Source organism: Ottowia thiooxydans (assembly GCF_040548795.1).
GTDB lineage: Bacteria > Pseudomonadota > Gammaproteobacteria > Burkholderiales > Burkholderiaceae_C > Ottowia > Ottowia thiooxydans_A.
On record NZ_JBEPSH010000006.1, the window covers coordinates 1 to 56,519 of the forward strand.

A 56,519-nucleotide genomic window follows, 5' to 3' on the forward strand; every position below is an offset into this window, starting at 1 on the left:
CACCTTGGCTGCGAGGCGCGTCTTGCACTACGACGCGGCCGGCATAGGCACGGAAAAAGCCGGCGCGGGGGTGAATTTAGTGTTAACACGCCCTAGTCCGCCGTGGCTTGGCGCACCGCGTGCTCCCAATTTTCCATGAGTTCCTTGGCGCGAACTCGGCTCATGGTGGGCATAAACTGACGTTCCGCTTTCCAGAGAGCGGAAAGCTCCTGAGTGTTCTGGTACATGCCGCGCGATAGGCCTGCGAGATACGCTGCGCCAAGCGCCGTGGTCTCTACACATGCGGGGCGCACGACAGGAATGCCGAGTAGATCAGCTTGGAACTGCATGAGCAGATTGTTCACGCTCGCTCCACCATCCACGCGCAGTTCTGTGACGGAGGCTCCACCTGATGCTGTCGCGTCACGGCTCATGGCTTGCAGCAAAGCGGCAGTCTGGTATGCGATCGATTCAAGCGATGCACGCGCGATATGTGCGAGCGTGGTGCCGCGCGTGAGCCCGGTAATGGTGCCTCGCGCGTCGGGCTTCCAGTAGGGCGCACCAAGGCCCGTGAACGCAGGTACGAGCATGACGCCGCCGGAGTCAGGAACGCTTTCAGCAAGTGCCTGCACTTCACCACTGGTATTGATGGCGCGAAGTCCGTCCCGCAACCATTGCACGACCGCTCCGCCAACAAATACGCTGCCTTCCATAGCGAACTCGGGGTGCGGGTGTGTCTGCGCGGCGCTCGTGGTAAGCAGGCCGTTTTTTGATGTCTGGAAGTTGTGCCCGGTGTGCATGAGCATGAAGCAGCCCGTGCCGTAGGTATTCTTGGTCATTCCCGCTGAGAAGCAGGCCTGTCCGAACAGAGCGCTTTGCTGATCGCCAGCAACCCCACCTATATCGATGCTATGGCCTAAAAGCGCCTCGCTCGTCGCGCCAAACCTTCCGCTGGAAGGCAGCACCTCAGGCATGAGTGAGCGAGGAATGTTCAAACAAGCGAGCAGCTCCTGGTCCCATTCGTTTTTGTGCACATTGAACAGCATGGTGCGGGAGGCATTGCTCACATCGGTGACGTGGCGCTTGCCTTGCGTGAGCTGCCAGATCAACCACGAATCAACCGTGCCGAACGCCAATTCCCCACGTTCGGCTTGTTCTCGTGCGCCATTGACGTTATCGAGCAACCATTGCAGCTTGGTCCCCGAGAAGTACGCATCTATCAGCAGCCCGGTTTTGGCTTTGATGACTTCGGCCATACCCCGCTCACGCAATGCTGAGCACAGTGGTTCCGCGCGGCGGTCCTGCCAGACGATGGCGTTGTGCATCGGCTCACCGGTCTTGCGGTTCCACAGCACGGTAGTCTCGCGCTGATTGGTAATGCCGATCGACTCAATGTCCTTGGCGGCAATGCCAGCCTTCTTCAGCGCCTCGCGAACGGTGACGAGTTGGGTGTTCCAGATCTCGACGGGATTGTGTTCCACCCAGCCGGGGCGTGGATAAATCTGCGGCAATTCCCGTTGTGCAAGCGAGACGATTTGACCTTGAGCGTCGAAGACGATGCTGCGTGAACTTGAAGTGCCTTGATCTAGGGCGAGAAGGTAGGGCATGCCGGAAATGCTGTTTCGTCAAGAAGCAATCACACACCTGACGCCAGCTTCTTCAAGTAGCGCCGCATAGGGCGAAGGAGGATGCGCTTCGGTGAAAAGAATGTCGATCTGATCGAGCCGGGCCAGCTCGATCATCGCGCGACGGTCGAATTTGCTGCTGTCTGCAGCTAGCCAGACCTCGCGAGATTGGGCAATGATGGATTGCGCTACCTTCACCTCACGAAGATCGAAATCACGCAAAGTTCCATCCTGTTCAATGCCGGAAATGCCGATAACGCCAATGTCCACTCGGAACTGGCGGATGAAATCGACGGTAGTTTCCCCCACGATGCCGTGGTCACGCGAGCGCACCACACCTCCCGCGACGATCACCTCGCAATCCGGGCTGTCAGCCAAGATTGCAGCTACGTTCAAGTTGTTGGTGATCACGCGCAGGCCACGGTGGCGCACGAGCTCGCGTGCGATGGCTTCGGTGGTGGTGCCTATGTTCAGAATCAGCGAACACCCCTCAGGAATAGCTTTGGCGATCTCGCGCGCGATCGTGCGTTTGGCTTCCTCGTTGAGTTGCCTGCGCTGCAGGTATTCGATGTTCTCCGTGGTTGAGACCGGCAGGCGGACACCTCCGTGATAGCGCGCGAGCACACCCATCTGGGCAAGTTGCTTGACGTCCCTGCGAACAGTTTGCAGGGTCACGCCAAGCCGATCGGCCAATGCTTCCACGGACACCGAGCCTTGGCGCCGGACTTCATCCACCAAATGGTCGAGTCGGGGGTTTGCAATCATGGGAGCAGCGTAAAGGAAAAAAAACGAACAAATCTCAGGGATTACCCTGATTAATATAAATCTAACAAACGAACAAAATAGAAAAGAATCTGACAAAAACGTTCAACACTCGTTTTGCCTCTTGGCCTCTTGGTTACTGACTATGACAACTTCGCCTCCTGGACAGCTCACGGATTGGAAGCAGCGCTTTGAGCGTGACGGTTATGTCGTGCTTGAGGATCTGATCACACCGGATCAGGTTGCCATGTTGAAGGAGGCGCTGCTGTCCGTCGAAGAGCGCAATGGTTTTGGTTATGCCAAGACCTCGTTCGAGGGATTCAAAACGGTTCGGATCAACAATTTGCTGGCATACGACGAGGCGTTCTGGAGCGTTCCGTTGCAGCCTTCCGTGCTGGGCCTTGCGGAGCTGTTGCTGGATCGCGAATTGCTGCTGTCATCGCTATGTTCCCTCACACTCGGGCCGGGGCAGACCGCTCAGCCCTTGCACGAAGATACGCAGCAGTTGACCCTACCGCGCCCGCGTCCACCACTGGCGCTCAATGCGATGTGGGCTCTGAGCGATTTCACTGAAGCCAACGGTGCCACGCGGCTCGTTCCTGGTAGCCATAAACTGGATCACTCACCGGCCTATGGTGCGCAAGTGGAAACCGTCGCCGCGACCATGCGATCAGGCAGCGTGATGCTGTTTGACAGCGCCTTATGGCATATGGGCGGGGCGAACACAACAGATGAGCGCCGCTACGCGCTCTCGTGCTACTACTGTGCGGGTTGGATGCGTCAGCAGGAGAACCTCCAACTAGGTATTCCGCGCCAGACCGCCGCCAAGTTCCCGCGCCGGCTGCAAGAGCTCTGTGGGTATGGCATCTACAAAGGGCAATACGGCCATATCGAGAATCATGACCCGATCGAGTTGCTAGGTCAGGAAGGCCGTCCGACTGTCTGGGAAGCCACGGATCGCAAACTGCAGCAGCGTGCGGCCGACAACTGAAAATGTCAGCTTCTCGTTTGCTGCCGGATATCCCTGCCTCAGTGGTGCACCTGCTGCAGGATGCTGCGCGGGATTACCCACAGCATTGGGCTATCCGCTTTGAAGGCAGTCGCCTGCGCTATGCAGAATACGCGGGGTTGATCGGTGCGCTCGCCAATGAGCTCAAGCTCCGTGTGGCTCCCGGTGAACGTGTAGCGCTGCTGATGCAGAACTCTCTCGATCTGGCAATTGCCACATTCGCTATTCATGCGTTGCGTGCGCAAGTAGTGGCTCTGAATCCAGGGTACAGCGAGCGAGAGCTGAAGGCTATGCTGGATGATGCGTCTCCGTGTCTTCTTCTGGCAGATGACAGCGTACGTGCGGAACTGCTCGTACTTTGTCCTTCGATGGCTGAAAGCCAGATTATTCGCACCGGGAACGGTTGCGGTTTTCTCCGATTGCTGGAGTCGCAACAACCCTTGCCGGACGAACTACCGAATCACTCCCATCTGGCAACGTTGCAGTACACCGGTGGAACCACCGGCGTGCCCAAGGGCGTCAACATCACGCATGGCCACCTCGCAGCCAATCTCGTACAGCGAGAAGCCTGGCTGCCTACACTGCGTGGCGAAGAAGTCATGTTCTGCCCAATGCCGCTATTTCATGTATCGGCAGTGGCGATGTGCCTGCATCTAAGCGTGTTCGCGGCGTCCGAGTTGGTTGTCCAGCGTCGCTTCGACGCCAAGGCTGCGGTGCAGACGCTTGCTCAAGAAGGTGTGACGCTGATGTCTGGCGCACCCGCCATTTTTTATGACCTGCTGCGGCAACCGGATCTCGAGCGGGTAAGGAACGGAAAACTACGCGCCTGTTACTCCGGGGCCGCGTCGCTGCCCGAGCGCACCTTGGTGGAGTTCAGGCGACTCACAGGTTGTCCCATCTACGAGGGTTACGGACAAAGCGAAGCCGGCCCATGCCTGACTTACAACCCGGTTCATCGCGACTGCAAGCCCGGCTCGGTTGGGCTTCCGGTTTTGGGCAGCGAGTTGCGCATTGTGGACGCGGACGGTTGCGAGCTGCCAGCAGGCTCCGTCGGGGAGATCTGCGTGCGTGGTCCACACGTCATGGCTGGCTACCGCAATCGCCCTGAGTTGACTGCGCAAGTATTGCGCGATGGATGGCTCCACACAGGCGATCTGGCCACCAAGGATGAGGACGGCTATGTTTTCATTCGCGGCCGCCACCAGGAAACCATCAACGTGGGTGGCTTCAAGGTGTATCCGATCGAAGTCGAGCAAGTCCTGCGAGAGTGCGAGAGCGTGGGGGAATGTGGCGCCTTCGGGGTGATAGATGAACGTCTGGGTGCGGTGGTTCATGCCTGGGTGACACCCGCACCAGGGCACTTGCTGGACGCTGAGGAGCTGCGTACGTACTGCGCCTCCCGACTTGCCCACTACAAAGTTCCAAAGCGCATCGGTATCACCACTGCGTTGCCGCGTACTCCTATCGGAAAGCTCGCTCGCAAGGAACTCAAACCTGTAGGCCCTTAGCCGCACCGCTTACTGCAATAGACACAAGGAAGACAAATGATGAAGAACATCGATATGGACAAGCTCAAGCACCAGCTCGCCGAAGACGGCTACGCGGTGATTGAAAACGTGCTGGATCAAGCTCAGTTGGACCGCGCTCGCGAGATCGTGGCCAGGCGCATGAAGTATGAGCTGGCCAACCTGCAGCAGCCGGACGACGAGAAACACGAAGACGACGACGAAATTCGTGCCTACTACAAGAAACACTACACCGTGAGCGACGCCGAGGCCGAGCGCATGGTGGCGCGCATTCACCAGTATCGCCGTGACAACGCCGGCGCACGCTGGCCCATGCCGATCAACAAGGTTTCCAAGAATTTCCTGCACTTGCCTACCTTGTTCGATGATGACCAGTCACAGCGGGTATGGAACCTTCTGAACAAGGAGCCAGAACTGATTCCGTTGATCGAGCACCCTGTCGTCTTACCGATGGTGCAGCACGTCATGGGAGAAGATTGCAACCTGCATGACTTCCAGTCGACCAGCATTGGTCCCAAAACGGGTGGCGGCGCATGGCACGTCGACGCCCCCCTCGGCCAGATCGCCGAGCCGCTCCCAGAATTTCCGCTGACGCTTCAGAACGTCTGGATGTTGGACGACTTCACGGCAGACAACGGTGCAACTCGCGTCATGCCTCGTAGCCACAAACTGCGCAAATCACCGCCCTGGGGCAGCGATCCTATGGAAGGCGAAGTCACGTTGACTGCGCCGGCAGGTTCCGTGGCGATCTGGCTGTCCAATACCTGGCATCGGTCGGGCCCGAACTCTACCGACGGCCAGCGCCGCGCCATCTTGTGCAACTACAACGTGTCCTGGTTGCGCTTCTTCGCAGACTTCACTTCCACGCTGCCGCAAGAGGTCATTCCCACGCTGTCCGAGCGCGCGAAGTACTTGTTGGGCTTTGGCGCGTGCGCGCCGCGAACCCGCTGATTCCGTGGCCGTGCAAGAACACAACGTCAGCATCGAACTCAAGCGCGCCGAACTCGGAAGAGCGCATATTCAAGGATATTGCGCTCCACGGTTTCGCAGTCTCTTGAATGCATTCATCGAGAACTTCGATGACGATGTGGAGCATGGCGCTTCCCTGGCTGTCGAGCAGGAGGGGGAAACCGTTGTCGACGTATGGGGCGGATTCGCAGATCTGAAAACGCGGCGCAAGTGGGAGCAGGACACCATTGGCGTCGTTTTCTCCAACACCAAGGCAGCGACAGCACTGTGCGCGCACATCCTGGTCGATGGCGGCGCGCTCGAGATCGACAAGCCTGTCGCACACTATTGGCCTGAGTTCGCTGCGGCGGGCAAAGTTGATGTGACTGTCCGCATGTTGCTCGACCACTCTGCTGGCTTGCCTGCGCTTCGTGAAATGCTGCCCGATGGCGCGGCTTTTGACTGGAGCGAGATGACTCAACGCCTCGCCGCAGAAACGCCTTATTGGAAGCCGGGAACAAGCGTGGGCTATCACGGTCTTACTTTTGGATGGCTAGTGGGTGAAGTTATTCGGCGTGTCGCGAAACAGTCTCTCGGCAGCTTTTTTCAGGAGCGCGTGGCGCAACCCCTGGGTATCGATTTCTGGATCGGCCTGCCCGAAAGCGAGGAATCGCGCGTAGCCACCATCCTGCCAGCTTCGCCTGCAGAGATGCCGCGCAACGCATTCGAGCGCGCGATCGCCAATGAGCCCGACAGCATTAGCAACCTGTACTTTCGCAACACGGGAGGTTGGCGGCCAAGTGGTTTCAATTCGCGGCGCGGACACTCCGCGGAAATTGGTGCAGCGGGCGGAATCACCAATGCACGTTCGCTTGCTCGCATGTACAGCGCGCTTTCACTTGGCGGTGAGCGCCAGGGAGTGCGGGTGATCGGTGAGGAAACGCTCAAGCGCGCGAGTGAGGTGTCCTCGGCCACGAATGAAGACCTGTGCCTTCTCGTTCCCACTCGCTTTGCCGCGGGCTTTATGCGCAGCATGGACAACCGCGCGCGCGGACTAGACAGCGCCAACTTTGGCCGCGATGCTTTCGGCCACGTAGGTGCGGGTGGCTCGCTGGGGTTTGCTTCGCCGCGGCATCGTATCGGCTTTGGCTACACGATGAACCACATGGGGCCGGGTGTGCTGCTCAACTCGCGGGCACACAGGCTGACTAAAGCGCTGTATGACGTGCTCGAGTGGCATGAATGACTTTACTAGTTAGCAGATGTGAATTTTCAATCAACAAAGAGGGGATGACTCGTGATGAACCGTAAGAACTTTATCGTCCGTGCTTGCCTTGCGAGCACGTTTGCCGCACTGGGTGTCAATGCCGCCCAAGCCGCCGATCCGGTCAAGATCGGCTACTTGATTCCACTTTCAGGTAGCGCTGCTGCGGCAATCGGCAAAGACATGTCACGCGCCACGCACCTGGCTGTGAAACACATCAACGAGGGTGGCGGCATCAAAGCGCTCGGCGGGGCCAAGCTGCAGTTGCTGGAGTCCGATACACGCGGTGATCCAAAGGTGGCGATCACCGAAACCGAACGCCTGATCACGCGTGAGAAAGTGCCAGTTCTGCTTGGCGCGTTTCAAAGCGGGGTGACCTTCCCCGCGACAGGAGTGGCTGAAAAGTACAGCGTGCCATGGTTAGTGGATCTGGCGGCCAAGGCGGACATTACCGAACGTGGTTTCAAGTATGTGTTCCGCGGCACGCAGGTGCCCGCGTCAGCCAATGCGGAAAGCATGGCTGATTTCGTGGCCTGGGCTGGCAAGACGACTGGCAAGCCAGCCAAGAGTGTGGCCATGGTCTATGAAAATACCGATTGGGGCCAAGACATGGCCAACACGCTGCGCAAGAAGTTCAAGGAGCAGGGTGTGGAAATTGTGCTGGATGAAGGCTACCCGCCCAACAGCCCCGATCTGCGCCCGCTGGTGCTGAAGATCAAGGGGCGCAAGCCCGATGTGGTCACCGTGACTTCGTACGCTGCAGACGCCGTGCAATTGCATAAGCTGCTGGTTCAAATGAAGGTAGATGCCATGGCCTACATCGGCAGTGCAGGCGGTCAGATTGACTCAGGCTTCCTGCCGCAAGTGGGCAAGGATGCTGCCAAGCAGGTGTTTACGACGAATGGATGGGCCGGTTACGAATCCTCCATAACTACGCCATTTGCCAAGAAATTCTGGGACGAATTCAAGAACACTTACAAGGTCGAGCCAAACGAGCTTTCCGTCAGCGCATATGGCTCGGTCTGGATGATCAAGGACGCTCTGGAGCGCGCTGGCAAGGCAGAGCCCCAGGCGATCCGCGACGCACTGGCGAAAACCAACATCAAAGGTACAGACCTGAACAAGCTTCTGGGCTACGACATCGTGATCGACGAGAAGGGGCAGAATCCGCTGAAAAGATACGTGATGCAGCAGATCACACCTGAAGGCGAGTACCGCACGATCTGGCCCGAGAACCTTGCTTCCAAGTCCTACAAAATGGTCTGGCCAGCAGCGAAGAACTGATCAACAGTTGTAATTTTCGCCCCGCTGTCGGCTGCCCGTTGGTTCGAGACCGCTGGCAGCCGGCTCTTGTTTCTACACTTGGAAGTTCGCATTGAGCACTTATCTTCAAGCACTGCTCGGGGGCATCTCCACCGGAGCGGTTTATGGCCTTATCGCGCTTGGGCTGAGCCTTCAGTTCGGCGTGATGAAGATTATCAACTTTGCGCACGGCTCGTTCCTGATGGTAGCGATGTACGTGACCTATTACGCCTGCGCACGAATGGGGCTACACCCCCTCGCTGCGGCACCTATCACGGCAGTCGCGCTGTTCTTCACCGGTTGGGCATGCCAGCGGTTTCTGATCGAAGGCATCTATAGCAAGGAATCCGCGCGTGAGCCTATCGGCGTGTTGATCTTCACAACGGGCTTATGGATCTTTCTCGATTATTTCGCGCTCGCTTTATTGGGCCCGGACAGTCGTGCCATCGACAGCCCGTGGGCCAACGACGTCGTGGTAATGGGTGACTTGATCTTCACGTATCCGCAGATCGCAGGTTTCGTGGTGGCGGCGCTGGTGACGATTTGCCTGGTGGTGTTCATGCGCTATTCCGCGGCCGGCCGCGCCATCCGCGCAACAGGGCAGGATCGCGAGGCCGCGAGTGTGTTGGGCATCGACAGCAAGCGCATCTACCAACTTTCGTTTGCAATCGGCCTTGGAGTTTTGGGGATCGCGGGTGCGTTGCTGATGCCGATGTACCCAGTCAATCCATTCGTGGGCGATATCTTCGGTCTGCGCGCATTCGTGATCGTGGTGTTGGGCGGCATCGGCTCGATTGCCGGTGCGTTCTGGGGTGGCATCATCGTTGGCATCCTTGAGTCCGTTGGCAGCCAGCTGATTCCGGTCACCTATGCAGAGTCGCTGATCTTCGTGCTCTTCCTTGGTGTGATGTATTTCAGGCCAAGCGGACTGTTTGGTGTGGAGAACGAATAATGGCGGCGCAAGGTTCTAAACAGCCATTTTTCTGGGGTGCGCTGATTCTCCTCGTGGCTGTTGCCCCATTGTTCACCGGCAATCAGTACCTGCTGTCGGTAGCGGTGATGACGCTGCTATACGCTTATCTGGCACTGTCGTGGAACGTACTGGGCGGTATCGCGGGGCAACTGTCCCTGGGCCATTCCGCATACTTCGGCATTGGCGCCTATGCCTCCACCTGGTTTTTCGTGAACCTGGGCCTGAGTCCGTGGATGGGCATGTGGATAGGGGCGGCGCTTGCCGTCGTGGCAGCAGTGATTGTGGGCATTTCCAGCCTCCACCTGCGCGGTGCGTATTTCGCGTTGGCGACCATGGCTTCCGCCATGGTGCTCAGGATCCTGGTGGACAACGCTGACACTTTGCTGGGTGGTCCACGCGGTATGGAAGTGACGCTGCTGCGCGATGCGCCATGGCAATTTCAATCCACCTACAAAGAGTTCTATTACGTGATTGCGCTGGTGTTCGTGGTGCTGGCACTCCTCATCAACTGGCGCATTCTGCGCAGCCGGTTTGGGTACTACCTGGCAGCAGTTCGAAACGAGCAAGACGCCGCATTGGCTCTGGGCGTACCCACCACGCGTTACAAGCTCTATGCAGCCATGATCAGCGCGGCGATGACGGCCATTGGCGGCACGTTCTACGCGCAGTTCGTGCTGTTCATCAGTCCGGACAAGGTGTTTGGCGCCAATTTGGGCGTCGTGATCGCAGTGGTTTGCATCATTGGTGGACGTGGCACTCTGTGGGGACCAGTTCTTGGTGCCCTGCTGCTGTTACCGAGCGAGGAACTGGCCCGCTCATTTTCGGGCGGCATTCTGGGGGCAGACATGATGCTTTATGGCCTGCTGCTGATGCTGGTGATCTGGTATGAGCCACGCGGACTGGTGGCCATCCTTCAGCGGTGGCACAAGCCTTTGGCCAAGCGGGGAGCGATCAAATGACGACGGCCAAAAAATTGCTTGAGTTTGAAGGCGTCGGCAAGAGCTTCGGGGGCTTGCGCGCTATCGACGACGTGAGTTTCGCAGTCAATGAAAATGAGATTGTCGGCCTGATTGGTCCCAACGGCGCTGGCAAGACCACGCTATTCGCCATGGCATCGGGTTTTCTCAAACCCACGGACGGGCATATCCGTTTCCAGGGCCAACGCATTGACGGGTTCAATCCACCACGTATCTGCCGAGCCGGCCTGGTCCGCACATTCCAGATCGTCAAGCCATTTGGTGATTTGACAGTGATCGAAAACGCCATGGTCGGCGCATTTCTGCATCATCCCAAGCCCGAAGCGGCGCGCGAGTACGCGGCCGAGGTTCTCAAGCGCGTAGGCCTGGGCGGCCGAGAACAGCAAGCCGCCAAGACCTTGACACTCTCAGGCCGAAAGCGGCTTGAAGTGGCCAAGGCATTGGCTACAACACCCAAGTTGCTTCTGCTGGATGAGGTCATGGCGGGACTGAATACCGTCGAGACTTCCGAGATGGTGGAATTGATTCAGAACCTGCGCGTGTCGGGAGTAAGCATTCTGGTGATCGAACACAATATGAAGGCCGTCATGAGTCTCTCAGACAAGATCGTGGTGATCCAGTACGGCAAGAAGATCGCGGAAGGCCTGCCAGCGGAGGTAGCCAACGACCCTCAAGTTGTCTCTGCCTATCTGGGAGGCGAACATGTTGCTTGAGGTAAAGAATCTTGACTCAGGCTACGGCGATGTACAGGTGCTGACCAATGTGAGCATCAAGGTCGATGCGGGCGAGATCGTCAGCATCGTCGGGGCCAACGGCGCGGGCAAGTCCACGCTGATTCGCGCCATTATGGGAACCTTGCCGGCCAAGGCCGGAGAGATCCACTTCGATGGCCGACGCATCGATGGTGTAGAACCCCATATGATCGCGCGCGCCGGTATTGCACAAGTGATGGAAGGTCGCCGCCTGTTTGGCCATATGCCCGTAGAGGACAACCTGCTCATTGGCGGTGACATCCTGCGCGACAAGGCTCGGCAACGCGAGAATCTGGAGTGGATCTACGGGATGTTTCCCCGGCTGAAAGAGCGGCGCCATCAGTTGGCGAGATCGTTTAGCGGAGGTGAACAACAGATGCTCGCCATTGGGCGTGCACTGATGACATCGCCGAAACTCTTGCTGCTGGATGAGCCGTCCATTGGATTAGCGCCGATTATGGTCAAGTTCATTTTTGACAAACTCCCAGCAGTTCGTGATCGAGGCATCACGATATTGCTCGTGGAGCAGGACGTGCATCGTTCACTGAATATGTCCAGCCGGGGCTACGTTTTGGAGCATGGCGAAATCGTCCTCTCAGGCACAGGCCAGGAGCTGCTTGGCAACGAACGCTTGAGGGCGGCCTATCTCGGTATCTGATGAACGGATAGAGCGAGGTAACCGATCGCGCGCGGTTCGCATCGGGGACCTCGCGTTGGTGCGGGAGAGGCCGACCAAACTGACCCGTTGCTTTATATGCACCCTGAATTGAATGCTTTGCCGTTGAGAACGGCACGAGCCGAACTTTTGAGTCGGCTCAAGGAACCTGTTGAATATGACATCGCAGTAGTAGGCGGCGGCGCGACCGGCCTGGGTGTGGCGCTGGATGCCGTGGCCCGAGGCTTCAAGGTAGTACTACTGGAGTCCCGGGATTTCGCGGAGGGTACTTCCTCACGCGCTACCAAGCTCGTGCACGGCGGTGTGCGCTATTTGGCCCAGGGCAATATTTCGCTGGTGCGCGAGGCGCTGCATGAGCGCACCACGCTGCTTAACAACGCCCCGCATCTCGCGCGACCTCTGGCATTCGTGATGCCGTCGTACAAGCTCTGGGAAACACCGTTTTATGGCATCGGTCTCAAGATGTATGACGCGCTCGCCGGGAAGGCCGGGTTGGGCGCTACTCAGTTCCTGAGCCGCAAGGAGACCATGCGCGACCTGCCCACGGTGCAGAGCGATAAGCTCAAGGGCGGCGTCAAGTATTGGGATGGTCAGTTCGACGACGCGCGTCTCGCGCTTGCCCTGGCGCGCACGGCTGCCAAGCGCGGTGCGCTGATAATCAATTACTGCTCCGTCGATTCGCTCAAGTACGAAAATGGGCGCGTCTGCGGGTTGGAGTGCGAAGATGCCGAAACGCACCAGCGCTTCGAGGTGCGTGCCCATTGCGTCGTGAATGCCACGGGTGTCTGGGTGGACACCTTGCGCGAGAAGGATGGGAATGCACAGGGCCGCCCCGTTAAGCCGATGGTCGCGCCAAGTCAGGGCGCGCACCTGATCGTCGATCGCGATTTCCTTCCGACTGATCATGCACTCATGGTGCCCAAGACGGCCGATGGGCGCGTGCTATTTGCCGTGCCATGGTTGGGCAAAGTGATCCTGGGCACCACAGACAGTCCCAAGGAAAAAATTGAGTTCGAGCCGCGCGCGATGCGCGAAGAGGTTTCGTTCATCCTCGGTGAATCTGCTCGTTACCTCAGGCGCGCGCCCCAGGTATCCGACGTTCGCAGCATCTGGGCTGGCCTGCGTCCGCTCGTGAAGCACCAAGACGACGATGCTGGCAATACCAAAAAGATCAGCCGCGAACACACAGTTCTGGTCAGCAGGACCGGCCTGGTGACTGTGACGGGCGGCAAATGGACGACCTATCGCTCCATGGCCGAGGACGTGCTCCAACACTGCATGGACAACAAACTGCTGCCGCACCGCAGGGCTGGCTTGACAGTAAATCTGCCCGTCGTGGGTTCCACTACCAAGCCCCAGTCGCACGGACTCAACGATCCTCAGGGGCTGCACTCTTATGGGAGCGAGGCGGATTTTGTGCAATCTCTTGATGGCTCCCAGGCGAGCCTGGCCCCTGGTTTCACAGAGAGTATGGTCCGTTTCGCCGCGCGGTATGAATACGCGCGCAACGTGGAGGATGTCCTTGCGCGCCGCGTCCGCATGTTGTTCCTTGATGCCAGGCAGGCCGCCTCAGTGGCTCCGGCAGTTGCGGAGATCCTCCAGGAGGAGCTGGGCGCAGACCCGCAACTTGATGCGTTTCTCGCGCTCGCGCAGCAGTACGCGAGCGTTCCAGCGCCTTAGCTCGCGGCTAGAAGAGCGCGCTGCAAAAGCGCGTCTATCCGAATCGCGCGAAAAATGAGTGCAACGTAGTGACGCCGGAGACCTGTGGATTGGGGTCCACCAACGGTTGCAGTCCTGCAACACGTGAGCGCTCCACCCCTTGTTCTTGTTAATGGTTTTCCCTAGCGCTTGAAGCACCTACGTCGGTGAAACATAAGCTTGCAAATTTAGGGTTCATTTAGTTCTACTATCGGACATGCAAACGCAGTCGGAAGAGCGTAGGATATATCTTTCGTCGCCAAAAAATCCCTGACAAGCCCATTGGGGCCTGGGGAATTCTCGCGGTTAAAAGTTTTCAATTTTCGGCAGGTTTGTTATGTTTTGTTGCAGAATTGAATCTTTTGTTTCAGATCGCCTATATACTTATTTCCACCCACCATCGTTGACCACCGTCTCGCCCTAGATTTCGATCTTCTGACATCCTATGTCTTGCTTGAAGCTCGGTTCCCATTCACTCAACGCTACGGAAGTCGCGCTGATCCGGATGATGTTGCGACTTTATGCACACGGGGGGAAATCCAGGTGGACTTACGTTGAAGCTCCGCCTTACGACGTTCTGTTGGTAGATGCCTCGTCCAATGAGGTGGCCCTTGAGCGAGAGAGCCCCGCGCAGGCTGCCAAGCGCGTATTGCGAATTACCCGAGACCAGATCGACGAAGGCGTTCAAGACGCACTTCCTCGGCCACTTAGCTCCGAAAAGCTGCGTGAATGGCTGGATGACGTAGAAAGCACATTGACCGCTCCTCCTGAAACAGTGGCTTTGGCGGCAGAACCTTCTACAACTGAGACATCTCCGGCAGAGCTACCTGAGGCGCAGTCTTCCCAGACCACGGTTTTGCCACTTGCATTCCTTCAGACGCGTGAGGAGTCAGAGCCTGAGGACCATTCCATCTCGCGCTCTTTTCCTGAAGAGGCACTTCCATCGGAGAATGATCCTCGCTTTAAGCTTCAGCGCTGGCCGCGACAGGGCATCTTGCGTGGCGACCCTGGCCGTATCCGCATGGCTACCCTGTTGACTCGCCGTGCCCTCAATGCGCGCGACTTGGTCAATTTGACGGGATTCTCTCCTCACGAATGCCAGGTCTTCATGCAAGTACTGCACGCTTCAAGCCTGCTACTTCCCTTGCAGCCGGTGGCGGCTCAAGGCAAGGCCACTAAAACCGCTCAAACCCCACCCGTGAAGCAAAGTTTTACGGCCAGCCTGATCTCAGGGCTCCGCAAGCGGCTCGGCCTCTGATCAAGTGACTCAGAGCAATCCGCTGCGCCTGGCCCTTAGAGCATCCCGCGCCAGTGTCTCGGTTGACACGGCGCCTTCGTCACTTTTTCGCAATCAATGAACGAATACAAGATTCTTTTCACGGGAATGATGGGGGCGGGCAAGACCACTGCCATCGGGGCCGTGAGCGAAACCCCTCCGGTGGTCACCGACGTGGTGAATACCGACAACTCCCATAGCAAAAGCCACACCACCGTAGGTCTGGATTTCGGCCAACTCACCTTGCCCAATGGCGACCGAGTGCGTCTGTTCGGCACGCCCGGGCAGGCACGGTTTGATTTTCTATGGAAGATTCTCGCCAAAAATGCCCTCGGTCTGATCATCCTGGTCGACAACTCCAGTGCGGACCCTCTTGCAGACCTGCGTGTATATCTGAGCGGCTTCGAGGAAGAACTCAAGCAACTGCCCTGCGTGATCGGTGTAGGCAGATTGCCGACCCACCCCACGCCGGGTCTTGAAGATTATCTGGATGAGTTGGCCGCGCGCAATCTCATATTGCCGGTCCTGGAGGTAGACGTACGGCAACGTGCGGACGTCGTCCTGTTGATCGACACGCTGCTTGCGCAGCTCGAAGCCAACCTATACGGAGTTTGAAATTGGGAAAGACGTTTGAATTGCCACCCAGCGCCAAAGCGTTCATCTTGCAAGAGTCAGAACGTCTACTTCACGAAATCTCAGGTGTGAACGCGGTCGTCGTTGCCACGGTGGATGGCTTTGACGTAGGCTCAGCCATGAAGCAAGGAGACCCCACGCGTGTGGCTGCTATGGCCAGCTCGATTTTCGCCATCAGCGGCGTGGTCTCCAGCGAAGCCCATCTCGGCCGCAGCCGCAGCGTCACCATCGATACCGACCAGGGATTTGTGATTGTCCACAGCATCTACCGCGACGATGCGGACCTCGTGATCAGCGTCATCGCCGGTGAAGACGCCATTCTCGGCCAGGTGGCCTATCAGGTCGCTCAGTTTGCAAGAAACCTGGCGGCCGCATGAAGGAAGCGCTTCTGCAGCAGGCCTTGGAAAACATGGCGAGCATGCCTGGTGTCGACGGTTGCGCGCTGGTGGAAATTGATGCTGGCATGGTCTGGGGCCACGCCGGCGCCATCGACGAAGTCCACACTTTTGCCGAAGCCGCCACAGACTATTGGCGCTTGTACAACCGACTGGCCCCCCAATTTGACACGCTGGGAAGTCTCAGGGCGTCGGTCATGATCCACAAGAAGGGACGCCTGACCTTGCTGCCTTGCGGTAAGGGCATGATGCTTCTCGCCTTGACGGGCCACCACTCAAGTACTGACTGGAGTCAGTGGCAAAAGCTGACCAGAGAGCTGGCAGTGCTGATGGAAAACCGATAGAGACCCATCTCTATCTTCTTACCCAAGAGGCCGAGCGATGGCACCTCGCACGGCTCATCCCTATCTAATCAACCGGAGTATGAATACATGGCCAATATCAAACAAACCCTTGATAGTTTGATGGAACTGGATGGAGCGCTGTGCGCAGCCGTAGTGGACTCCACCAGCGGCATGATGCTGGGCTCGGTTGGTACCGGCGTGGATCTCGAGATTGCGGCCGCTGGTAACACCGAAGTGGTCCGCGCCAAGGTCAAGACGATGCGTGCGCTGGGCCTGAACGATGTGATCGACGATATGCTGATCACGCTCGGCAAGCAGTACCACATCATCCGTCCATCATCTCGCAAGGAAGGTGTCTTTATCTACTACGTACTCGACAAAGGCCGCGCCAACCTGGCCATGGCCCGCCGCAAAGCGCAGGACGTGGACAAGGAAATGAATTTCTGAATCCCAAGCAGAGACGCTTGGGAGCAGATCTTGTTCACACTCAATCGGCAGACGAGAAGCTTGAGGAGAGCGCACGGGCATCACGCGTAAAGGCCCTGGCCCACCGATACCGCCTCTGCCAACCGGCCAAGTTGCTCAAATCGATCTCCCAGGCGGCGCTCAATACTGAGAAGGCGCCTCACCTGATGAGACAGAGCCAATTCTTCGGTCATGCCTATTCCGCCGTGAATCTGTACAGCATGCTCGCCCACCAGGCGGCATGCTGTACTTGTTTGGGCCTTGCATGCGAATAGCAGTTGTCGACGGCGCCGGCCATTGCCTTCGCGTGCGGGACCAAACTGATCCGCAGCCAGGCTTGCCAGCGAACGTGTCAATTCCACCTGTGTAAACATGTCCACGAGGCGGTGCGAAATCACCTGAAAACTCGAGAGAGGTTGACCAAACTGGCGTCTTGTTCGAGCGTATTCGCAAGTGGAATCAAGCACAGACTTCAGCGTACCCACAGATTCCGCACAAGCCAGGGCGACAAGCAAGTCATGTGCAGCTTCAATGGCCAGATAGGCACTCCCTTCTGGTCCCAGTCGGGCCACGGCCGGGACCACAACGCCGTCCAACAGCATATCGACACAAGGCTCTCCACAAATCCCTTCATGGCGCGCAAAGTGCACGCCGGCTGAACCTGCTTCCACAATAAACAGCGACAGGCCTTCTGCATCTCCGCTCTCGTGATCAGTGCGCGCAGATACCAGCCAGGCATCCGCTGAATCGCCAAAGGCAATGGCGCATTTTTCGCCGTCGAGACGATACCCGCCGCCCACTCTTTCCGCACGCGTTGCTACGCACCGCAGGTCATAGCCCGCGCCATGTTCTGCGTGGGCGAGCAGCATCAGCGCACTCCCATCAATCAAGGATGGCAACCAGTGCTCACGTTGTGAGCTATCTCCCAGATCCAACAGCACTTGCATGGATGCCCAAGCATCCTGATAGGGCTCGGCGACAAACTGCTGGCCCATGGCCTCCACGATAGGCAAGGCATCCGCCAGCCCATACCCCAGCCCCCCGTCTGCTTCAGGCACCAGCACGCCCAGCCACCCCATGTCCGCAAAGCGCGCCCACAGCGCACGGTCCAACGCAGCGTTGGAACTCCCTTGGTTGCGCAAATGACGGGCAAAGCCACATTGCTCCGCCAGAAAGCGCGCCGCACTGTCATGCAGCGCTAAATTGTCCTGAATCTCTGTCTCCACCTGTTGTCCCTTCACCTATACGATTGACACGCCCTAGAGTCCTAGCGCGAACTTGGCGATGATGTTGCGCTGCACCTCATTGGAGCCTCCATAGATGGAAAGCTTGCGCCAGTTCAAGTACTGCCGCAGCAGAGCCGCTGGCGGAGGCAATGGGCCCAGAGCGTCGCGAGACTCAGCACCAGGCTGATAAGGGCGCAGCGCTTCTACCAGCAATGCCGACAGGTTCTGCGCGATTTCCGTACCTCGAATCTTCAAGATCGACGGCTCCACGCCTATCCCGACGCCTGCTTGAGCGGCTGCAATCAAGCGCAGTGTGGTTCGCTCCAACGCCAGGAGATCCACCTCTGCTGCTGCAATACGTTCGGCGAAGCGAGGGTCTTCCAACAAGCTCCGCCCTCGCATGTCAGGCTGCGCCGCCAAGCGCTTGAGCAGCGCGAGTTCCCGCAGCGATCGGCCAATCTTTCCTGCATTGAAGCGTTCATGGCCAAGCAAGGCCTTGGCATAAGTCCATCCGTGGTGAAGTTCACCCACCACATTAGTAAGCGGCACACGCACTTGATCGAAGAAGACTTCGTTGACCTCGTGCGTGCCGTCCAGCAAGATCAGAGGCCGAACCGTGATGCCCGGCGTATCCATATCCAGCAACACGAAGGAGATGCCCTCTTGCGGCTTGGCCACAGGGTCGGTGCGAACCAGACAGAACATGCGGTTGGCATAGTGGGCATAGGTGGTCCACGTCTTCTGACCATCAATGACCAACTCATCACCATCGATGACTCCGCGGGTTCTGAGAGAGGCCAGATCGGAACCAGAACCGGGCTCGGAATACCCCTGGCACCACCAGTCCTCGCTGCTCAGAATGCGCGGAAGGAAAAACGCTTTTTGCTCTGGTGAGCCATGTTTCATCAACACGGGAGCAAGCATCTTGGGGCCGAAGGCAAAGACCTCCGGTGCGCCCGCCAGCCAGCATTCCTCCTCAAACATATAGACCTGCTGAGGTGTCCAGCCGGTGCCACCGAGAGACGCCGGCCAGCCCGGTGCCAGCCAACCCTGGGCGTTCAAGGTTTTCTGCCATCCGACCAGATCTTCCTTGGTCAGCAGTGCATGCTCCAGCACCTTGTTGCGCAATTGAGGCGAGAGCGACTCGCTGAGAAATTTCCGTACTTCAGAGCGAAATTGCAACTCGCCCGCTTTATCCAGAATAGCCATATCGCGGCGCGATCAATCGATTGAAATATTGTGTTCGCGGATCAGGGCGCCCCAACGGTCGCGATCGGCTTTGACGTAGTCGTCGACCTGAGCCGCATCCATGGGTGGCATCATGAGAATGCCGGCTTTGGTGAACGTGGCCCTGAATTTTTCGTCGCGCACAAAACGCGCACTTGCTTGTTGGATTGCGGTGACCACTTCTGCTGGTGTACCTGCTGGCACGGCCAAGCCAAGCCAGCTGGCGGCGTGGAACTTCGAGTATCCAGCTTCCTGCAACGTGGGAGTATCCGGCAACCACTGAATGCGTTTATCCATGGGCACAGCCAGAGCCTTCAGCTTGCCGGCCTGAATGAATGGCAAAGCTCCAGGCAGTACGTCCACATACAACTGCACATCATTGCTCATGAGCGCAGTGAGCGCGGGCACGCTTCCTTTGTAAGGCACCTCGGTCATGCGTATGCCTAGTTCCGATTCAATTTTCTTACCCGTCAGGTAAGTCACATTGCCCTGGCCCAGGGAGGCGAAGTTGAGTTTTCCTTCATTGGCTTTTCCAAATGCCGCCAGGCCACGAAGATCCGTGATGGGTGTCTGCAGATTGGTGACCACGACGGTCGGCACCTCGGCGACGATGGTGATCACGCGCAACTCCCGGATCGGGTCGTAGTTCAGCTTCCTGGTGACCAGCGGAGTCACGGTCATGTTCCCGTTGGAAGCCATTAACAAGGTGTAGCCATCGGCAGGTGAGCGGGCAGCAGCCCCGGTGCCCACCATGGCACCGGCGCCAGCGCGGTTATCCACGATGATGGTTTGCTTGAGCTCGCGGCCAATACCGTCGGCCAGTGCGCGCGCCAGGTTGTCGGTAATACCTCCGGGTGCATAGGGCACGATCAGCTTGATCGGCTTGTCTGGATAGTTCGCGAAGGCCGCCGTGGCCAGCAGCATCGCGCCGACAGCTGTGGCAGCGGCGCGCAAGACTTGAGTCAGTGCATGCATATCGTCTCCTTGGTTGTTTCGCAGTGAGAAAAATCCAGGGCGTGCGGACCGATGTGTTCGCCCTTATCGTCCAGAAAAACGCGGTTTACGCTTCTCCTGGAATGCTGTGACGCCCTCGGCGAAGTCCTCTGTTCCGAAGACCACTGCCTGAGCCATGCTTTCCTTCAGCAGGAATTCGCTGAAACTGTCTTTGTAGGCACCCGCCATGAGCGCCCGCGCCAGACCGAACGAAACCGTGGGTCCCGTGGCAATGCGCTGTGCCAGGGCCAAGGCTTGTTGCAAAAATCCTTCGCGGGGAAAAACCCTGCTGACCAGGCCAAGCGACAACGCCTCCTGCGCTTCGATGCGACGGTTAGTCAATAGGAGATCATTGGCCTGGACACGGCCCACCGTGCGCGGCAAGTGGTAGAGCAGGCCCATATCGGGCAGTACCCCGACGTTGGCAAACCCCGCCATGAAGTAGGCGTCTTCAGCCGCGACCACTACATCGCCGAACAGACTGAGCGACAGCCCCGCGCCCACGGCAGGGCCGTTGACTGCAGTCACGATGGGCTTTTCGCACTCGGCCAACAGGCGAATGCTCGCATGCGTCTTGGCCATTCGGCGGCGCACGCTCACCGTGCGGCGATCGTCCTGCATGGTGCGCAGATCTCCGCCTGCGCAGAAAACGCCCTCACTTCCAGTCAGCAGCATGCATTTCAGGCTGTCGTCGTCTGCAAAACGACGCGCCTGATCCAGCAGCGCCTGTTTCATCTCCGCTCCTATGGCGTTGCGCACTTCGGGCATGCGCATCTCCAGCACCAGCACGCCGTCGGCCACTTCGCTGTGAATAGCTTGCTTGTCCACGGATCACACTCCCGCGTTCGATGAGGCAGAGACAGTCTCTTCCACTGCGTGATTTCGCGCACCCAACAATGAGATGCCGCCGTCCACCGGTATCAACGCGCCCGTGATGTAGCTCGCATCTTCGGAACCGAGGAACAAGGCCATGGCAGCAATGTCTTGCAATGCGCCCAGCCTGCGCAAAGGCACGCGTCCGGCCATGCTGGCCCGGGCACTGTCCGAGACCAGCTTGGCCATGCCCGTCGTACCTTCTATCGGACCCGGCACGATGGAATTGACGCGAATGCCCTGCTCGCCCCACTCCAGTGCCAGCACGCGCATGATCTGGTCCATGCCGGCTTTGGCTGCACAGGCATGGACTTGCATGGGCGCTGGGTTGTAAGACTGGGGTGCAGAGATGTTGATGAGAGACGCGCCAGGTTTTTTCAGGAACGGGTGTGAGGCATGCAGCACGTGAAACGTGCCGATCAGGTCAATGTCCACGACAGCCTTGAAGCCGTTGGGTGAAAGCTTGAGCGCCGGGGCCAGGAAATTGCCCGCCGCGCCGGACACCAGAACGTCAATGTCTCCCCATTGGGCGTGCACAGCACCGAGCACCTCTTGCACACGCGCATAGTCCCGGACATCACCGGTATGTCCCGAGACTTGCCCACCATGGCGTGCCAGGTGGACCTGCGCGGAAGCCACCCGCTCTGCGTTGCGGCTCATGACGGCCACGCGTGCGCCAGCTGCAGCGTAGGCGTCTGCAATGCCGAGATTGATGCCGTTGGTGCCGCCCGACACAAACACGGTTTGGTCACTGAAGTCGTAGCGGGATTTCATTTTCCGGTCTCCTTGCCATGGTTTGAACAGGTCTGCACCAACGCATCCAGCGCATAGGCTCCCTGGCCGAGCGGCAGGGCCAGCACCGGATTCAGGTCGACACTCTCCAACTGATCGCCGGCGTGGTGTGCAAACACAGACAGGCGCGAGAGCATCCGAGCCAGGGCCGGCACATCCACAGGTGGGCGACTTCTCATACCGTCCAGCACGCCCACGGAGCGGATGGATCTCACCATGCGTTCAGCTTCCTCTTCATTGAAAGGGCATCGTCGAAGCACGACGTCATTCAACAACTCCACAAAGATGCCACCAAGTCCGAAGACGGCCATGGGGCCGAACACCGGATCACGTTGAATCCCCATCAGGCATTCGACGCCCCCCTGCATCTGCCTGGCCACCAGCACGCCTTCAATGGAAGCATTCGGTACATGAGCCTTGGCGCGCGACAGGAGCAGATCAAAACCTGAGCGGACCGCCTCTTCATCGCCCACGCCCATCAACACACCGCCCATCTCAGTCTTGTGTGCAATATCGGGCGAGACGATCTTGAGCACCACGGGCCAACCGAATGACCGCGCAGCATGGACTGCCGACTCAACATCTGCACAAAGCTGTTCAGGCGCAATGTCCACACCGTGCTCGGCCAGCAACTGCTTGGCCTGAGCTTCCGACATCGGGCCCCTGGGCAGAGTGAGCACGGCAGGTTCGGGAAGCCAGCTGGAGTGGCTTCGCTCAAACGCTTCGCCCAACCGTCCCATGGCTGCAATCGCACGGGCAGCCCGCACCGGGTCTTCGAGTACCGCCAGACCTGAGGCGTCATACGCGCGCTGGCGGTCTTGCGTCATGGTCCCGGAGACGACAAACAGCCGATCGGGGTGCTCCTGCCGTAGCACCGCCAGATCTTCCATCAAGCGGTCTGCGACGGGTGGAACGCCCGCCAATTGCGCATAGAAGCTGAGCACGGAGGTGTACTGCCCCTCTTCCACCATCGCGCGGGTAAAGCTACGCACCAGGGTCGGATCGTTCAGCGCCTGAGCCGTGCAATCGACGGGATTGACTGGAGAGGCATAGGGCAGCAGCTCAAGCAATCGCTTCTGCGTCGCGAGTGGCATGGGCGGCATGGCCATGCCTTCATCCTCTGCGATGTCACTGATAAGGACACCGACCCCGCCGCTGATGCTGGCCACCCCCAACGTGTTGCGTAAAGGATAGGTCTTGAGGGCCGCCATATAGGCCACGTCCAGCAGTTCATCGACCGAACGAACACGCGCCACGCCAAACTCGCGAAGCACGGCGTCAGTGACGACGTCGTTACCAGCCACCGAAGCGGTATGAGACTGCGCAGCGCGATGCCCGATGGCGCTTCGTCCCACCTTGAGCATGACCACCGGCTTGCGTGCGCGTTGGGCCGCTGCCAGGGCCTCTACAAAGACGTCTGCGCGGGTCACGCCCTCCACGTACGCCGCAATGACATCGACTTCGGGGTCTTGTGCATACCAGTGAATGATCTCCCCCACCGTGATGTCGGCCTGGTTGCCAGTGGTCACACAAAATGGAGTTCCCATGCCCCTGTCTCGCGCCAGGCATACCAGATGAGAGCCGAAAGCCCCGGACTGGCTGACCACACCAATGCGTCCGGCGCGAGGCCATCCACTTTCGAAAGCCGTGGTAAACGTTGCATACCAACCGACGTTGGCATTGAAGAGGCCGAGGCAATTGGGACCCAGCATGCGCATGCCATGGCGGCGCGCGGTGTCGAGCAGTTGTTGCTGAAGGGCCGCCCCCTCACCGGGGACTTCCGCGAAGCCGGAACTCAACACCACCGCCGCGCGCACCCCTTTTTCACCGAGAGCCTCCAACGTACCCACTACTTGAGGCGCCGGAACGGCCACGATGGCCGCGTCCGGCGTGTGAGGCAGCGCGGCCACTGAGTCGTAGGAGCGCAACCCCTGGACCTCTGCCCGCGCCGGGTTGATGGGATAGATCTCTCCCTGATAGCCCGCGCGAAGCATCCAGTTGATGGGCCGGCCGCCGATGCGCCCGGGGTCTGAAGAAGCCCCTACCACGGCGACACTGGCAGGCGCCATCAAAGCGAGCAGGCCTGGGTCTCGAAGCGATGATGCGTCCAAGGCGCGCGCATTCATACCGGATCCCAGGTGAAGACGTCACTGGATCGATCGACGCCTACGAAGCTGGAGCGCAAGGCAGGCATGGCGTGTTCGGCCACCGTCTCAGGTGTCCAGCCCTCGCCTCGGTGCACCGAGCGCAAAGGCCTTGGCTGGCTCATCAGAAAGATCTCGTTATTGCGCACAGCAAATACTTGCGCGTTGACGTCTTTGGCAGCATCGCTGGCCAGATAAACCGCCACTGGGGCAATTTTCTCTGGCGTCATTTGCTTGAGCTTTTCAACACGGGCGGCTTTCTCTGGCGTGTCTGTGGGCACCGAGCCTGTCATGCGGCTCCAGGCAAATGGAGAAATGCAGTTGGAGCGCACGTTGAAGCGTTCCATGTCCAATGCAATCGATTTGGAGAGCGCCACAATGCCGAGCTTGGCAGCCGCGTAGTTCGCCTGACCCATGTTGCCGATCAAGCCGGACGTGGAAGTCATGTGAACCAGAGCGCCCGATTGCTGTTCTTTGAAGTGCCTGGCAGCCGCACGGCTCATGTAGAAGGCGCCATGCAAATGCACCTGCATGACGGCCTCCCAGTCCGCCACACTCATGTTGTGGAAAATCCGGTCGCGCAGAATGCCGGCGTTATTGACCACGCAGTCGATGCGGCCGAAATGATCTACGGCAGTTTGCACAATGCGTTCAGCCGAACTGGCCTCTGCCACGCTGTCTTTGCTGGCCACCGCGCGCCCTCCAGCCGCCTGGATTTCCTGCACCACCCGTTGACCGGGTGCATCGTCGAGGCCGTCCCCCGTCAAACCGGTCCCTATGTCATTGACCACCACTGCAGCGCCCTGAGCTGCCATGGCCAACGCGATCGCTCGCCCAATGCCATTGCCCGCGCCGGTCACCACCACCACTTTGTCCTGCAGCATTCCTGATGTCGTCAACATGTGTCTCCTGAATAGATTTCGTTGGAACCAAGCTCAAGTCTCAAAGCACAAGGGCCACTCACGCGCTATGCCGTGGGCGCTGCCGATGCAAGGGGTGCGAAGTGGGCGCCAGTTGCGACAGCGATAAGGCACGAAGAGTCTGCGCTGTCATGCCGACTCAGTACGATTTAGGCAGGCCCAGCACGCGCTCGGCGATGTAGGAAAGAATCATTTCCCGGCTGACCGGAGCAATCCGCGCGATCATCACTTCGCGCAGATAGCGCTCCACGTGGTACTCCTTCGCATAGCCAAATCCACCATGCGTGAGAATGGCCCGCTCGCAGGCATGAAAGCCGGCTTCTGCGCCCAGGTATTTAGCGGCGTTGGCCTCTGCTCCACATTCGCGACCATGGTCATACAGCCAGGCCGCTTTGCGCATCATGAGATCGGCAGCTTCGAGCTCCATCCAGTTGGCCGCCAAGGGGTGTTGAATACCCTGGTTCTTTCCAATGGGACGATCGAACACGATGCGTTCGTTGGCATAAGCGGCCGCCTTGCGCAGCGCTGCACGGCCTATGCCGATGGCCTCAGCGCCCAGCAACACCCGCTCGGGGTTCATGCCGTGCAGGATGTACTTGAAGCCCTTCCCCTCCTCGCCAATCCGGTCTTCCAACGGAATTTCAAGGCCATCGATGAACAACTCATTGGAGTCCACGGCCTTGCGGCCCATCTTGTCGATCAGGCGCACGTCAATCTTGCTTCGGTCAAGGTCGGTGTAGAAGAGAGACAGGCCGTGGCTATGGCTTTGGCACTCTTCTATCGGCGTGGTGCGCGCGAGCAGCAGAATCTTGTCGGCAACTTGAGCCGTAGAGATCCACACCTTTTGGCCATGCACCACATAGCGGTCACCTTGGCGCACCGCCCGCGTCTTGAGCTGCGTCGTGTTCAGGCCGGTGTTGGGTTCGGTCACACCGAAGCACGACTTGAGTTCGCCCTGGACAACGGGAGGCAAGTGGCGGCGCTTTTGCTCTTCGCTGCCAAACACCACGAGGGGCATCAAGCCAAAGATGTTGATATGGAACGCGCCGCAGCCACTCATGCAGGCGCCGGTCTCGGCCACGCTCTGCATCATCAATGCGGCTTCGGTGACGCCCAGCCCAGATCCGCCATAAGCCTCAGGAATGGCAATGCCCAGCCACCCAGCCTTGGCCATGGCCGCGTAGAAATCGTGCGGAAACTCACCACTGCTGTCGTGGTCCAACCAGTAGTCCTCGCCAAAGGGCGCGCATGACTGGGTGACGGCTTCGCGAATAGCCTGTTGCTCGGAGGTCAGTTCAAAAGACATGGACGTTGAGTTCCTGTGGTGTTTCTCGTGTCTTGATGGTTTTTGGGAGCTAGCCGAGCACACCCTGCGTTTGCAAGGCTTTGATCTCGTCGACACCGAACCCCGCCTTGCTCAAAACTTCTTCGCTGTGCTGCCCACATCGAGGAGCAGGTCGGGTTGAGGCCGGCTGGGTGCGCGACCAGGTCGCTGCGTGCCGCATGGTGCGCAAGCGCCCTTCGGTTGGGTGTTCCTCGTGGCCGAAGAAACCGGTGGCGACCAGGTGTGGGTCCTCGAATATCGAGTCGAGGGTGTTGACGGGGGTAGACGGAATGTCGGCCGTGTTCAAGCTTTCCAACCAATCCGCCGTGCCGCGCGTACTCATGATGCGTCCGACCTCGGCGTACAAGGCATCGACGTGTTCAGTGCGCGTGGTGAGATTGGCCAGCCGGGGATCAGTTTGCATCTCCGACTCGCGCCCGAGCAGGCGCAGAAAACTGTGCCATTGCTTGTCGGTATAGATCAGCGCGCAGACGAAGCCATCCTGCGTTCGATAAGGTTTGCGGCTGCGAGAGAGCAGGCGCGCATAGCCACCGCCATCCAGCGGCGGCTCAAAGCTGAGCCCGCCCAGGTGGTCTGACAGCACGAAACCGACCATGGTCTCGAACATCGGAATGTCGATGCGCTGCCCGCTTCCGCTCCCTTGGCGCTCACAAACAGCAGCGAGGATGGCGGCGACAGCCGACAGCCCTGTGATGCGGTCAACGATGGCCGCGGGCACGTACTGCGGATCACCGCCATTCGCGCGTGCAAACATGGAAGACAGAGTGCACGCGCCCTGGATCAGATCGTCATAGGCCGGCTTGGCTGCATAGGGGCCGTCTTGCCCGTAGCCAAACATGCCCGCATAAATGATGCGCGGATTGACCTCTTGCAGCGCTTCGTAAGACAGGCCCAAGCGCGCCATGGCTTGTGGCCGCACGTTGTAGACGAAGACATCGGCCTCAGCAACCAGACGCAACAGCGCAGCCCGCCCTGCTGCTTGCTTGACGTCCAGCACAAGGCTGCGTTTACTGCGGTTTGTATTCAGGAATATGGGGCCCATGCCGGGCGTGCGTGCCGGCCCGATCCCGCGCACGACATCCCCCTCTGGCGCTTCGATCTTGATCACATCTGCACCCATGTCCCCCAGCCACTGCGTGCCATAGGGCCCCATCAACACCGATGTCATGTCGATGATGCGCAGGCCTGCCAGGGGTCCACTCATACCGCCCTCCTTGGCTTTTCAACCTCCGCCTGGCGCAACCAAGGGAAGCTGTGCTCCCACGGCAAGGAAATGCCGACTCCAAGACCCACACCGGTGGAGGGATCTTGAACAGATCGGGTTTGTTCTGATATCAGAATACCTATTTCCATATAAGAATTATTTGAACCAATGAACTAAGCTGTCAACCAGACTGCGGGTAATCACCAAGCTCAGATAATTCAGTTTCATCTCCGCCCGAACCATGCTCACCTCATCCTCCGAAGACGAAGACCGTGCCGCACCGCCTCGCGCGCCCCTGCGGGTCATGCAGGTCATTGCGACATTGGCAAAACATAGAAACGGGCTTTCGCTGTCCCAGCTCAGCGAGGCATTGCAGCTACCCAAGACCAGCCTCTTCAGCCTGCTGCGCTCGCTGGAATCAGGCGGCTACATCATTTCCGAGAGTGGTCACCACCGCCTTGGGCAAGAGACACACAGCCTGGCGGCCCTAATTCAGCACACCGATGGCTTTCCAGGCAACGTGCGGCCCTGGTTGAGCCAGTTGCACAAGGCATGCGAGGAAACGGTCATGGTGGGCGTCCCGGCCGACAACTGGCGCCACCTGGTGTACGTGGACGTGATCGAAGCCAGCAGCTGGCTGCGCTACTCAGCCAACGTCGGCGCGCACAGGCCGCTGTACTCCACGTCTCTCGGCTTGACCCTGTTGGCGTTCGCACCGACGGAGCAACAGCAACGCTATCTGGAGACTTCTCAATTCGAGCCTGTGACGGCGCACACGATCACCACCCGTGAGGGGTTGATGAAGGCTTTTCGCCAGATCCAGGAGGAAGGCTGCGTGTGCAGTGCAGGTTCGATAGAAGGCGCTACCGGAGTGTCTGCCCCGGTGTTTGACAGCGAAGGAAAGCTCTATGCGGCCGTAGGCATGGCGGGACCCACGACGCGCTACGCACGCAACGTGGAGCGCTTTGTTGATCTGGTGCGGCAATGTGGGGCGCAGATGTCGCGGGCGCTGGGCTACGACGGGCGGTATCCGGGGAAGGGCTGATGAATTGATAGGGATGTGCTCGGTGCGGTGGACCAACTAATGCCGCGAACGCTCAACCGCCGTCGCCCTCACCGGTTGGCCGGCCCCCGGTTGGCCGGCCCCCGGTTGGCCGGCCCCGCCCCACCCTCTCCCCTAGCCGGGCGCCCGCTTGCGGGAGAGGGAGTAAAACCGCTCGTTTGCGACTGATACGTGTAGGGCCGAGCGAAGCAATGGCCCGAATCAGGTTCCCAACCCCTTTGGCCGTGCCGAGGAGCGTAGGGCCAGGGGCGGGCAAGAGCACTGCAAGGTGCTCTTGCTTCGTGAACTAGCTTGCGGCAGCTGTTTGAACGTAGAGAGCGAAGCGAAAGAAGTGAGTTCTGCCGCGCCGCCCCTGGACCGAGCACCACAGGTTGCCCGTAGCGTAGCGGAGGGACACGGACAGTGGGGCCGCCTTTCTTTTGCCTACTTTTCTTTGGCGGAGCAAAGAAGAAGTAGGTGCGCTGCCGGGCGCACATCCCGGCCTCCGACCTCAATGCAAGAGCAGAAGGTAATTATTAATCGCAGCGATTCAATCAACCGCCGCTTGCCCTCACCCCCACCCTCTCCCCAGGGGGAGAGGGAGTTAACACGGCGTGCCCTCACCGGATGGCCGGCCCCCGGTTGGCCGGCCCCGCCCCACCCTCTCCCAAAGGAAGAGGGAGAGGATCAAACTCAATTCGCCCGAACCCCAACCCCTAACGCATCCCCATGATCCGCCAACCGCGGCATAACCAACGGCACCAGATCATTCATTCCACGCAAATACAACCGCCATTCAGCCAATATGTCAGCCCGCCCCTCATCACCAACGTAAGGCACCTGATACCCCACGAACGGCGGCAATACCTGCATGCCCGTAAATCCAAGAACACCTCTCTGAAGGGGCATCAAAATGTCGTTCATCTCACCGTTCAGAGAGTTCGGCCCATATGCCTGCGAAGGCGCACCCGTGGTCACTGCGACAAGCGCCGTCTTACCAGCGAGCCGCCCCAACTCAAACACTGCGGAGCGGCTATAGACAACTCCAGACAGAAACACCCGATCAATCCAGCCCTTGAGGATGGCGGGCATACCAAACCACCACAGAGGAAACATCAGCAGCAGCAGATCGGCTTCGAGCAAGTGATTCAGCTCGGTTTGAATATCTGCAGCCAGGCTGCCATCTTTCCAGCTGCGGCGCTGCGCCAGGGAAACGTTCAAAGGCTCATGGGTGTCAGGCGCCGGGAAGTCGCTGTGATCTACAGTCGCCTTGAACCGCATGGCGTAAAGGTCTGACACCGTCACGATGCAGCCCTGGCTTTCAAGCTCCTCGACGGCGGTCGCACGCAGCGCGGCGTGAAAGGAGCGCGGCTCCGGGTGAGCACTCACCAGGAGCACGCGGCGTGGCACGGGCTCACCCACGCAACAACTCATCGCTGATGATGATCTTGCGCACCTCCGTCGTTCCGGCACCAATCTCCAGCAGCTTGATGGACCGGTACAGACGATTGATCTCGGACTCCCACATATAGCCCATGCCACCGTGAATCTGAACCGCCTCGTTCAGGACTTTGTTCATCGTCTCGGCGGCGTACATCACCGATGCGGCTGTGATCTTGTGCACGCTGCCCCGTCCTCCGCCGCCAATCTCCAAGTCGTTGGCCGCGCGAAGCGCCTGGTAGGTAAACAGACGCATGGATTCGATCCAGACGTACATATCCGCAAGCTTGGCGCGGATCATCTGGAAATCCGCAATCGGCTTGCCAAACTGCACGCGGGTGCGGGCATAGTCCAGCGAAAGCTCAAGCGCACGCTCGCAAATGCCCAGGCAGATCGGTGAAATCATGGAGCGCTCCAGATCCAGACCGCTCATCACCACCTTGACCCCTTCGTCCAGCCCACCCACCAGATTGCGCGCCGGAACACGGCAATTCTCAAACACCAGCTCGCCCGTCTGACTGCCTCTGAAGCCCATCTTGATGAGCTTTTGCGCCACTCCGAAGCCCGGCATATCCTTCTCGACAATGAAGGCGGAAATCCCTTTGGCACCACGCGCCTTGTCGGTCTTGGCGTAGATCAACAGCACGTCTGCCACAGGACCGTTGGTGATGTAGATCTTCCTGCCATTGAGGACGTAAGCATCTCCATCCAAGGTCGCCGTGGTGGCCATGGAGCCCAGTGCATCCGAGCCCGCCCCGGGTTCTGTCAGACCCAATGCGCCTGTGAGCTTGCCGCTGCACAGGCCAGGCACGTAGCGCTGACGGATGTCTTCATTGGCGTTGCGAAAGATGTTGTAGAGACACAGGTTCTCGTGCGCCACCCAGCTCAAGGCCAGCGCATGATTCCAGCGGGAGAACGCTTGCAGGACCAACCCACTGGTGAACAGATCCATGCCGGCACCACCCAGTTCCTGGGGAACCGGAATGCCGAAATAGCCATTGGCACCAATCTTCCCAAACGCTTCAGGCGGCCACCACTCTTCATCGTCCATGCGTTGAGACAAGGGATAGAGCTCGGCGCGAGCGAATCGATCAGCTTGATCGAGAATCTCTTGCTCATCGTCAGAAAGGCCGGAGAAGCGCTGCGATGCGCTCATGGTGGAAGCAGTCGTGTTCATTGGAATACTTGAAAAGGTGAAAGGGAAAGATCAAAGAAAGCGCATGAAGGACTCACGAGCCTGTAGTTTTGGAGTCTGGCAAGCGAAGCTCCATGACTGCGGAGACACCTGCTGCTCATGACTTACTCCTGGTCGCGCCGCGTGACGCAAAAGCGGCGACTCTTCTTGCGAAATCCTCCCCTCCCGCGCAACGCTGGAACGCAGCCATCTCACGATCAAGCTGAGCCTGCAAGGCATCACGGCTTTGCACGGTTATCAGTTGCTTGAACTCCGCCACAGCCTGCGGAGCCAGAGCTGCCAGCTTGTGTGCCCAGAGCTGCGCCTGGGCATTCGCGCTATCGTCATCGACCACGGCATTGATGAGTCCGAGCTCATGCGCCTGTTCTGCAGAGAGCGTATCGTGCAACGTGAGCAATTCAAACGCGCGCACGCTTCCCACGCGCTGCATCAGACGGAAACTTAAGCCCCCATCGGATGAGGCGCCCAGCTGCGCATACGCGGTCACGAAACGCGTACCACGCGCTGCCAGCACCAGGTCACACGCCAGTGCCAACGAAATACCTCCGCCTGCGATCGCCCCCTGCACGCTGGCGATCACCGGTACTTTTGCTCTGGAAATCACCATCACTGTGGCGTGAAAGCTCTCGATCATGCGGCCGATAAAGCCTGGCAGGTCATCTGCATGGTCATGCATGGCCATTACGTCGCCGCCGCCGGAAAAGGAGCGGCCTTCGCCACGCAGCACGATGGCACGAACACCCGGAGCCACCACGGTCTGCTCGAACGCCTGGCGCAACGCTTCGAGCGTGCCGTAGTCAAGCGAATTGAATGACTGCGGCCGGCTGAGCGTGATGGTGGCGATGCTTTGATCAAGGTCTACACGCACGGATGAATCGTTGCTCATAAGTCCCACAAGAGGTTTGCGTGTGAGGAAAGCCCAAACACAATATTGACCATGACTCAAAAACTTCCATCAAGGCCTTGAATTAGATATTTGATCGGGCGCGTTTGGAAGAGTCTCATCCCTAGTGTTTACCCCTAAATTCCATATAAATCATGCAAATAAACATGTACCCCTCTCTATGAAAGAATCCAAGAGCACCATGAAATTGAAAATTGAGTCTTACTCATAAACTTATTGACACTGTCATTTTGAGACCGTACTATCCATCTCGCAGTCCAAGTCACTGCCACGGAGACAACGGTTCACAAAGCCTCTCAAGGTTCGTCAACCGGCCGATAAAAAGAGTACGTACTGGAGACACCGATGCCCGACCATGAGCACCCTGGAGCACAAGCAGACGCTGCCGCGCTCCGCCTGACTCAAAGGCTCACCGAGAGCAGCAGCCTCATCACGATGGCTGCCCGAGCCTGGAATGCGTTTGCCGTGGTCGATCACCGCGGCAAGCCTTGAACGCGCCGCCATGTTGACCATCACCAACTTGCAGGTCTACTACGACCGCGCCGTGGAGGCCTTGCGAGATGCCTCGTTCGAGGTGCAGGCTGGCCAGATCGTGGCGCTGCTCGGGAGCAATGGAGCAGGAAAGTCCACGGTGCTTAAATCCATCTCTGGAGTTCTCTACCCTGAAGACGGGGAAATCCTGGGCGGAAGCATTGCCTACGAGGGCACGTCTCTGGCCGGCCTGGCCCCGCACGAAATTGTGCGACGCGGCATCGTTCAGGTCCCGGAAGGACGGCGCCTCTTCGACAAGCTGACTGTTGAAGAGAACCTGCTCATGGGCGGCTACTCGCGCCCGCTCGGCGAAATCAATGCGGCCCTGGATCAGGTGTTCACGCTGTTTCCCGATGTCAAGCAGCATCGCTCGCGTGTTTCAGGATATTTGTCCGGCGGCCAACAGCAAATGGTGGCCATAGGCCGTGCGCTGATGTCGCGCCCCCGCTTGCTCTTGCTGGACGAGCCCTCTCTAGGCCTGGCACCTCAGATCATTGCGGAAATATTCGGTGCCATCCGCCGCTTGCGTGACGAGCAAAAAATGACCGTGCTGCTGGTCGAGCAGAACGCGCAACTGGCCCTGTCGGTCGCTGACTACGGCTACATCATGGAAAGAGGCCGGGTGGTCCTGGATGGTGAGCCGTCCAAGCTGCTCTCCAATGAGGACGTCAAGGAGTTCTATCTGGGCATGGGCGCTGGCGTTGACCAGCGCCGCAGCATGCGTGATGTCAAGCACTACAAGCGCCGCAAGAGGTGGCTGTCATGACCCCCCTACTCGAACTCAGCGGCGTCTCCAAGCGTTTTGGTGGACTGGACGCGCTCTCCGGAATCGACCTGAAGGTGATGCCCGGTCAGATCTACAGCGTGATCGGCCCCAACGGCGCAGGCAAGACCACGTTGTTCAACATGGCCTCCTGCCTGCTGCATCCAAGTGCCGGGCAGATCCGCTTCGGTGGCCAGGACATCACTGGCAAGCCAGCACACCTCATGCCTCGGCTGGGTATGGCCCGCACCTTTCAGAACCTGGCCGTGTTCAAACATGAAACGGTCATAGACAACATTCTCACCGGCATGCACACCCACCTGAAAACCGGGATTTTGGGGGCTGCTCTTTTCTGGGGTCCCACCAGGAAAGCAGAGATCGCAGCCCGCGAGGCGGCGGAAGAAATCGTGGAATTCCTTGAGATAGAAACGATTCGAGATGTGCCCGTGGGCACGCTCTCCTACGGCTTGCAAAAGCGGGTGGAGCTAGGTCGCGCACTGGCCATGCGCCCTCGCCTGCTGCTGCTGGATGAAATGGTCTCAGGTATGAACCAGGAAGAGACCGAAGACATTGCGCGGTTCATCCTGGATATCCGCGAAGAACGCGGCATCACCGTGATGATGATCGAACACGACATGGGCATAGTCATGGACATCTCGGATCACGTTGCGGTGCTCAACTTCGGCCGCAAGATTGCCGATGGAACGCCCCAGGAGGTATCTGCCCATCCGGCGGTGGTGGCTGCTTATCTGGGTGTGGCGGAGAACGCCGCAGGGGGTCAGCCATGAGCCGCCATGTGACTGACTCTGCCGATCGCGAGCTTCCGCCCGGCGTGCTCCAAGGTCAAGCCACCTTGCCAGGGCTGCTGCGCTACCGCGCTCGCCTGACGCCGGAGCGCATCGCCTTGCGAGAAAAGGTTCGCGGTGTGTGGGTGGGCATCACCTGGGGCGAGTACTTCGAGAAGGTGCAAGCCTTCGCGCTCTACCTTCGCTCGCAAGGATTTGGCCAGGACGACAAGCTGGTCATCGCATCCGATGGCACGCCAGACTGGTTCTACGCCGATCTGGCCGCCCAGACTCTGGGGGGAGTGACCGTGGGCATCTATCCCACCAACCCCTGGCCTGAGCTTCAATACATCGTTCGCCACTGCCGCGCCAAGTTCGCTGTTTGCGGCGATCAGGAGCAAACCGACAAAGTTCTGGAAGCCATGCGACAAGGAGAAGGCTTGCCTGATCTGCAACGGGTATTGACCGTAGACATGAAAGGGATGCGCCACTACCGGGACGAAGGACTGACCTCGTTCGAGCAAGCCTTGTCCGAAGGGCGGGAACTGGCACGAGATCCCAAGCAAGTGGCCTCGCTGGATGCAACGCTTGACGCGCTGAAACCGGAGCAGGATGCCCTCATTGTCTATACCTCGGGCACGACAGGAATGCCCAAAGGCGCACGCATTGCCCACCGCGGAATCATTCACAACGCGACTCAGGTTGGCCTGGTACAGGGATACGCCGGCCGCTCCATGTCGGTGGTCTGCTACCTGCCTTTGTGCCACGTGGCTGAGCGTTTGATGTCGCCCGTGGCTCAACTCGTGCACGGCAGCGTGGTGTATTTCGCCGAGTCCATCGACACGGTGACGCAAAACCTGCGTGAGATCGGCCCTGGCTTCTTCTTTGGCGTGCCTCGCATCTGGGAAAAACTGCAACAGCAGATCATGATCACCTCGCAAGAGGCCAGGCCATGGGTGCGGCGGTGCTTCCGAAAAGCGCTGGCCATCGCTGAACCCATCGCCGAGCGCAGCATTGCCAATGGGGACCAACCCGTCAACTGGCGTGACGCGGCCATGGCCAAGCTGCTGCGCTGGCTGGTGTTCAGCAACCTGCTGGCCTCAGTGGGCCTGGACAGAACCTGGATGGCCATGACAGGCGGCGCCGCCATCTCGCCCAACGTAATCCTGTTCTTCCGGGCGATGGGATTACCGATCTATCAGGTCTACGGCATGACCGAGAGCAGCGGCGTCACGCACGCCCAATGCCATGGCCATGCACGCCTGGGTTGGTGCGGCCCGCCGCTTCCCAAGGTGGTGGAGCAGCGTCTGGGTGATGATGGCGAACTGCTGGTACGCGGGCCTATCGTCTTCAACGGCTATCTGTACGACGAGGCTGCCAGCGAGAAGACCCTGGAGGGCGGATGGCTGCACACGGGTGACATCGTGGAGATCGATCCGACCACCAGCGAAGTGCAGATTCTCGACCGCAAGAAAGCCATTCTCATCACCAGCGGCGGCAAGAACATCACGCCCACGCTGATCGAGAACGCCCTGAAGGACAGCCTCTATATCAGTGAGGCCATCCTGCTGGGCGATGGCCGCCACTTCCTGGCTGCATTGATTCAGATTGATCTGGACTCGGTGGGCAAATGGGCGCAGGAGCGAGGAATCGCCTATACCACCTACGAATCGCTTGCCTCGCTGGAGCAAGTGAGGGAACTCATTGACAAGGATGTACAGCACGTCAATGCCCACTTTTCACGCGTCGAAAACATTCGCAAGTTCGTCATCCTGCGCAAGCAACTGGACCACGACGATGGCGAGCTGACGGCCACCATGAAAGTAAGGCGGAACGTCATCGAGAAGAAATTCTCTTCCGAAATTGCGCAGATCTATGGCAAGGAGGCCACCGCATGAGCTACTTCCTGAACCTCCTCATGTCCGGTCTGGTGATCGGATCGCTCTACGGCCTCATCGCCATGGGGTTTGCCATGGTCTACCGCGCCACGGGCATGGTGAACTTTGCGGTGGGAGAGGTCATGATGATGACCGCCTACATCAGCTACAACCTGGCACAGGTTCCGGGGTTGGGCTTTATGGGCGTCTTCCTGGCCATGCTGCCGATCTCCATGCTGCTGGGCTGGGCCATTGAGCGGGTCTTCATTCGTCCCATGCTGGGCGAGCCCATGTTCTCCCGCGTCATGGTGACCATAGGCCTGGCGGTGGTCATTCGCTCGGCCGTCATCCTGATCTGGGGCGTAGAGCCCCAACCCTACCCTCGCCTGCTGGGCGACGAGGTGATCCGTCTGGGCGAGATGGCGCTCTACCCCAGCCAAATTTTCTCTCTCTGCATCATGGCGTTGCTATGCCTGGTGATGTGGGCGTTCTTCCGCCACTCGCGGGTGGGCATCGCGATGCGAGCCACCTCGAATAACGAGACGACTGCATTGCTCATGGGCATCAATGTCAATCGCATCAGCGGGATTGCCTGGGCACTTTCCTCATTCTTCTCTGCGATGGCGGGCCTGGCGTTCTGCCTGATGTTTGCACTGGAACCCGAGGTCTCGCAGATGGGCCTTCGCGGCTTCCCCGCCACCATCCTGGGCGGTCTGGACTCGGTCGTGGGCGGTGCCTTCGGCGGGCTGGTGATCGGCGTGGCAGAGAACATGGCGGGCGGCTATCTGGGCCGCGGCCTCAAGGAAATTGCCGGCTTCGTTCTGATCATAGTGGTGCTGATGGTCAAGCCCTACGGCTTGTTCGGCCAGCGTGAAATTGAAAGAGTCTAGGAGCCCCGCATGCGTACACGTAGCTACAAGACGTCTTATTCCGACCTGGTGGCGCTCAGCCAATACCAGTCCACCTGGATCTGGGCCATTGCGGGGCTGATGGTGCTGGCTTTCGCACCCGTGGTGCTCGGCTCGCACGGCCTGAGCATCCTGTCGGTCATCTTCGTGATGGGCATCGGCATACTCGGACTGAATCTTCTGACCGGCGTAACGGGACTGATCTCGCTCGCGCACGCAGGCTTTCTCCTGATTGGTGCCTACGCCCAGGCCATTCTCACGACGGACTACCACTTTCCCGTCTGGCTGGCGGTCTTTGCGTCCGGCCTGGTCGCGGCCATTGCCAGCCTGGTGGTGGGAGTACCGTCGCTGCGCCTGAAGGGCCTGTATCTGGCCATCACGACGCTGGCCTTCACCTTCATCGTGCGACATGTGGTGCTGTTTGCCGAAGGCCTGACGCGCGGCTCCGAAGGCATGGCCGTAGAGCCGCTTGTATTGATGGGTTATGCGGTCAAGAGCGACGTGTCATTTTTCTACGTGGCCCTGGCCATGGTGGTCCTGTTTGTGTTGCTGACCTTGAACATCATGCGCTCACGCATCGGACGCGCCTGGCTGGCGGTCCGCGACCATGACATTGCTGCCCGTGCCATGGGCATCAGCCTGATGCGATACAAGCTGCTCGCGTTCATGGTCTGCGCCTTCTACACAGGAGTGGCGGGTGCGTTGGTAGCACTTCAGACTCGCTACATCAATGTGGACACCTTCAGCATTCTGGTCAGCATCGAAGCCTTGGCCATGGTCATCGTGGGTGGCTTGGGACGCGTACACGGCGCTCTGCTGGGAACCGCCTTGATTCTGGTGCTGCCCGAGCTGCTGAGCTTCGGTTTCTCGCTGGCAGGCGACCGCTTCACGACGCTGCTGTCCGACCGCATCTACGAAATCAAAGGACTTCTCTACGGGGTCGTGATCCTGGCGTTTCTTCGCCTGGAGCCGGAAGGTCTGGCGGGTATCTGGCGCAAGGTCAAACGCTTCTGGGTGCATTGGCCCCTGTCGCAATGAGTCAAGGCTCAGTAAAGACAGGGATTGTGGTGGCAAGGTACGGAGCCGAGAACAACCCGGCCAGTACAAATTAGGAGACAAGCATGTTGAAGAATCCAAGACTATCTCGGCTCGCAGTCATTGCTCTGGCGGCAGGCATGGGCACCGCCATGGCTCAGGATGTGGGTGTGACCGCGACTGAAATTCTCCTGGGTGAAGTCCAGCCCATGTCCGGCCCTGCGTCGTTGATCGGCAAGGCGGGCGCCGCCGGATCCAAGCTGGCCATTGCCGAGATCAACGCCAAGGGCGGCATCAATGGTCGAAAGCTGCGAGCCATCTATGAAGACGACGGCTATGTCCCCGCGCGTTCGGTCACTGCCGTCAAGAAGCTCATTGACTCCGAAAAGGTATTTGCGCTCACGGGCACGACTGGCAGCTCTCACATGGTGGCCATGCTGCCCACCATTGAAGAAGCCAAGATTCCCACCATCGTGCACATGGCACCGAATCCAGCGGTGGTCAGCCCACGACGACCTACCGTCTTCATGATAGGCCCGGACTACGACCTGGCCGGCTTTGTGCCCGTCAGCTACATGGTGGAAAAGCTGGGGCAGAAAAGCGGCAAGTTCGGCATCCTCTACCAGGATGATGACTTCGGAAAAGCATTGCTGGCCGGCTACCAGAAAGCCGTGAAACAGCATGGCGTCACCAGCGTGGCCGAGATCCCGTTCAAACGGGGTGCGAAGGACTTTTCCGCCGAAGTGCTGTCTCTCAAGGAAAAGGGCATCACCGCCGTCTACCTGGGCACCTTGACGACGGAGTCCGCCGCAGTCATGGCAGAGTTTCGCCGCCTGGGCATGAAACCCGTCATCGGAACGCTCTGGGCAGGTCAATTGCCTGCGGCGGTCAAGCTGGCTGCGCCTTCTGGTTTCGAATACCTGATCCCTGATTACTACGCGTCCAACTATGACCCGGCAGGTATCAAGCTCATGGCTTTGGCCAAGCAGCACCTGAATGCAGACGACTATGCCAACTTCAACCGCTATACGGTCAGCGGGTATGTAGGCACTCAGGTGCTGGCCGAAGGCATACGCCGTTGCGGCCCCAAAGTCACCCGCGTGTGCGTGGTGGAGCAATTGAACAAGCTCAAGGACTACAACACCGGTGGCCTGACGGGTCCGGTTTCCTTCGACAACCCCAAAGCGCAGGCCGTGCTGCCGATTAAGCTATTCCAGACCGATCCCAAAAATGCCACTGTCAGGTCTTTGACGGACTTCATCGCTTACTAAACCGCCAAGCTTATGTCGAAAGTTTCTTCATCTTCTTCCTCCGCCGGATCCGAGCGCTATCGCTCCGTATTCCGAGCTGACCTGTTTGCGGGCCAGACCGTTGTGGTCACAGGCGGCGGCAGTGGCCTGGGCCGCTGCACCGCTCATGAGCTTGCCAGCCTGGGGGCTGGGTTGGCCTTGGTAGGGCGAAAGATGGAGAAGCTGGAGGCCGTCCGCGCGGAGTTGCTGCAAGCGTATCCGGAGGCCAGCGCGCGCGTGACATGCCATAGCTGCGACATCCGGGACGAAGAGGCGGTGCGCCAGACCGTAGCGGATATCGTGGCCGCGCATGGCGCCATTCACGGCCTGTTCAACTGTGCCGGCGGACAGTACCCTGCTTCATTGCGCGACATCAGCTTGAAAGGCTGGGATGCCGTCGTTCGGAACAACCTGCACGGCACCTTTCTGTTCTCGCGCGAATGCTATGTGCAATGGATGGAACAGCACGGCGGCAGCATCGTCAACATCCTGGCTGACATCTGGGGCGGACTACCCGGCATGGGGCATTCAGGGGCAGCGCGTGGAGGGGTGCTGACGCTGACAGAGACCGCCGCCTGCGAGTGGGGGCACGCTGGCGTGCGCGTCAATGCGGTCGCCCCTGGCTGGATCGCATCGGCCGGCATCGACACCTATGACGACAGCTATCAGGAACTTCTACGTGGTCTGCACTCCAAGGTCCCCTTGCAACGATTCGGTACGGAGTCTGAGCTGTCTTCTGCCGTGGTGTACCTGCTCTCGCCTGCAGCTGGTTTCATCAGCGGCGCCGTGATGCGGGTTGATGGTGGCGTGCCCACCGCCCGCCATACCTGGAACCTGGAGCCTGCGCGGCAGGACTTCACCTACAACGGTTTCCCCTTATACGAGCCTCCTCAGGCTCTCGCGAAGACCAAACCCGGAGCATCATCTTGAGCACTGATCTTCCGAATGTGCTGGTGGAGCGGAGAGGCCTGGCCTGCTACGTGACCATCAACCGTGCTGCTGAGCACAACACCATGACGGACAGCGTCATGAACGAATTGCGCCAGGCCCTGCTCGACGCAGAGGCGATGGAGGGCGTTCGTGCCATTGTATTGACAGGCGCTGGTGCGCAGACCTTCTGCGCTGGCGGCAAGCTGAAGCCGGGCGCCGACGGCTCACCCTTTGCTCTGGATCCAGGGCGCTTCGACAACCCCATTGCCGAGTTGTTCCGCGCCATGGACCGCTGCAATCTTCCCATCATTGCGCGTGTCAATGGCAGCGCCTTTGGCGGCGGTGTAGGCCTGATCTGTGCATGTGACTTCGCCATTGGCGTGGACAGCGCCAAGTTTGGAACCACAGAAGCCCGTGTGGGCGTGTTTCCCATGATGATCCTGCCGCTGCTCATGCGCGTCATACCGCGCCGGCGCCTGCAAGAGATGTGTTTTCTGGCCGAGCGCTTTCCTGCCAGCCAGGCAGTGGAATTTGGCATTCTGGGCCAGGCTGTTCCCGCTGCCGAACTGGACGCCGCAGTCGACGCCCTTCTGACCAAGCTCTCCGCCAACTCTCCTGTCGCGCTTCGCATGGGCCGCCGCGCTTTTTCGGCCATGAACGACATGAGCCTGAACGAGGCGCTCAATCTTGCGCAGATGGTGTTGCCGGTGATGTCGCAAAGTGAGGACGCAAGAGAAGGCATGCGAGCCTTCAGCGAAAAACGCGCTCCCAACTGGATCAACCGGTGAATTTGGAAACGACATGGCTGCCACTTCCTCATCTTCTCCTCGCCGGACGCAGCCTCTGCGCATCGGTTGTGCCAGCGGCTTCTGGGGCGACTCTGAAGCCGGCGCTTCGCAATTGGTGCGCAGCGGCCAGATCGACTATCTGGTGTTTGACTATCTGGCGGAAATCACCATGTCCCTGCTGGCACGGGCACGTGCCAAGTCACCGGATGCCGGATACGCCCCGGACTTCGTGAAGGTGATTTCCAGTCTCGCGCCCGAAATCAAGGCCCAGGGTATCCGTGTCGTAGCCAATGCAGGAGGTGTCAATCCACAAGCTTGCGCGCAAGCACTGGCCGCCGCCCTGCAAGAGCAAGGCCTGTCCATGCACATAGCCGTTGTGGAGGGGGACGATCTGGCAGATCAGGTGCAAGTACTGCGCAGCGAAGGCACACGGGAAATGTTCACACAGGAAGCCATGCCCGCGGACTTCCTGAGCGTGAATGCCTACCTTGGCGCCCAGCCCATCGCAGCCGCGCTCGATGCCGGCGCGCAAGTGGTCATCACAGGACGCGTGGTTGACAGCGCAGTCACCTTGGGGCCTTTGGTTCATGAGTTCGGCTGGGCCTGGAACGATTGGGACAAACTCTCCACCGGAAGCCTGGCCGGACACGTCATTGAGTGCGGCACCCAGTGCACCGGCGGCATATTTACCGATTGGCGCCGAGTGCCTGGCTGGGACAACATGGGTTTTCCGATTGCTGAATGTGACGCAGACGGTGCCAGCTTCGTTCTCACCAAGCCAGCCGATACGGGTGGCCTGGTGGAGCCTGCCACTCTGGCAGAGCAGATCGTCTATGAAATTGCCGACCCATGCCACTATCTTCTGCCGGATGTGACATGCGACTTCAGCCAGGTTCGTCTGGCGCAAGAAGGCACGGACCGTGTGCGCGTCAGCGGTGCGCTCGGCAAACCGGCGCCGTCGACGTACAAGGTCAGCGCCACCTGGAACGACGGCTGGCGAGTGCTGGGCACCTTGATGATCGGTGGCCGCGACGCGGCCGACAAGGCTCGCCGCGTGGGAGAGTCTATTTTGAAGCGCTGCTCTCGTCTGCTGGCCGAGCGAGGTGTATCCGGCTTCACCGAAACCAGCCTGGAAGCGCTTGGATCAGAAGCCACCTACGGTCCGCATGCACGTACAGGCGATGTTCGCGAAGTGGTGCTCAAGATTGCGGCCAAACACCCCCAACGCGCGGCAGTCGATCTGCTGGCGCGCGAGTTTGCACCTTCTGCCACCGCCATGGCGCAGGGCATCACCGGCTTTGCTGCAGGCAGGCCCAGCCCTTCGCCCGTGGTGCGTCTGTTTTCCTTCCTGATTGCACAAGAGAGGGTGACCCCCCGCATTCAGCTTGATGGCACAGCTGTGCCCTTCGAAGCCTTGCGTTGGGGCCAGTCTTCCAAAGCCCCGACGCCCGAAGGCGCACCGCTCGCGGCTACCGAGGCCCGCGCCGCAGCCTCTACGCCGGCTACAGACCACCAACCCACCGTCCGCGTACCGCTGTTGAAGTTGGCCCATGGCCGCAGCGGGGACAAAGGCGACACCTCCAATATTGGCATCGTGGCGCGATCTGATGCCGCGTTCAGAGAACTCCAGCGCGTGTTGACAGAAGACGTGGTGGGGAACTACTTCGGCCATGTCACTCAGGAGCCAGTCCGCAGATACGAACTGCCCGGCTTCAATGCTCTCAATTTCGTACTCCAAAGAGCACTGGGCGGAGGAGGTGTGGCGTCCCTGCGCTACGACCCCCAAGGTAAGGCATTCGCACAAATGCTGCTGGACCTGGAAGTCGAAGTCGCTGCTTCCGTGCTGGATACTTTGCCATGACCCTATCAAAAAGAACGCCTCCAACTGCAGCGGCAGACTCCGAAGCGCCTGCTGACTTTGCCCAACCCGCTGGCGCATTGACACCGCGCCGCATGCGGCGCGCCGCAGAAATCCTGGTGGCGGCACGCGACGTATTTCTGGAAAAAGGCTTTGACCGTTCATCGGTCGGTGAGATAGCAGCCAAGGTGGGCGTGGTGGAAGGATTGGTCTATTCCTACTACCCATCCAAGCGCGATCTCCTGAATGCCGTATTGCGCGGCATGTACGAGCCCTTGATTGCAGATCTGGAAGACAAGTTTTCCCGCTTGCAAGGTGTGCGCAGCCGAATGCGCTTTCTCATATGGCGCCACCTGCGTGTGTATGTGGAAGAGCCCAACCTCTCACGATTGGTGCTGCATGAAGTGAGAACTGGCCCTGAGTACTTTCAGTCCGTACTTCACGACTTGCACGTTCGCTACACCGCCTTCCTGCTGCGCACGGTGGAGGAAGGCATTGCCCACGGAGAGTTGCGACCAGACACCGATGTCGAACTGCTTCGCTCCATGGTCTACGGAGGGATTGAGCACCGCATGTGGGGAACCCTGTTCGGACGCGGCACCGTGGACGTGGAAGCCATGGCCGACCGCTACACCACCATGGTGCTGGGTTCTGTACTGACAGGCAGCAGCGTACAAGCGCCCGCGCCGGCATCCCATGGGCATGAAAGAGCCCACCTGGGTCAGGTGCTCAATGAGGTTCGCGCACGCCTGGATCAGATAGAGCAGGCGGTCATGGCCTCGCCTGAGATTTCATCAGTACCCGCCAAGGCAGGCCAGCCCAAAGCTCGCCACGGCAAGAAAGCAAGCCAATGACCATCCGGAAACTGTTCATCGCCAACCGTGCAGAAATCGCGCTGCGGATCACCCGAACTGCTCAGCGCATGGGCATAGAAACCGTGGTGCCCTGGCATGAGAAGGACCGCCACGGACCGGCACTCAAGGTCGCAGACGAGACGGTGGAGTTGCATGGCGAGCCACCCGTGTCTGCCTGGCTCAATGGCCCTGCCCTCATTCGCGCTGCCCTGCAAAGCGGCTGTGACGCCATTCATCCGGGCTACGGTTTTCTTTCCGAGAATGCAGGCTTCGCTCAAGCCGTGGCCGATGCGGGCCTGACGTTTGTCGGGCCTTCGGCGGAGGCCATCCGACTGATGGGCGACAAGATCACAGCCCGTCGGTTTGCCCAACTTCATGACGTACCGGTCACCCCGTCGGCCGACGAAGCGGATGCACCCGAGAGTTTTGCCCAGCGGGCTGCGGAAGTGGGCTTTCCCTTGCTCGTGAAGGGCGCTGCCGGCGGCGGTGGAAAGGGCATGCAGATCGTGCGCAGCGCTGAAGCACTTGCTCAGGCCATTACGGTAGCGCGCGCAGAAAGCGAAAGGTATTTTGGCGACGGTCGCTTGCTTGCAGAGCGCTTCGTCGAACAACCGCGCCATATTGAAGTTCAGGTGTTCGGCGATTCGCATGGACAGGTCATTCATCTGGGTGAGCGCGAATGCTCCATCCAGCGGCGCTTTCAAAAGCTCATTGAAGAAAGCCCGGCACCCACACTCGCGCCAGAGCTCCGGCAGCGCATCTGCGACGCCGCGGTACGGCTGGCCAGCGCCGCTGGCTACGTCAATGCCGGTACGGTGGAATGTATCGTCTCACCAGGCGGCGAATTTTTCTTCCTCGAAATGAACACGCGCCTGCAGGTCGAGCATCCCGTCACCGAGATGGTGACCGGCCTTGACCTCGTCGAATGGCAACTGCGTGTCGCGCAAGGCGAACCCCTCCCACTCAAGCAGGAGCAAGTGCGCTGGCACGGCAGCGCCATCGAATGCCGGGTGCTTGCTGAAGATGCGGATGCTGGGTTTGTCCCTGACACCGGCCAGGTGCTCATGCTCGGAGAGCCCCAAGGGCCCGGGATCCGTTTCGACAACGGCGTCACACAGGGTGCCAAAGTGACCGCTGATTTTGATTCCATGCTTGCCAAATTGATTGCCCATGCGGCCACCCGTGACCTGGCCATTGCTCGCCTGCGTCAGGCGCTGCGGGACACCTTGATGCTGGGTGTCACTGTCAACACCGATTTCCTGGGACGGGTACTGGCGCACCCTGCGTTTCAGTCCGGCGCCACCGACACCGGATTTCTGGAACGGCACCAAGCTGAGCTTCGCCCTCGCGAATGGACAGACGACGAACGCCGCACCTTGTTGGCGGTAGCCGCCTCGGCCAGCCGGGAAAGTCACCAGACCGATCTGCCGCAGGTATTCGCGGCCATGGGTGCCTGGCGCAATTGAACCGCGGCTCAACGCAACGAACTTTCGCAGAGAACCTCATGACGACCTTCGTCTTTCAATCCGATACCGCCACGCGCCACCAGGTGCACAAGCGAGGCAAGCACATCCAGGTGGACGGCACGGACGTGCCGGTGCGCGAGCTGGACAGCACGCACTACGTCACAAAAAGCGATTCTGGCCCCCTGCATGCGCGGGTGGTCGCCCACGGTGACACCATCTACCTTCAATTGAACGGGCGCAGTTGCACCATAGAACGCATCGATCCCGCCCGCTCTGGTGGAGCCAGCGGCGGTGCAAGCCAGGGCGGCGCCACAGCCCCTATGCCCGGGGTTGTCATCAACTGGATTGTCCAACCCGGCACCCCTGTCAAGTCAGGCGATGCCCTGCTCGTGATCGAAAGCATGAAGCTGCAAATGACCATAGAAGCTCCGCACGACGGCACGCTCGCCGAGCTGCCTTTCCAACCGGGACAGACTTTCCAACGAGGAGCCGTTCTGGCTCGAGTTCAAGCCGAGGAGGTCGCAGCATGAGCCGCATCAACAGCCGCCTGGACACGGGTTCGGACAACTATCGGCAGAACTTCGCTGCGATGACGCAACGCGTGGAGCAACTGCACGATCGTCTCCATACGGCGCGTCACGTCCGGCCACAGCGCGACGTAGACCGCTTGCACCAACACAAGAAACTGACTGTGCGCGAACGCCTGGATCTTCTGCTGGATCCGGGTACGCCGTTCCTGGAGCTCAGTGCCCTGGCCGCCAACCAATCCTACGGCGGTGATGTGCATGGCGCTGGGCAGGTCTCCGGCATAGGCATCATCCATGGGCGCGAGGTCATCATCCACGCCGATGACCCCAGCATCAAGGGAGGTGCCTGGTACCCGCTGTCGGTCAAGAAAATCGTCCGGACACTCGATATTGCGATTGAAAACCGCCTTCCCGTGATCCATCTCTGTGACAGCGCGGGCGGTTTCCTCCCTTTGCAGGCGGATTTGTTTCCGGACCGCTATACGGCTGGACGCATCTTCCGCAACCAATGCACTCTCTCCAAGATGGGAGTCCCGCAGATTGCCGTGGTGCTTGGCCATTGCACGGCGGGGGGAGCCTACATTCCGGCCTTGTGCGATTACAGCGTCATCGTGCGCGGAAACGGCGGCGTGTTTCTTGGCGGGCCACCCTTGGTGAAAGCAGCCACGGGTGAGGTCGTCAGCGCGGAAGCACTGGGAGGTGCTGAGATGCACACCACGGTGTCTGGTACCTGCGACTACGCCGCCGATGACGAGCCTCATGCCTTCGCGATTGCGCGCGATATCTTCGCGCAGACGACGCCCGCGCAAAAGCAGCGCATTGACCGCATAGACCCTGAACCGCCTCACTACGATCCCAAGGAGCTCTACGGCATCATCCCGACCGACTGGAAAGCCGGTTTCGACATGCGCGAAGTCATTGCCAGGATTGTGGACGGCAGCCACTTCCACGAATACCAGCCCGGCTACGGCACCACCCTGGTCTGCGGCTACGCGCGCATCTGGGGATGCAAGGTGGGGATACTGGCCAACAACGGCGTGCTTTTCAATGAGAGCTCGCTCAAGGCCGCGCACTTCATGCGCCTGTGCGACCGTGACCGCACACCCCTGGTCTTTCTGCAAAACATCACCGGCTATATGGTGGGGCGCGAATATGAAGAACGCGGCATCACCAAGGATGGCGCGAAGATGATCATGACGCAGGTGGGCTGTTCTGTGCCCAAGTTCACGGTCATCGTGGGAGGCTCCTTTGGTGCTGGCAACTACGGCATGTGCGGGCGCGCATTTGACGGACGCTTCCTCTGGATGTGGCCTCAGTCGCAGATCGCCGTCATGGGTGCCGAGCAAGCAGCCAACACGTTGGCAGACGTGAAGATCCGACAGTTGCAACGCAAGGGCGAGCAACTCACCGACGAACAGATCGCCGAGATCCGCCAGCCGGTGCTGGAGCGGTACCAGGCAGAGAGCGAGTCTTACTACTCCACCTCAGAGATGTGGGACGACGGCATTCTTGATCCTGTGGATACGCGAAACGCACTGGGGATGGCGATCATTGCTTCGCTCAATGCGCCTTTCGGAACGGAAGGCTACGGGGTGCTCAGGCTTTAGGAATACCCTCCGGAGTCGCCTCTGGCGCCTTGCCACCAGTACGAGTTGCGTTCATGAATACAAATCCGTTCACGCTGGGGTTCTATGGTTTTCGTCAACCGGCCCTGTCGATTGAAGTAAAAGAAACCGTTCGGGCTGAGTTTGTCGAAGCCTTGCGCAACGCTTCGACAAGCTCAGCCTGAACGGTATTTATCAGTCAAACGCAATATGACATGAGAAAGACAACGCCAGTGGCCTGATCCGCGCCCTTTCGTTTTATGGTTTGCGGGGTACCTGGCGCGTTGAACTAACTTGGAGCCTTCACCATGTTGATTCCTGAAGAGTCCGCAACGATTGGGCAAGTCCTGGCGGAAGCAGCACGGCGCTGGGGTAACCGGCCGCTTCTGGCGGTGCCCGCCAATCCGGCCCGCTCATACGCTCCCCAAGGACTGGAATGGTCCTATGCGGAAGTGGCTCGCAGGGTGAGTCAGCTGAGTGCTGTCTACGCAGAAGCCGGCTATGGCGTGGGACACCGCGTCGGCCTGCTTCTGGAGAACCAGCCGGAGCACTTCATACACAAGCTGGCGATGAACGCGCTCGGGGTGTGCTGCGTCCCACTCAACCCGGACCATCGACCGATGGAAATGGCCTACGTGATTGGTCATGCACGGCTGGATCTGATCATTTCTCTGGATGCTCTGCTTCCCCTGGTTCAACAGTCTCTCGCCCATACGCCTCACCGCACCGCTGTACTTTCTGTGCAGGCCGCGGAGGATCGCCTGCCACCTCCCCCCACGCCACGCGAAGAGCGAGAAGTGCGTGCGAGCGACATCGCCAGCGTTCTCTACACATCGGGCACCACCGGGCGCCCCAAGGGTTGCCTGTTGTCGCACCGGTACGAGCTTGCCACTGGACAGTGGTATGCAAGCACTGGTGGGCTGGTCAACTTTAGAGAGGGCCAGGAACGCATCTACAACCCACTGCCCGTCTTTCACGTCAACGCCCTGGTTTTTTCATTTTTCTGCGCCGTGCTCACGGGAAATTGCCAGATACAGACCGATCGCTTTCAGCCCACAAGATGGTTCGAGGAAGTGCATTCGAGCCGGGCCACGGTGGTCCACTATCTTGGCGTGGTGGTGCCCATGCTGCTCAATCAACCAGCCCACCGGCTGGAGCGCGATCATCAGGTGCGATTTGCCATAGGCGCAGGCGTAGACCCCCAACGACATGCAGAATTTGAAGCCCGCTTTGGTTACCCACTGGTCGAAATCTGGGGCATGACCGAAATGGTACGTGCGATCTTTGATTCGCAGACACCCCGGCAGGTGGGTACGCGCGCCTTCGGCCGAACCCGGCACGGCCTGGAAGTACGCGTCGTAGACGACGCCGATCAGGATGTAGCAGATCAAACGCCTGGTGAAATGCTGCTGCGCTACTCGGCAGACACCCCGCGCAAAGACTGCTTCAGCGGCTATCTGGATGACGAAGCGGCGACCGAGCACGCCTGGAGAGGTGGATGGTTTCATACCGGTGACGTCGTGTCGCGCGATCCCGACGGCCTGCTTCACTTCCTGGAGCGGCGCAAAAACATCATCCGGCGCTCAGGTGAGAACATTGCCGCTGCAGAAGTCGAAGCTGTATTGCAGGCGCATCCAGCCGTCGCGCAGGCCGCCGTCCTTGGCGTGCATGACGAAGTGCGTGAAGAAGAAGTGCTGGCGTGCGTGGTCCTGAAGTCCGGCCAGCAAGCCCATCCCAGCATCAATGATCCGCTGGTCCAGAATCTGCTTACCTACTGCCGCGAGGCCTTGGCCTATTACAAAGTTCCAGGGTGGCTGTGGTTCACGGAAGAAATCCCCACTACCGGAACGCAAAAAGTTCAGAAGCACCAGTTGTTCCCCGCCGGGACCGATCCTCGTGAGACGCCAGGAATGTTGGACCTTCGTCCCCTCAAGAAGCGAAAAGCTATGCACTCAGCGTAGTACGCACCCTTGCAGCGCCGCCATGTGTGCCAACGCACGATTTCATGGGCAGGCATCAATCAGAAAACTCAAGACACCAGGAGAAATCTGTGGAGCCACAACCGCACGTCCTTGTTCGCCGCGAAGGTCCGGTGGGGGTCATGACCTTCAACCGCACGGAGCAAATGAATACCTTGGAGCCGGCCATGCTGGAAGCCATGGAGCGCGCTCTGCACGATCTGGAAACCGACGATCAGGTCCGCGTGCTGCTGATCACCGGCGGTGACAGCAAAGTCTTCATTGCCGGCGGCAACATCGCGGACTTGAATTCACGTGACGCTCTCACGCACTACCGGGATTTCTCGGTCCTGGTGCATCGCGTCTTTCGCCGCTTCGAGGAATGCACCAAGCCCACCGTTGCCGCGGTGAACGGCTGGGCTTTGGGCGGGGGAACCGAGTTCCTGCTCACCACAGATGTGCGCTTGATGTCCGAAGACGCCCAACTAGGCCTGCCAGAAATCAAGCTGGGCCTGTTTCCAGGTGGTGGCGGCTCCCAGCGGTTGATCAGACAGATATCGCCTTGTCAGGCCAAGCTGCTGATGTACACCGGTGACTTCATCTCTGCCCAGGAGGCGGTGCAGATGGGCTTGGTGAACCGGGCTGTGCCGAGCGACACGCTACAGCAAGATGCCATGGCCCTGGCTCAGCGAATTGCAGAAAAATCCCCCTGGGCCTTGCGCATGCTCAAGTCGTCTATGACACAGGGTGCCGAGATGCCCTTGAGCGCTGCCTTGCACCACGAAGCGGTTGCCATCAGCTTGTTGCTGGACACCAAGGACGCCCACGAAGGGTGCAGCGCCTTCCTGGAAAAGCGCCAACCGAATTTCGTGGGCGAGTGACCTGCTCGCGCATTTGAAAGTCGCGAGCAGCGTTCACGCCTGTGGTGCGCTCGAGCGCATACCACTCAGGGAAACGAAACTCCTGCGAGCGCGTGCACCAAGGTCCCGCCGTTCTTGACGGAGATGGTACTGATCTGTCCATTGCTGGTGACTTGCTGGAACAACCAGAAAAAGCCCTTGGACGCCTGGGTGTTCATGTCTCTAGCCATGTCATTGAGGCTGGCATTAGCTGAAAGGGCCTCCACCGCGTATTGAACGGCACCGCTCTGAACTGAGCTTTTCTCGTAAATACTCATGAAAGACATGCTCAGAGGCGAGCCCTTGCCGACCGAGCCGCGGACGAGCCAACCGTCAGCACCCTTGGCATCCAGCAAAGTCTGAAGTCCGGGCCGATCGGCCGCGGAATAAGCGCTGCCTTGAGCATCCACCGCGTACTGATAGGTGACACCGTCGCTGCGTTTGACATACAGGCTGAACATGGCACCGCCCACGATCATCGGTCCGATGAATCGAAACCCACGCGCGCCCTGGCGGTTGAGCTCTTCGGCGACGGCTTGCGGGGTCTGCGGATCGGTGGTGAGCGCCTCATAGCTGAACTGGTCGCTGCGGCTGGTGTTCTTCACGTACAGGTGGCGAATATCCGTCGGGCTGGAAGGGAACACCATGCTGGATTTAAGCGCGTAGCCACCGGCACCTTGCCGGTTGAGCTGAGCCAGAAATCCCGCCAAGCTCGCCTCGTCAGGCTGCAGCAGATACTCCAGCTTGTGGCCGGCATGAGCGGTATCGCTCAGATAGAAGTCGCCGGCCACCACCGACAGACCAGAGGTGATCGCCAGCGGCGTGACCAGCGCGTAACCCTGGGCTCCCATGCGATTGGCGTCAGCCAATGCCTCCCCATTCGTAGCCGCGCCGGGCTGCAGGCTGTAGGTGCCTGTGATGGTTGTACCGCCACCCGGGTTGCCAGTACCTGGATCGCCTCCGCCGGTATCACCTCCGCCTGGATTGGGCGTCTCGGAATCATTATCCCCGCCCCCGCCGCAGGCGGACAGGCCGGCCAGCATCCACAGGGCTGCACTCCTGCGGGTGATAGAAGTTGATGTCATTGTTGGCTCCCTCTTTCCTGGATATTCAAACAAAACCGGAGCCAGACTCCGGTTTCACCGCCTCTCGCCAGAGCGCCCTGCTTATCAGGGGTGGTAAGAGGCCAAAGGGGTTGCATCCTAGCGGGGAGCGCGTATTACATGTGTTGCCAATAGTATGAGCACTTACCATCTTCCCGCCGTCTGTATCTTCAGCGGCGGGAAGGCTCTATGGAAGGCTCTATTCGAGCAGCAATGCCGCTGGCTCTTCGCTGTCAAGCACCGCTTGCGCCCAAGCCTCCAGCTTGCCCGCATCGGCCCGCAAGATCTCCTGCTTGACAGAGAGAATTTGCGAAGGGTGCATGGAAAAGCTGCGCAGGCCCAGGCCCAGCAGCAAGCGGGTCATGGTCGGATCGCCGGCCATTTCGCCGCACACACTCACAGGTCGGCCGTTCGCCTGGCCGGCTGCGATGGTATTGGCTATGAGGCGCAACACCGCGGGGTGCAGCTGGTCGTAGAGGTGCGCCACGGACTCGTCCGCGCGATCGATCGCCAGTGTGTACTGGATCAGGTCGTTGGTACCGATGGAAAGAAAATCGAAGTACCTCAGGAACAGAGGCAAACTCATGGCCGCTGCGGGCACTTCGATCATGGCGCCGATTTTCATGGGGCCATACGCCTGCCCGCGCTTGTCGAGTTGCTCGCGTGCCTTTTCGATCAGCTCCAGGGTCTGACGGATCTCATTGGCATGCGCCAACATGGGGATCAGCAGATGCACCTGGCCATACGCTGAGGCTCGCAAGATAGCGCGCAGCTGAGACAGGAACATGGCGGGTTCGGACAGACTCCAGCGAATGGCCCGCAAACCCAGCGCGGGGTTGAGATGCGCAGCATCATGGCGACTGTCCAGAGGCTTGTCGGCACCTACGTCCACGGTACGGATGGTGACGGGCATGCCGTTCATCCCTTCCACGGCCTGACGGTAGGCCTGGTACTGCTCCTCTTCGTCTGGCAAGCGTCCCTCGCGACCCATGAACAGAAATTCACTGCGAAAGAGGCCCACCCCCACCGCACCGACCGCCAGGGCGCCCACCGTATCTTCCGGCTGTTCAATGTTGACCAGGAGCTCGACCTTCTGGCCATCCAGCGTGACCGAGGGGGTGTTTTTGAGACGCGCAAGTCGGCCGCGCTCCAGTTCACCCTGGCGCTGCTTGAACCCGTACTCAGCCAGGATGATGGGCGATGGATCGACGATCATCACCCCTGCGTCGCCATCGATGATCACCCAATCATCCTGGCGCACCAGGAAGCTGGCCGAACGGGCCCCTACCACGGCGGGAATGTCCATGCTGCGCGCCACAATGGCGGTGTGGCTGGTCCGGCCGCCCACATCCGTCACAAAGCCGGCAAACAAGCTTTTCTTGAACTGCAGCATGTCGGCTGGCGACAAATCATGGGCCACCAGCACCAACGGCACATCCAGCGTGTCGTCCAGCAGAAGATCCTGCTGACGCGGTGCGCGTGGTGGCGGCGCCGCCACGGGTTGCGCCGCCCCCTTCAGGTAGCGCAGCACCCGCTCGACCACCTGCTCGAGATCGGCCTTGCGCTCGCGCAGGTAAGAATCTTCCATCTCGTCGAACTGACGGGAGATGATGTCCAGCTGCGTCGTCAGAGCCCACTCAGCGTTATAGAGGCGCTCCGTCACCCACTGGCGCACGCCGGCGCTGAGGGTCTCGTCCTGCAACAGCATCAGATGCACGTCCAGCAACGCCGCCAACTCAAGTGGCGCGTCCTTGGGCATGTCGGTTTGCAGGCGCTGCAATTCATCGATCACGGCGTCTCGCGCCACGCCGAGTCGCTTCAACTCGCTTTGGATCTGATCTGCCTGGATGAAGTAGTGCGTGACATCTACCCGGCTCGAAGCCACCAGCACCGCGCGCCCAATGGCAATGCCACGGGCAACGGCCAGACCATGCACGGCAAAGGTCATCTGGTGCTCTCCGTCATTGTCCTTCGCCGAATTTATCCGCTATCAGCGCCAACAGGGCGTCCATGGCCTCCTGCTCCTGATCGCCATCGGTCTCCACGGTGATGACACTGCCCACTCCGGCGGCCAGCATCATGACACCCATGATGCTCTTGGCATTGACGCGGCGCTCGCCCTTGGAAAGCCAGACTTCGCACGGAAAGCTGCCCGCGAGCTTGGTCAGTTTGGCCGAGGCTCTGGCATGCAGGCCAAGCTTATTGCTGATGGTCGTATCGTTCTTGATCATTGGTTGCTCTTCGGGGCTGGTTCTGCGGTGCTGTGGTCGCCACAGACATGATGCCCTGCGTGCCACCTGCCTGTGCACGTATCACCAGCGCATCGAGCGGCTCCTGGCGGTAACACACGGAACGCAGCAACATGGGTAGATTGACGCCGACCATCAGCCGCACACCGGTGCTGCCTTCCACGAGCCGTTGCGCCACATTGCATGGGGTCGCGCCAAACACGTCGGAAAGCACCAGCGTGCTTTTGGTTTGAAGCTGCTCCAGCATCAGGCGCGCAGCGGCCAGAGTTTCGTCGGGGGGTGTATTGGGATGCACATCGAGTGCAGCAATGCTGGACTCCGCGTCGGGAAACACGTGGAGAGCACATTGCCGCAGGGCACTGGCCAAGGGCGAGTGCGCAATCAACAGAATGCCGTTCATGCCGGGGCCTGGTGCCTACCGTGGCGGCTGAAAGGCAAGATGAAGGAAAGCACGTGACTCATAAAGCTGGATTATCCGCCGTGTCCGAGCAGCTACCGCAACTCTTCGCACACCGGTGGGAAAAAGAAACTTCATGGCACGCAGGTCACTGAAGCTTGAGGCCACTGAAGAACGTATCGGCAGCTTCCAGCATAGGGCGCTCCGAATACATGACTAGATGCACCAATTGCGCGTTCCGGCCCCCAGGCGCAATGCGCGCGAACCACACTGCCTGCGCGCGTACAGACTGGCCGTCGGCCCGCTGTCCGCTGCCTGCAATGCGAACTGATTCGCGCAAGGCCAAGGAACCCTTGGGGGAAAAGGCCTGTGTTTGGACATCTTTGGCTTTCATATTGGCCAGCGTCGCACTACGCCACCCCTCCAGCAAACTGCTGGCTTGCGAGGCCGGCGCTTCAGCCAGCATGACCGCAAATGTGGCACCTCCCGCCTCGCATCCAGCCATTGTCAACTCAGTGGCCACGCCTCCCAGCGGCACACTGCGCCTCGCATGATCTGCTTCGCAGGGCAGCAATGCCGTGACCGAGCTCTCTGGCAGAGGTGTATCGCGCCAATTCAAAGCCGGACTACAGGCTGTGAGCGTTGCCAACAGCAATAAACATCCCAGGAAGCTGCATTGTTCTGTCATTGGCTTTTCCCCTCCAAGGCCATTGAGGAAGCGGGCTTGATCGAAAAAATCATACGCCGGATTATCAATGCGATGCCGGTAGTCAGCCTGTCTCTTCAGCGAGCGATCTGCCAGCCTCCGCAGCCACTTGTCGGCCCGCACTCAGTTTTGAGTTGGGCAAATATTCATAGTTCGTCGTTTTCCGCACATAGGACTTGCGACCGGAAACTCCCAAATGCAACAATGTGTCAAATTCACATCCATACGGAAACTACCATGCGCTTCAGATCTTTGGCCATTCTGTTAGGGGCAGCCGCATTGTCTGTAGCGCAAATGGCCCTTGGGGCGCCGACGCTGTTCTCAGTCAATCCATTTTCCAACACCAATACCTCCATCGACACTTACGGGCTATATGCTCTGAGCCCCGCCGACGGCTCAGTATTAAGCCCGTACCTCATCACGGTCGCAGGCCGAAGCATCATCGGTGCCAATGGATTGGCCATGGACCCCACATCGCACACCGCTTACGCCATCGTCCGGGCCTCAGGAGTATCAGGGCGCTTGCTGATCACTCTGGACTTGACGACGGGTGCCGGGACTGAAATAGGCAACCTCGGGGACAATTTCTCTTCCATCGCCTTTCGCAGCGACGGCCAGTTGTTCGGAGTCACTGGCGATGGCGCCACCGTCCCGGAAACGCTTTACTCCATCGACAAAACCACCGCCAGCAAAACCCTGGCGATAGCTCTGGGCAATGGCGCGGACGGAGAGGTCATTGCGTTCAATCCGGAAAGCGGCGATTTCCATCATTTCTCGGGCAACGGGACTGCAGTGTATGAAAAGTTTCCCGCCACGGCGCCCTATACACCCTTGACAGCCATTTCGCCTGCATTGTCCACCGGCGAGATTTTTGGCGCCGTGTGGGATCCTAGCCAAAGCACCTTCTTTATATCCGACATCTCCTCTCAACTGCGCACCGTGGATGCTTCAGGCACGTTGGGCCCCATACTAGGCACCATGGTCAACGACATGCGAGGCCTGATTCTTCAATTGGACCAAACCATCACAGCATTTGCACCAGCGGCGACGGCGCTGGCAACTGGCACACCGGTCAATCTGTCGGCGACCGGCGGGCCCTCGGTCTCGGCTGTGGTCTTTTCAACCACCAGCGCCGCCAGTGTGTGCACCGTTTCTGGAACCGAGGTCACCTACGTGGGTCCCGGCACCTGCACATTGCAAGCCAATCAAGCAGGCGACGCCTCTTACTGGGCAGCCCCTACGGTCAGCGTTGATGTGGTGGTCTCAGCAGTTCCTCCTGTGGTCAACCCGGTCGCCCCGGCCGCTGTACCCACTATGAACTCGATAGCCTTGGGCGCACTGGCAGCCCTACTTGGGCTTCTTGGCTCGCTGCGACATAAACGCCGCACGCGCCAATGACAATTTCCAGATTACCGAGCTTCGCCGCCTATCGATTTCCCGCTAATCCACTTAGAGTGGAATGTGCGTGCAAAATGGCGGGATGAACTCACTCGACGGCATTCGCGTTCTTGACCTTTCTCGTGTTCTGGCTGGCCCCTGGTGCACGCAAACCCTGGCGGATTTAGGGGCCGACGTCATCAAGATCGAACGGCCCGGTAGCGGTGACGACACGCGCACCTGGGGACCTCCCTTCCTGACGGGAGACGACGGCAAGGAGTCTCAGGAAGCCGCCTACTATCTGGGCGCCAACCGGAATAAGCGCTCGGTGACTTGCGATATTGCCAAGCCCGAAGGTCAGGCCCTGATCCGGGAACTGGTGGCGCATTGCGACGTTTTCATAGAGAACTTCAAGGTGGGCGACATGGCTCGCTACGGGCTTGACTATGAGACCCTCAAAGGCATCAACCCTCGCCTGGTGTACTGCAGCCTCACCGGTTTTGGCCAGACAGGGCCGTATTCCGAGCGCGCTGGATACGACTACGCCATCCAGGGAATGGGTGGCCTCATGAGCGTGACGGGCGAACGAGACGACCTTGGCGGAGGCCCGCAGAAAGTGGGCGTCGCGGTGTCGGACCTCTTCACTGGCATGTATGCCACAGTCGGCATTCTGGCGGCGCTGCGGCATGCCGAGCGCCATGGTGAA

At 59.5% G+C, this 56,519-nt stretch carries 54 protein-coding genes (1 of these 54 running past the window's edge); 35 read left to right on the forward strand and 19 right to left on the reverse strand.

Annotation, left to right across the window (positions count from 1 at the left end; translation table 11 throughout):
* Positions 1-92 precede the first annotated feature (92 nt).
* The gene (gene glpK, locus ABIE13_RS14765; protein WP_354444728.1) at positions 93-1,586 is read right to left on the reverse strand and encodes a glycerol kinase GlpK; all 1,494 of its coding nucleotides are present in this window, start codon (positions 1,584-1,586) and stop codon (positions 93-95) included.
* Positions 1,587-1,604: 18 nt separating this feature from the next.
* A complete protein-coding gene (locus ABIE13_RS14770; protein ID WP_354444730.1) occupies positions 1,605-2,369 on the reverse strand; it encodes a DeoR/GlpR family DNA-binding transcription regulator in 765 nt (254 codons plus the stop codon).
* Positions 2,370-2,511: 142 nt separating this feature from the next.
* Here ABIE13_RS14770 and ABIE13_RS14775 point away from each other — a divergent pair, with 142 nt between their 5' ends.
* The 15 genes from ABIE13_RS14775 to ABIE13_RS14845 all read left to right on the forward strand — a co-directional run bounded on the left by ABIE13_RS14775 (position 2,512) and on the right by ABIE13_RS14845 (position 16,586).
* Positions 2,512-3,357, forward strand: coding sequence for a phytanoyl-CoA dioxygenase family protein (locus ABIE13_RS14775; protein ID WP_354444732.1), 846 nt, complete (start codon positions 2,512-2,514; stop codon positions 3,355-3,357).
* A gap of 2 nt (positions 3,358-3,359) precedes the next feature.
* Positions 3,360-4,883, forward strand: a complete 1,524-nt coding sequence (locus tag ABIE13_RS14780; RefSeq protein ID WP_354444734.1) for a class I adenylate-forming enzyme family protein — start codon at positions 3,360-3,362, stop codon at positions 4,881-4,883.
* Positions 4,884-4,919: 36 nt separating this feature from the next.
* On the forward strand, positions 4,920-5,852 hold the full coding sequence (locus tag ABIE13_RS14785; protein ID WP_354444736.1) for a phytanoyl-CoA dioxygenase family protein: 933 nt from the start codon (positions 4,920-4,922) through the stop codon (positions 5,850-5,852).
* Between the two features lie 4 nt (positions 5,853-5,856).
* Positions 5,857-7,095 carry a serine hydrolase domain-containing protein gene (locus ABIE13_RS14790; protein ID WP_354444738.1) on the forward strand — a complete coding sequence of 413 codons (1,239 nt, stop codon included), beginning with the start codon at positions 5,857-5,859 and terminating at the stop codon, positions 7,093-7,095.
* A gap of 54 nt (positions 7,096-7,149) precedes the next feature.
* On the forward strand, positions 7,150-8,397 hold the full coding sequence (locus ABIE13_RS14795; RefSeq protein WP_354444740.1) for an ABC transporter substrate-binding protein: 1,248 nt from the start codon (positions 7,150-7,152) through the stop codon (positions 8,395-8,397).
* Positions 8,398-8,488: 91 nt separating this feature from the next.
* Entirely contained in the window at positions 8,489-9,367 is an 879-nt protein-coding gene (locus ABIE13_RS14800) for a branched-chain amino acid ABC transporter permease (protein WP_354444742.1), read from the forward strand.
* Positions 9,367-10,347, forward strand: coding sequence for a branched-chain amino acid ABC transporter permease (locus tag ABIE13_RS14805; protein WP_354444744.1), 981 nt, complete (start codon positions 9,367-9,369; stop codon positions 10,345-10,347). Before ABIE13_RS14800 ends, ABIE13_RS14805 begins: the two co-directional genes overlap by 1 nt.
* Positions 10,344-11,078, forward strand: a complete 735-nt coding sequence (locus tag ABIE13_RS14810) for an ABC transporter ATP-binding protein (RefSeq protein ID WP_354444746.1) — start codon at positions 10,344-10,346, stop codon at positions 11,076-11,078. Before ABIE13_RS14805 ends, ABIE13_RS14810 begins: the two co-directional genes overlap by 4 nt.
* Positions 11,068-11,775, forward strand: a complete 708-nt coding sequence (locus ABIE13_RS14815; RefSeq protein ID WP_354444748.1) for an ABC transporter ATP-binding protein — start codon at positions 11,068-11,070, stop codon at positions 11,773-11,775. Before ABIE13_RS14810 ends, ABIE13_RS14815 begins: the two co-directional genes overlap by 11 nt.
* A gap of 96 nt (positions 11,776-11,871) precedes the next feature.
* Positions 11,872-13,473, forward strand: coding sequence for a glycerol-3-phosphate dehydrogenase/oxidase (locus ABIE13_RS14820; protein WP_354444750.1), 1,602 nt, complete (start codon positions 11,872-11,874; stop codon positions 13,471-13,473).
* Between the two features lie 463 nt (positions 13,474-13,936).
* Positions 13,937-14,749 (forward strand): hypothetical protein, encoded by an 813-nt coding sequence (locus ABIE13_RS14825; protein ID WP_354444751.1) that lies wholly within the window; start codon positions 13,937-13,939, stop codon positions 14,747-14,749.
* A gap of 96 nt (positions 14,750-14,845) precedes the next feature.
* On the forward strand, positions 14,846-15,382 hold the full coding sequence (locus tag ABIE13_RS14830) for a GTP-binding protein (RefSeq protein WP_354444752.1): 537 nt from the start codon (positions 14,846-14,848) through the stop codon (positions 15,380-15,382).
* Between the two features lie 2 nt (positions 15,383-15,384).
* Complete coding sequence (locus tag ABIE13_RS14835; RefSeq protein ID WP_354444754.1) at positions 15,385-15,777, forward strand: roadblock/LC7 domain-containing protein; 393 nt, start codon at positions 15,385-15,387, stop codon at positions 15,775-15,777.
* Positions 15,774-16,139 (forward strand): hypothetical protein, encoded by a 366-nt coding sequence (locus tag ABIE13_RS14840; protein WP_354444756.1) that lies wholly within the window; start codon positions 15,774-15,776, stop codon positions 16,137-16,139. Before ABIE13_RS14835 ends, ABIE13_RS14840 begins: the two co-directional genes overlap by 4 nt.
* An 87-nt stretch (positions 16,140-16,226) precedes the next feature.
* Complete coding sequence (locus ABIE13_RS14845; protein WP_354444758.1) at positions 16,227-16,586, forward strand: hypothetical protein; 360 nt, start codon at positions 16,227-16,229, stop codon at positions 16,584-16,586.
* 80 nt (positions 16,587-16,666) lie between these two features.
* Here the strand turns inward: ABIE13_RS14845 and ABIE13_RS14850 are convergent, their stop codons facing one another.
* The 9 genes from ABIE13_RS14850 to ABIE13_RS14890 form a co-directional block, all read right to left on the reverse strand.
* Complete coding sequence (locus ABIE13_RS14850) at positions 16,667-17,830, reverse strand: acyl-CoA dehydrogenase family protein (protein ID WP_354444760.1); 1,164 nt, start codon at positions 17,828-17,830, stop codon at positions 16,667-16,669.
* 33 nt (positions 17,831-17,863) lie between these two features.
* Positions 17,864-19,039 carry an acyl-CoA dehydrogenase family protein gene (locus ABIE13_RS14855; protein ID WP_354444762.1) on the reverse strand — a complete coding sequence of 392 codons (1,176 nt, stop codon included), beginning with the start codon at positions 19,037-19,039 and terminating at the stop codon, positions 17,864-17,866.
* A 12-nt stretch (positions 19,040-19,051) separates the two neighbouring features.
* Complete coding sequence (locus ABIE13_RS14860; RefSeq protein ID WP_354444764.1) at positions 19,052-20,032, reverse strand: Bug family tripartite tricarboxylate transporter substrate binding protein; 981 nt, start codon at positions 20,030-20,032, stop codon at positions 19,052-19,054.
* A 63-nt stretch (positions 20,033-20,095) separates the two neighbouring features.
* Complete coding sequence (locus ABIE13_RS14865; RefSeq protein WP_354444766.1) at positions 20,096-20,878, reverse strand: enoyl-CoA hydratase/isomerase family protein; 783 nt, start codon at positions 20,876-20,878, stop codon at positions 20,096-20,098.
* A gap of 3 nt (positions 20,879-20,881) precedes the next feature.
* The gene (locus ABIE13_RS14870; protein ID WP_354444768.1) at positions 20,882-21,697 is read right to left on the reverse strand and encodes an SDR family oxidoreductase; all 816 of its coding nucleotides are present in this window, start codon (positions 21,695-21,697) and stop codon (positions 20,882-20,884) included.
* On the reverse strand, positions 21,694-23,841 hold the full coding sequence (locus ABIE13_RS14875; RefSeq protein ID WP_354444770.1) for an acetate--CoA ligase family protein: 2,148 nt from the start codon (positions 23,839-23,841) through the stop codon (positions 21,694-21,696). The genes ABIE13_RS14870 and ABIE13_RS14875 overlap by 4 nt, the downstream gene beginning before the upstream one ends.
* Positions 23,838-24,743, reverse strand: coding sequence for an SDR family NAD(P)-dependent oxidoreductase (locus ABIE13_RS14880; RefSeq protein WP_354445599.1), 906 nt, complete (start codon positions 24,741-24,743; stop codon positions 23,838-23,840). Before ABIE13_RS14880 ends, ABIE13_RS14875 begins: the two co-directional genes overlap by 4 nt.
* 175 nt (positions 24,744-24,918) lie before the next feature.
* Positions 24,919-26,085, reverse strand: a complete 1,167-nt coding sequence (locus ABIE13_RS14885) for an acyl-CoA dehydrogenase family protein (RefSeq protein ID WP_354444772.1) — start codon at positions 26,083-26,085, stop codon at positions 24,919-24,921.
* Positions 26,086-26,134: 49 nt separating this feature from the next.
* Complete coding sequence (locus tag ABIE13_RS14890; protein ID WP_354444774.1) at positions 26,135-27,328, reverse strand: CaiB/BaiF CoA transferase family protein; 1,194 nt, start codon at positions 27,326-27,328, stop codon at positions 26,135-26,137.
* A gap of 241 nt (positions 27,329-27,569) precedes the next feature.
* On the opposite strand from ABIE13_RS14890, the gene ABIE13_RS14895 reads away from it, so the two are divergent.
* The gene (locus tag ABIE13_RS14895; protein ID WP_354444776.1) at positions 27,570-28,373 is read left to right on the forward strand and encodes an IclR family transcriptional regulator; all 804 of its coding nucleotides are present in this window, start codon (positions 27,570-27,572) and stop codon (positions 28,371-28,373) included.
* 690 nt (positions 28,374-29,063) lie between these two features.
* On the opposite strand, the gene ABIE13_RS14900 is transcribed toward ABIE13_RS14895, so the two are convergent.
* The 3 genes from ABIE13_RS14900 to ABIE13_RS14910 form a co-directional block, all read right to left on the reverse strand.
* Positions 29,064-29,792, reverse strand: a complete 729-nt coding sequence (locus ABIE13_RS14900) for an NAD(P)H-dependent oxidoreductase (RefSeq protein ID WP_354444778.1) — start codon at positions 29,790-29,792, stop codon at positions 29,064-29,066.
* Positions 29,785-30,987, reverse strand: a complete 1,203-nt coding sequence (locus ABIE13_RS14905) for an acyl-CoA dehydrogenase family protein (RefSeq protein WP_354444780.1) — start codon at positions 30,985-30,987, stop codon at positions 29,785-29,787. The genes ABIE13_RS14900 and ABIE13_RS14905 overlap by 8 nt, the downstream gene beginning before the upstream one ends.
* 115 nt (positions 30,988-31,102) lie before the next feature.
* Positions 31,103-31,891 carry an enoyl-CoA hydratase/isomerase family protein gene (locus ABIE13_RS14910; protein ID WP_354444782.1) on the reverse strand — a complete coding sequence of 263 codons (789 nt, stop codon included), beginning with the start codon at positions 31,889-31,891 and terminating at the stop codon, positions 31,103-31,105.
* A 363-nt stretch (positions 31,892-32,254) separates the two neighbouring features.
* Between ABIE13_RS14910 and ABIE13_RS14915 the strand changes: the two genes are divergently transcribed.
* The 17 genes from ABIE13_RS14915 to ABIE13_RS14995 all read left to right on the forward strand — a co-directional run bounded on the left by ABIE13_RS14915 (position 32,255) and on the right by ABIE13_RS14995 (position 49,963).
* Positions 32,255-32,401 carry a hypothetical protein gene (locus ABIE13_RS14915; RefSeq protein ID WP_354444784.1) on the forward strand — a complete coding sequence of 49 codons (147 nt, stop codon included), beginning with the start codon at positions 32,255-32,257 and terminating at the stop codon, positions 32,399-32,401.
* A gap of 10 nt (positions 32,402-32,411) precedes the next feature.
* On the forward strand, positions 32,412-33,206 hold the full coding sequence (locus tag ABIE13_RS14920; protein WP_354444786.1) for an ABC transporter ATP-binding protein: 795 nt from the start codon (positions 32,412-32,414) through the stop codon (positions 33,204-33,206).
* On the forward strand, positions 33,203-33,991 hold the full coding sequence (locus ABIE13_RS14925) for an ABC transporter ATP-binding protein (protein WP_354444788.1): 789 nt from the start codon (positions 33,203-33,205) through the stop codon (positions 33,989-33,991). Before ABIE13_RS14920 ends, ABIE13_RS14925 begins: the two co-directional genes overlap by 4 nt.
* 8 nt (positions 33,992-33,999) lie before the next feature.
* On the forward strand, positions 34,000-35,886 hold the full coding sequence (locus tag ABIE13_RS14930) for an AMP-dependent synthetase/ligase (RefSeq protein WP_354444790.1): 1,887 nt from the start codon (positions 34,000-34,002) through the stop codon (positions 35,884-35,886).
* Entirely contained in the window at positions 35,883-36,755 is an 873-nt protein-coding gene (locus ABIE13_RS14935) for a branched-chain amino acid ABC transporter permease (RefSeq protein WP_354444792.1), read from the forward strand. The genes ABIE13_RS14930 and ABIE13_RS14935 overlap by 4 nt, the downstream gene beginning before the upstream one ends.
* Positions 36,756-36,764: 9 nt before the next feature.
* On the forward strand, positions 36,765-37,811 hold the full coding sequence (locus tag ABIE13_RS14940) for a branched-chain amino acid ABC transporter permease (RefSeq protein ID WP_354444794.1): 1,047 nt from the start codon (positions 36,765-36,767) through the stop codon (positions 37,809-37,811).
* Between the two features lie 83 nt (positions 37,812-37,894).
* Positions 37,895-39,079 carry an ABC transporter substrate-binding protein gene (locus tag ABIE13_RS14945; RefSeq protein WP_354444796.1) on the forward strand — a complete coding sequence of 395 codons (1,185 nt, stop codon included), beginning with the start codon at positions 37,895-37,897 and terminating at the stop codon, positions 39,077-39,079.
* A gap of 12 nt (positions 39,080-39,091) precedes the next feature.
* On the forward strand, positions 39,092-40,027 hold the full coding sequence (locus ABIE13_RS14950) for an SDR family oxidoreductase (protein ID WP_354444798.1): 936 nt from the start codon (positions 39,092-39,094) through the stop codon (positions 40,025-40,027).
* A complete protein-coding gene (locus tag ABIE13_RS14955; RefSeq protein WP_354444800.1) occupies positions 40,024-40,815 on the forward strand; it encodes an enoyl-CoA hydratase-related protein in 792 nt (263 codons plus the stop codon). Before ABIE13_RS14950 ends, ABIE13_RS14955 begins: the two co-directional genes overlap by 4 nt.
* A gap of 13 nt (positions 40,816-40,828) precedes the next feature.
* Complete coding sequence (locus tag ABIE13_RS14960) at positions 40,829-42,676, forward strand: acyclic terpene utilization AtuA family protein (RefSeq protein WP_354444802.1); 1,848 nt, start codon at positions 40,829-40,831, stop codon at positions 42,674-42,676.
* Complete coding sequence (locus ABIE13_RS14965) at positions 42,673-43,527, forward strand: TetR/AcrR family transcriptional regulator (protein WP_354444804.1); 855 nt, start codon at positions 42,673-42,675, stop codon at positions 43,525-43,527. The genes ABIE13_RS14960 and ABIE13_RS14965 overlap by 4 nt, the downstream gene beginning before the upstream one ends.
* Positions 43,524-44,993, forward strand: coding sequence for an acetyl-CoA carboxylase biotin carboxylase subunit (locus tag ABIE13_RS14970; RefSeq protein WP_354444806.1), 1,470 nt, complete (start codon positions 43,524-43,526; stop codon positions 44,991-44,993). The genes ABIE13_RS14965 and ABIE13_RS14970 overlap by 4 nt, the downstream gene beginning before the upstream one ends.
* A gap of 38 nt (positions 44,994-45,031) precedes the next feature.
* A complete protein-coding gene (locus ABIE13_RS14975) occupies positions 45,032-45,523 on the forward strand; it encodes an acetyl-CoA carboxylase biotin carboxyl carrier protein subunit (RefSeq protein WP_354444808.1) in 492 nt (163 codons plus the stop codon).
* Positions 45,520-47,127, forward strand: a complete 1,608-nt coding sequence (locus ABIE13_RS14980) for an acyl-CoA carboxylase subunit beta (RefSeq protein ID WP_354444810.1) — start codon at positions 45,520-45,522, stop codon at positions 47,125-47,127. Before ABIE13_RS14975 ends, ABIE13_RS14980 begins: the two co-directional genes overlap by 4 nt.
* A gap of 53 nt (positions 47,128-47,180) precedes the next feature.
* Positions 47,181-47,309: a hypothetical protein gene (locus tag ABIE13_RS14985; protein WP_354444812.1), complete on the forward strand. Its 129-nt coding sequence runs from the start codon at positions 47,181-47,183 to the stop codon at positions 47,307-47,309.
* A 123-nt stretch (positions 47,310-47,432) separates the two neighbouring features.
* Positions 47,433-49,085: an AMP-binding protein gene (locus ABIE13_RS14990; protein WP_354444814.1), complete on the forward strand. Its 1,653-nt coding sequence runs from the start codon at positions 47,433-47,435 to the stop codon at positions 49,083-49,085.
* An 89-nt stretch (positions 49,086-49,174) separates the two neighbouring features.
* A complete protein-coding gene (locus tag ABIE13_RS14995) occupies positions 49,175-49,963 on the forward strand; it encodes an enoyl-CoA hydratase/isomerase family protein (RefSeq protein ID WP_354444816.1) in 789 nt (262 codons plus the stop codon).
* Between the two features lie 65 nt (positions 49,964-50,028).
* On the opposite strand, the gene ABIE13_RS15000 is transcribed toward ABIE13_RS14995, so the two are convergent.
* The 5 genes from ABIE13_RS15000 to ABIE13_RS15020 form a co-directional block, all read right to left on the reverse strand.
* On the reverse strand, positions 50,029-51,066 hold the full coding sequence (locus tag ABIE13_RS15000; protein ID WP_354444817.1) for a hypothetical protein: 1,038 nt from the start codon (positions 51,064-51,066) through the stop codon (positions 50,029-50,031).
* A gap of 217 nt (positions 51,067-51,283) precedes the next feature.
* Positions 51,284-53,032: a phosphoenolpyruvate--protein phosphotransferase gene (ptsP, locus tag ABIE13_RS15005; RefSeq protein ID WP_354444819.1), complete on the reverse strand. Its 1,749-nt coding sequence runs from the start codon at positions 53,030-53,032 to the stop codon at positions 51,284-51,286.
* Between the two features lie 13 nt (positions 53,033-53,045).
* Positions 53,046-53,315 carry an HPr family phosphocarrier protein gene (locus tag ABIE13_RS15010; RefSeq protein WP_354444821.1) on the reverse strand — a complete coding sequence of 90 codons (270 nt, stop codon included), beginning with the start codon at positions 53,313-53,315 and terminating at the stop codon, positions 53,046-53,048.
* Positions 53,284-53,733, reverse strand: a complete 450-nt coding sequence (locus ABIE13_RS15015; RefSeq protein ID WP_354444823.1) for a PTS sugar transporter subunit IIA — start codon at positions 53,731-53,733, stop codon at positions 53,284-53,286. The genes ABIE13_RS15010 and ABIE13_RS15015 overlap by 32 nt, the downstream gene beginning before the upstream one ends.
* 145 nt (positions 53,734-53,878) lie before the next feature.
* Positions 53,879-54,418 (reverse strand): hypothetical protein, encoded by a 540-nt coding sequence (locus tag ABIE13_RS15020; protein ID WP_354444825.1) that lies wholly within the window; start codon positions 54,416-54,418, stop codon positions 53,879-53,881.
* A 255-nt stretch (positions 54,419-54,673) separates the two neighbouring features.
* On the opposite strand from ABIE13_RS15020, the gene ABIE13_RS15025 reads away from it, so the two are divergent.
* The gene (locus ABIE13_RS15025) at positions 54,674-55,834 is read left to right on the forward strand and encodes a hypothetical protein (protein WP_354444827.1); all 1,161 of its coding nucleotides are present in this window, start codon (positions 54,674-54,676) and stop codon (positions 55,832-55,834) included.
* A gap of 82 nt (positions 55,835-55,916) precedes the next feature.
* Positions 55,917-56,519: the 5' end (the start) of a CaiB/BaiF CoA transferase family protein gene (locus ABIE13_RS15030; RefSeq protein ID WP_354444829.1), read on the forward strand. 633 nt of this gene lie beyond the right edge of the window; 603 of the gene's 1,236 nt are visible here — the first part of the coding sequence; the start codon lies at positions 55,917-55,919; its stop codon lies off the right edge, out of view.

What these genes read in the sequence shown, in the direction of transcription:
- glpK (WP_354444728.1), bottom strand. Translation starts at nt 1,586, where the DNA reads ATGCCCTACCTTCTCGCCCTAGATCAAGGCACTTCAAGTTCACGCAGC.
- ABIE13_RS14770 (WP_354444730.1), bottom strand. Translation starts at nt 2,369, where the DNA reads ATGATTGCAAACCCCCGACTCGACCATTTGGTGGATGAAGTCCGGCGC.
- ABIE13_RS14775 (WP_354444732.1), top strand. Translation starts at nt 2,512, where the DNA reads ATGACAACTTCGCCTCCTGGACAGCTCACGGATTGGAAGCAGCGCTTT.
- ABIE13_RS14780 (WP_354444734.1), top strand. Translation starts at nt 3,360, where the DNA reads ATGTCAGCTTCTCGTTTGCTGCCGGATATCCCTGCCTCAGTGGTGCAC.
- ABIE13_RS14785 (WP_354444736.1), top strand. Translation starts at nt 4,920, where the DNA reads ATGATGAAGAACATCGATATGGACAAGCTCAAGCACCAGCTCGCCGAA.
- ABIE13_RS14795 (WP_354444740.1), top strand. Translation starts at nt 7,150, where the DNA reads ATGAACCGTAAGAACTTTATCGTCCGTGCTTGCCTTGCGAGCACGTTT.
- ABIE13_RS14805 (WP_354444744.1), top strand. Translation starts at nt 9,367, where the DNA reads ATGGCGGCGCAAGGTTCTAAACAGCCATTTTTCTGGGGTGCGCTGATT.
- ABIE13_RS14810 (WP_354444746.1), top strand. Translation starts at nt 10,344, where the DNA reads ATGACGACGGCCAAAAAATTGCTTGAGTTTGAAGGCGTCGGCAAGAGC.
- ABIE13_RS14815 (WP_354444748.1), top strand. Translation starts at nt 11,068, where the DNA reads ATGTTGCTTGAGGTAAAGAATCTTGACTCAGGCTACGGCGATGTACAG.
- ABIE13_RS14820 (WP_354444750.1), top strand. Translation starts at nt 11,872, where the DNA reads ATGCACCCTGAATTGAATGCTTTGCCGTTGAGAACGGCACGAGCCGAA.
- ABIE13_RS14825 (WP_354444751.1), top strand. Translation starts at nt 13,937, where the DNA reads ATGTCTTGCTTGAAGCTCGGTTCCCATTCACTCAACGCTACGGAAGTC.
- ABIE13_RS14830 (WP_354444752.1), top strand. Translation starts at nt 14,846, where the DNA reads ATGAACGAATACAAGATTCTTTTCACGGGAATGATGGGGGCGGGCAAG.
- ABIE13_RS14840 (WP_354444756.1), top strand. Translation starts at nt 15,774, where the DNA reads ATGAAGGAAGCGCTTCTGCAGCAGGCCTTGGAAAACATGGCGAGCATG.
- ABIE13_RS14845 (WP_354444758.1), top strand. Translation starts at nt 16,227, where the DNA reads ATGGCCAATATCAAACAAACCCTTGATAGTTTGATGGAACTGGATGGA.
- ABIE13_RS14855 (WP_354444762.1), bottom strand. Translation starts at nt 19,039, where the DNA reads ATGGCTATTCTGGATAAAGCGGGCGAGTTGCAATTTCGCTCTGAAGTA.
- ABIE13_RS14860 (WP_354444764.1), bottom strand. Translation starts at nt 20,032, where the DNA reads ATGCATGCACTGACTCAAGTCTTGCGCGCCGCTGCCACAGCTGTCGGC.
- ABIE13_RS14870 (WP_354444768.1), bottom strand. Translation starts at nt 21,697, where the DNA reads ATGAAATCCCGCTACGACTTCAGTGACCAAACCGTGTTTGTGTCGGGC.
- ABIE13_RS14875 (WP_354444770.1), bottom strand. Translation starts at nt 23,841, where the DNA reads ATGAATGCGCGCGCCTTGGACGCATCATCGCTTCGAGACCCAGGCCTG.
- ABIE13_RS14880 (WP_354445599.1), bottom strand. Translation starts at nt 24,743, where the DNA reads ATGCTGCAGGACAAAGTGGTGGTGGTGACCGGCGCGGGCAATGGCATT.
- ABIE13_RS14885 (WP_354444772.1), bottom strand. Translation starts at nt 26,085, where the DNA reads ATGTCTTTTGAACTGACCTCCGAGCAACAGGCTATTCGCGAAGCCGTC.
- ABIE13_RS14890 (WP_354444774.1), bottom strand. Translation starts at nt 27,328, where the DNA reads ATGAGTGGACCCCTGGCAGGCCTGCGCATCATCGACATGACATCGGTG.
- ABIE13_RS14895 (WP_354444776.1), top strand. Translation starts at nt 27,570, where the DNA reads ATGCTCACCTCATCCTCCGAAGACGAAGACCGTGCCGCACCGCCTCGC.
- ABIE13_RS14905 (WP_354444780.1), bottom strand. Translation starts at nt 30,987, where the DNA reads ATGAACACGACTGCTTCCACCATGAGCGCATCGCAGCGCTTCTCCGGC.
- ABIE13_RS14910 (WP_354444782.1), bottom strand. Translation starts at nt 31,891, where the DNA reads ATGAGCAACGATTCATCCGTGCGTGTAGACCTTGATCAAAGCATCGCC.
- ABIE13_RS14915 (WP_354444784.1), top strand. Translation starts at nt 32,255, where the DNA reads ATGCCCGACCATGAGCACCCTGGAGCACAAGCAGACGCTGCCGCGCTC.
- ABIE13_RS14920 (WP_354444786.1), top strand. Translation starts at nt 32,412, where the DNA reads ATGTTGACCATCACCAACTTGCAGGTCTACTACGACCGCGCCGTGGAG.
- ABIE13_RS14925 (WP_354444788.1), top strand. Translation starts at nt 33,203, where the DNA reads ATGACCCCCCTACTCGAACTCAGCGGCGTCTCCAAGCGTTTTGGTGGA.
- ABIE13_RS14935 (WP_354444792.1), top strand. Translation starts at nt 35,883, where the DNA reads ATGAGCTACTTCCTGAACCTCCTCATGTCCGGTCTGGTGATCGGATCG.
- ABIE13_RS14940 (WP_354444794.1), top strand. Translation starts at nt 36,765, where the DNA reads ATGCGTACACGTAGCTACAAGACGTCTTATTCCGACCTGGTGGCGCTC.
- ABIE13_RS14945 (WP_354444796.1), top strand. Translation starts at nt 37,895, where the DNA reads ATGTTGAAGAATCCAAGACTATCTCGGCTCGCAGTCATTGCTCTGGCG.
- ABIE13_RS14950 (WP_354444798.1), top strand. Translation starts at nt 39,092, where the DNA reads ATGTCGAAAGTTTCTTCATCTTCTTCCTCCGCCGGATCCGAGCGCTAT.
- ABIE13_RS14960 (WP_354444802.1), top strand. Translation starts at nt 40,829, where the DNA reads ATGGCTGCCACTTCCTCATCTTCTCCTCGCCGGACGCAGCCTCTGCGC.
- ABIE13_RS14965 (WP_354444804.1), top strand. Translation starts at nt 42,673, where the DNA reads ATGACCCTATCAAAAAGAACGCCTCCAACTGCAGCGGCAGACTCCGAA.
- ABIE13_RS14970 (WP_354444806.1), top strand. Translation starts at nt 43,524, where the DNA reads ATGACCATCCGGAAACTGTTCATCGCCAACCGTGCAGAAATCGCGCTG.
- ABIE13_RS14975 (WP_354444808.1), top strand. Translation starts at nt 45,032, where the DNA reads ATGACGACCTTCGTCTTTCAATCCGATACCGCCACGCGCCACCAGGTG.
- ABIE13_RS14980 (WP_354444810.1), top strand. Translation starts at nt 45,520, where the DNA reads ATGAGCCGCATCAACAGCCGCCTGGACACGGGTTCGGACAACTATCGG.
- ABIE13_RS14985 (WP_354444812.1), top strand. Translation starts at nt 47,181, where the DNA reads ATGAATACAAATCCGTTCACGCTGGGGTTCTATGGTTTTCGTCAACCG.
- ABIE13_RS14990 (WP_354444814.1), top strand. Translation starts at nt 47,433, where the DNA reads ATGTTGATTCCTGAAGAGTCCGCAACGATTGGGCAAGTCCTGGCGGAA.
- ABIE13_RS15000 (WP_354444817.1), bottom strand. Translation starts at nt 51,066, where the DNA reads ATGACATCAACTTCTATCACCCGCAGGAGTGCAGCCCTGTGGATGCTG.
- ptsP (WP_354444819.1), bottom strand. Translation starts at nt 53,032, where the DNA reads ATGACCTTTGCCGTGCATGGTCTGGCCGTTGCCCGTGGCATTGCCATT.
- ABIE13_RS15010 (WP_354444821.1), bottom strand. Translation starts at nt 53,315, where the DNA reads ATGATCAAGAACGATACGACCATCAGCAATAAGCTTGGCCTGCATGCC.
- ABIE13_RS15015 (WP_354444823.1), bottom strand. Translation starts at nt 53,733, where the DNA reads ATGAACGGCATTCTGTTGATTGCGCACTCGCCCTTGGCCAGTGCCCTG.
- ABIE13_RS15020 (WP_354444825.1), bottom strand. Translation starts at nt 54,418, where the DNA reads ATGACAGAACAATGCAGCTTCCTGGGATGTTTATTGCTGTTGGCAACG.
- ABIE13_RS15025 (WP_354444827.1), top strand. Translation starts at nt 54,674, where the DNA reads ATGCGCTTCAGATCTTTGGCCATTCTGTTAGGGGCAGCCGCATTGTCT.